Here is a 57,671-nt window from a genome sequence, read left to right as displayed (position 1 = left end):
GTCACCGGAATGGCAATCAACGGGCCGACCATCTTTTGCGGTCCGCTGGTGCTCTGGCGGATTGCATCTTCAACATCATTGCGATAGTCCGATCGCTCAACGATTATCTGCCTGACCATTGTCAGGGGAATTAACAACAGCAGCATAGCGCCGCCTAAGGTGACGATTTTCCAGAACAGGGGTGATTTCAACATAGCGTTCTCCTTTGCAATACCAGCAAGGTAGAACAACTATGTGCGGGGAATTTGAAGTTATGTGAAGTGACGGTGAAGCGTAAACGAAGCCTGTGCGCCGCCTTCCGGTCGATTGCGTAAGGTCACCGAGCCTGCATGCAGTCGCGCAACCTCACTGACAAACGCCAGTCCCAATCCGCTGCTCTTAAGCCCATTTTCACGGGGCAGCGAGTAGAAGCGTTCAAAAATACGCGGCAACGCAAAATCAGGGATCCCGCTGCCGCTGTCGGTAACCTGCAATATGATCTGCTCTTCGTGCTGATGCGCACTCAGCACAATCGTCCCGTCCCGTGGCGTAAAGTCGATAGCGTTGTCGAGCAAATTCCCCAATGCCTGCTCCAGCAGCGCGGGATCGGCATCAACGCTAAGCGATGAAGGCATAATGGTCAGCGTGATGTTTTTTGCCGCCAGCTGCACGCTCCGGGCTTCTTTAAGCTGGGCAAACAGCGCATCTACCGCCACCGGCGTCAACGTAATGTCCTGTCGATTCTCCAGTCGCGCCTGGCGTAACAAGGTTTCAACCAGCGCCTGCATGCGCGCATTTTGCGTCAGAATATTATCAGTAAAACGCGCAACCACGTTCGGCGGCGGGCCTTCGCGCAAAATTTCCGCCGCGCCGCGAATGGCCGCCAGCGGGCTTTTGAGTTCGTGCGTTAATGCATAAACGTATTGCTCAATATAATTCTTGCCCTCCAGCTTCAGACGCATACTTTCCAGCGCCTGCGCCAGTTTACGTAACTCGCTGCTGCCTAAATCAGGCAGTGCGACGGGGCGGTTCTCGGTCACTGAGTCGGCATAGCGCGCCAGCCGGGCAATGGAACGGTTGATCCACCATACCATTCCGGCGCCAATCACTAAGGCGATCCCCAGCAACACCGCGCTGGCCCACAGCATCCGCCGTTCACTGCGTTTAATCACCGGCGCCATCGCCGCATTGGGTTTGCCGACGCTAAGCACCCCAATAATACGCCCGCCGTCAACGATCGGCGCGGCAACGTACATCACCGAACTTTCCGGATCGTTCGGATTCTGCAACGTACTGCGGGCACCATACTGCCCACGCAACGTTAACCACACATCATTCCAACGGGAGTAGTCCTGGCCGACCGCCTGGTTAGCGGAATCAAACAGCACCTTGCCCTGCGCGTCCGTCATGTAGACATGGTATTCATTACGCACTTTGTTAATGCCGCTGATATTGGCATGGAATGGGCGGTTATGCAGTTGGGAAAATGCCTGCGCCAGCTTACCGTTGGCGGGAGCGTCAGAGAGTAAATCATCACGCGCCAGCGCAGCCAGCAGCGTGGCGGTATCAATCAATGTGCCTTCAGTCGCCCGGCGGACGCCAGGCTTAATTTCCTGCACAAAGATCGACAACACGAACCAGGCGGCAACGGCGACAATCAGGAAATAGCCGAGCAGCAAACGCATACCAATGCGCATCAGACGCTCCTCAGGCTGTATCCCATACCGCGATGCGTATTAATAGGGGAAAACTCGGGGTTGATGGCGCGCAGCTTGGCGCGCAGCGTTTTGATGTGGGTATCGACCGTTCTGTCGAAGGTGTCCTGCGCATCGGCCCAGACTAAATCCATCAATTGCTGGCGAGAGTAAATGCGCCCCGGCGACATCAGCAGCGTTTTCAGCAACAGGAATTCATAGCGCGTCAGAGTTAACGGTATACCGAACCAGGTAATCTGCGCGGCCAGCTCATTAAGCTCAAAATCCCCGCAGCGCGTCGTTGAGGAAGGAGCGGAGAATTTCTGCACCCGCCGCAGCAGCGTGCGGACGCGGGCGCACACCTCGCGCGGAGAGAAGGGTTTGGCAACATAATCATCCGCGCCGATTTCCAGCCCCAGCAGACGATCCACTTCATCGCTGCGCGCGGTGAGAAAGAGGATCGGCAATGCCGGATGGCGTTCAAGTAAACGTCGACACAGTTCAAAACCGCTGATATCCGGCAGGCCGACGTCCAGAATTATCGCATCGGGACATCTCTGGCGCGCATTTTCCAGCACCGGTAGCCCGCGCTCGAACGCTTCTACGCTAAAACCTTCCTGCTGCAGCATATAGATAAGCGTATCGGCGATTCCCTGCTCATCCTCAACCAACCAGATCAACGGCTGTTGCATTTTGCTTCCTTGTTATTGCCGCCACGGCATAATGGGCACAGCGCTGATGGCATTTTTGGGCGATCCATCAACCACTTTATCTGAATAGGCCAGATAGGCCAGCGCATTACGTTTTGCGTCATAAAAACGTACGACCTGTAAGGATTTAAACACCAGCGAGGTCCGTTTTTTAAACACCACTTCGCCTTGCGCTTTACCGTTCTTGATTCTGTCGCTCAGTTCCACCGGTCCCACCTGCTGGCAGGAGATGGCGGCATCAGAGGTATCCTCAGCCAGCCCCAGCCCACCTTTGATGCCGCCGGTCTTGGCACGACTCACGTAGCAGGTCACATTGGTTACATCCGGATCGTCAAACGCCTCGACCACAATTTTATGGTCCGGCCCAAACATTTTGAACACCGTATCGACAGATCCAATCTGCTCCGCATGGGCGACCTGCGCCAACATCAGTAAAATTGAGGAAATGGCTAAGCTCTTATATTTCATATTGTTACCATTCTTAAAAGTTACTCTGGGTAATTATTCGACATTCTAAGATAAAACGTATACAGATCACAGGATTACAATAATCACGCTTTCGAATGTCCAAAAAAGCATTTATGAGCAAAAAAAACACTGAATGCTAAAACAACAAAAAATGCTATTATCCTCATACCTGACGTCAGGTACTCGTTGTTGAAAGGATGAGGATATTTTATGGATCAGGCTGGCATTATTCGCGACCTATTAATCTGGCTGGAAGGTCATCTGGATCAGCCTTTGTCGCTTAACAATGTGGCGGCAAAAGCAGGCTATTCCAAGTGGCACCTGCAGAGAATGTTTAAGGACGTGACGGGCCATGCTATTGGCGCCTATATCCGCGCCCGTCGTTTATCGAAATCCGCAGTGGCGCTTCGCCTGACTGCGCGCCCTATTTTGGATATTGCCCTGCAATACCGCTTCGACTCTCAACAAACCTTTACCCGCGCGTTCAAGAAACAGTTTTCTCAGACGCCAGCGCTGTATCGCCGCTCGCCGGAATGGAGCGCTTTTGGTATTCGCCCGCCAATGCGACTCGGTGAATTTGCCATGCCTGCGCACGAGTTTGTGACGCTGGAAGATACGCAACTGCTTGGCACCACGCAAAGTTATTCCTGCTCACTGGAACAGATTTCAGATTTCCGGCATGAAATGCGTATTCAGTTCTGGCGCGACTTCCTTGGCCATGCGCCTTCAATCCCGCCGGTGCTGTACGGGCTGAACGAAACGCGTCCGAGCATTGAAAAGGATGACGAACAGGAAGTGTTTTACACCACGGCACTGACGCCGGAACAAGCCAATGGCTATGTACCGGCGGCGCAGCCTATCCTGCTGCAGGGGGGCGAGTACGTGATGTTTACCTATGAAGGGCTGGGAACCGGCGTACAGGAGTTTATCCTGACGGTGTATGGCACCTGCATGCCGATGCTAAACCTGACCCGCCGTAAAGGACAGGATATCGAGCGATACTACCCGGCAGAAGATGCCAAAGCGGGAGATCGCCCGATCAACCTGCGCTGCGAATTCCTGATACCGATTCGCCGCTAACGCTGCAGCTCATCCAACGCAGGGGCGTCCAGATGTGAGATGTCCCCTGCCGTTTCAACCACCCATCCCGGCGCAAGCCATAAACTTTCCTGGTAATCAACGCGGGAAATTGAGCAATTGCGCAGACGCAAGCGACGTTCAGCCCATGCCGGCAATCCCAGAATCGTACTCACCAGGCAGCCCAGCGCGATACCGTGGCTCACCAACAGTGGGCGGCTCCCCTGCGGAAGGTCCAGGCAGGCTGCCAGCGCCGCGTTGACGCGATCGCTCAGCTCCTGCATCGATTCCCCTTCCGGAATACGCCCATCAACCGTACCGTTCACCAACTGACGACGCCAGCCCTCTTCTTCAGCCGTCAGCGTGTCGATATGACGTTTTTCCAGCACGCCCATATTCAGTTCACGCAGCCGGGAGTCATAAGTGATATCACAACCACAAGCCTGAGCGATGATTTCTGCGGTGCGTCGTGTACGACCTAAATCACTACTGATGACATGCGTAATACCCAACGAGCGGGCGCGTTCACCAACCTGCATGGCCTGCTGCTCACCTTTAGCGGTCAGTGGGCTGTCTGACTGGCCTTGAATACGTCGCTCGGCGTTCCACTGCGTTTCACCATGGCGAACAAGGTATACCTGTAACATGCTTTTTTTCCGTTATACTGCGATGCGATGAATTTTCAAACTGAGCTTTATTATGCACAAGGTTATCTCTGCTACCACCAATCCTGCCAAAATTCAGGCAATTCTCCGGGCATTTGAAGAGATTTTCGGGGAAGGATCCTGCCATATTGAACCCGTCGCCGTCGAGAGCGGCGTACCGGAACAGCCTTTTGGAAGCCAGGAAACGCGCACTGGCGCACGAAATCGCGTGGATAATGCGCGACGCCTGCATCCACAAGCTGATTTCTGGGTAGCCATTGAAGCCGGAATTGACGATGACGCCACCTTCAGTTGGGTGGTGATTGATAACGGCGTTCAGCGCGGTGAAGCGCGATCGGCCACGCTGCCGCTGCCCGCCGTCATTCTCGACAGAGTCCGCCAGGGGGAAGCGCTTGGCCCGGTGATGTCGCAGTACACAGGTATTGATGAGATTGGTCGTAAAGAGGGCGCGATTGGCGTGTTTACCGCGGGTAAGCTGACACGCTCGAGCGTCTACCACCAGGCGGTAATTCTGGCGCTCAGTCCGTTTCATAACGCGGTGTATCGATAATTATTTGCGCTATGTTGTAGGCCTGATAAGCACAGCGCCATCAGGCATTTCGCGGCGATGTTGCCGGATGGCCGCTTCGCCTTATCCGGCCTACGAGCAAATCAGGCGCTTTTCAGCAGTACCTGCTCCAGCCACTGGCGCAGATCCACCGGCGCGGATTTCAGGCTGTTTGAACCGCGCGTAATGGTGGCGATGCCCGCCCCAAGCTCATTTTTCAGCTCGCGCTGGCTCATCTCGCCGCGCAACAGCTCTTCAATGATACGCACGCGCGTGCCCAACGCTTCGCGCTCATCTGGCGTCAGCATCAAATTGAGCAGCGGCAGATGTAAATCTTGTTCATAGGCGTGTTTAAGTAAGTCGACAAAACGTAACCACTCCTGGTGACGCTGTTCTGCCATCTCTGCTGAATAGGGTGATTGCTGAGTCATAAGATATCGCCATCGTTGTGGGGGAAGCGTGCTTGCCTCCCCCTTTTGTACTCTTTAACGAGTACGATAGCATAACACAACCGATACGATCAGTAACGACGTTGCCATTCTGCGTCGCTCATCAGCTCCGGTTTATCGCCCAGGAAATAACGATAGTACGCATCGTAAGCCAGCACGTTCTTCACATAACCTCGCGTCTCTGAGAACGGAATGCTTTCGACAAACGCCACGGCATCAATACGACCTGCGCTATTACCCAGCCAGGTGCGCACGCGCCCCGGTCCGGCATTATAGGCCGCCGATGCTAAGATGCGGTTATTGCCAAATTGCTGATAAACATACTGCAAATAGCTGGTGCCAATGTTGATGTTGGTATCAGGATCCAGCAGTTGACTCGGACTGCTGTAACCCGGAATCGAGAACATTTTCACCGTGTGCGTTGCGGTGCCCGGCATAATCTGCATCAGCCCACTGGCGCCAACCGGGGATTTCACTTTCGGGTTCCAGGCGCTTTCCTGACGCGCGATCGCCATCGCATAACTTGGCGGAATATCTTTTCCACTGGTATAGCGGGTAAACAGATCTTTATAGGCCAGCGGGAAGCGCTCTTCCAGATGATCCCACAGCTTACCGGCGATCGTCGCCTGTACGCTCAGATCCCACCAATGATTGTTAAACGCGTAGCGCGCTAGCTGCGCCTGCTCGGACTTGGTGCGGCTGGTGACCAGATTTGCCCATTCACTGCGCGCGGTATTATCCAGATTCCAGTACATCAGCTCGCGTACGCGCGCCATTTCCGGTCCCTGAGTCAGCGCAGAGTCAACGTTCGCTGGGGCTTTATCCACCTTCAGCTCGTACTCTTCACCGAGGCGTTGTGCCGCCACCATCGGGTAGAAACCGCGCTGCTGCATGAGTTGATGCAGGATCTCTTTCGCTTCCGCCTCGCGCCCGCGCTCCAGCAGCAGATCCGCTTGCCAGTAGCGCCACTCGTCTTTTTCTTTTGCATCCATCGGCAGACGCGCCAGCCAGGTATTCAGGCCGCGACGATCGCCAGTTCCCAGCGCCATCCGCACGCGACGCTCCACAAGCGAGGTAGAATTTGAGCGCATAATCGCATCATCACGCCATTTCGCCTGCTCGTCGGTGACGTCATTGCCCATCAGACGCCAGGCGACGATGTCGCGCAGCTCCTGAGTCTGCTCGTCATTTAGCTGCTGCGCCTGCACCAAAGAGGGGATCATCAGGCGGGCGTTTTCGACATCCTGACGCGCCACGCTGGCAAAAGCCACCGCCGCCATCTGCCGGGTGAAATCCGTTGCGCCGGTGGTGCGCGCAAAGGTCATTACGGTGTTTGGATCGTTAGCCAGCGCGATGATTGCCGACGCAATCGTCTGATACTCCCCAGGCATTTGCCCGGCCAGCGCGGTGACCAGCCCGGTATTGCCCGCTTTCATCGCCAGACGAATACGCTCCAGATAAGCCAGCGGATCCTGAGTGCCTGAGGCGCGCCACACGCCGAATAATTTGTCACAGGCGTTCGGCTGACTTTTCCCGGTCAGCCACAGATCTTTCGCGCCCTGCCAGGCCTCTTCGGTTTGTCCGGTACTCCATTTCGCGAAGTAATAGTTACATTGCGCTTCCGTGGTACCCGGTTTTTCCGGGCTAAACGCCAGCAGTCCACGCCAGTCTTCCCGTCGCGCCAGTTCATTCACAAAACGCGATTGCAGAGTACGCGCCGGGGGTAGCGTCGGGTTGGCGCGCACAAAATTGGTGACGGTAATGGTCGGCTGATTCATCAGATCGTCAGTAATCTGACGATATTCCAGATAGGGATACAGAGGATAGTTCTTCAGGCCGGGCATCATCTGCTCTACGACATCCATCTGTCGGTTGTCCCAGGCCTGCTTAATTTGCGCATAGCGATTGCGCTGCTCATCCAGGGAATCGGCTCGCGCCACTTGACTGACCGTCAGCAGACATACGCTGGCCGCCAGCAGGCGCCAGGTAAATTGTTTGGCTTTGTCCACAAGCTCTTCCTCTTGTCATGTTACGTCTGTGCAGCATCATGCCGCTTAATTCATTCATGCTAACCAGACATTGCAGAATGTGCCACGTCACGGACACTTTTTTACTTTTGTTGCGAGTGAGATCTGCTGGCTGGGATTGGGCAATGAAAAAGGCTACACTTCGCTTTTGATAACTCTATTCATCACTATAAAAGAGGCGAAGTCCACGTGGCTCAATTCGTTTATACCATGCATCGTGTCGGCAAAGTCGTTCCGCCGAAACGTCATATTCTTAAAAACATCTCACTGAGCTTCTTCCCTGGCGCCAAAATCGGTGTACTCGGTCTGAACGGCGCGGGTAAATCTACCCTGCTGCGCATCATGGCCGGTATTGATACCGAAATCGAAGGCGAAGCTCGCCCACAGCCTGGCATTAAAATCGGTTACCTGCCGCAGGAACCAAAACTGAACCCGGAACACACCGTCCGTGAGTCTGTTGAAGAAGCGGTGGCCGAAGTGGTTAACGCCCTGAAAGGCCTGGATGAAGTGTATGCCAAGTACGCAGAACCGGACGCCGACTTCGATAAACTGGCCGCGCAGCAGGGCAAGTTTGAAGAGATTATTCAGGCGCATGACGGCCATAACCTGAACGTGCAGCTCGAGCGTGCCGCTGACGCCCTGCGTCTGCCGGACTGGGATGCAAAAATCGAGAACCTGTCCGGTGGTGAACGCCGCCGCGTCGCGCTGTGCCGCCTGCTGCTGGAAAAACCAGACATGCTGCTGCTCGACGAACCAACCAACCACCTGGACGCCGAATCCGTCGCCTGGCTGGAACGCTTCCTGCACGACTTCGAAGGTACCGTCGTGGCGATTACCCACGACCGTTACTTCCTCGACAATGTTGCGGGTTGGATTCTGGAGTTGGACCGCGGCGAAGGTATTCCATGGGAAGGCAACTACTCCTCCTGGCTGGAGCAGAAAGATCAGCGTCTGGCGCAGGAAGCTTCTCAGGAAGCCGCTCGTCGTAAATCTATCGAGAAAGAGCTGGAGTGGGTGCGTCAGGGCGCGAAAGGCCGTCAGTCTAAGGGTAAAGCCCGTCTGGCACGCTTTGAAGAGCTGAATAACACCGAATACCAGAAGCGTAACGAAACCAACGAACTGTTTATTCCACCTGGACCTCGTCTGGGCGATAAAGTCGTTGAGGTCAGCAATCTGCGTAAATCCTACGGCGATCGCGTGCTGATCGACGATCTGAGCTTCTCTGTACCGAAAGGCGCTATCGTCGGCATCATCGGTCCGAACGGCGCGGGTAAATCAACCCTGTTCCGTATGATGTCCGGTCAGGAACAGCCCGACAGCGGCACCATCTCGCTGGGCGAAACCGTGAAGCTGGCCTCTGTTGACCAGTTCCGTGACGCAATGGATAACAGCAAAACCGTGTGGGAAGAAGTTTCCGGCGGGCTGGATATCATGAAGATCGGCAACACCGAAATGCCAAGCCGCGCCTATGTAGGCCGCTTCAACTTCAAAGGCGTCGATCAGGGCAAACGCGTTGGCGAATTGTCCGGCGGTGAGCGTGGTCGTTTGCATCTGGCGAAGCTGCTGCAGGTGGGCGGCAACATGCTGCTGCTCGATGAACCGACCAACGACCTGGATATCGAAACCCTGCGCGCGCTGGAAAACGCCCTGCTGGAATTCCCGGGCTGCGCGATGGTTATCTCGCATGACCGTTGGTTCCTCGACCGCATCGCGACCCATATTCTGGACTACCAGGATGAAGGTAAAGTGGAGTTCTTCGAAGGTAACTTTACCGAATACGAAGAGTACAAGAAACGCACGCTGGGCGCCGATGCGCTGGAGCCGAAGCGTATCAAGTACAAGCGTATTTCGAAGTAATTACCGTTAAGCGCCGTATCCGGTCTACGAGGTTAGTACGACTTCCAGGCCGGATAAGCGCGGCGCCATCCGGCATTAAAACCTAACCCTGCTCACCCATCAATTCTTTCACCAACTCCACGCAGCGCAGGAATCGGCCATCGTAGTCAGGCTCCTGAACGTGCACGAAATTGATATTGTTTTCCTGCAGCATCTCAACCAGCAGCGACTGAAACGCTTTTCGGTCAACCGAGCTGCCAAGGCTACGCAAACCATCCGCCACCCATGGGGTGTTGTTTTCCAGCAGGATCACCAGGTCAAAACGGTACTCATCAATCAGCGCCTGCACAAACGGGTGTTCACGCCCTTCGTACTTTTTACAGAATGCCTGAGTGGTCACGAAATCGGTATCGATAAACGCCACTTTATTGGCATACTTGACAGCAAAATCAATGTATTGCGCTTGTCCGAGGGCAATCTTATCGTAGTCGGAATATTGCAACGCCATCTCGTCGCCGCCCAAATGGGAGAAGACGTAATCACGCCCGTATTCCCACGCACTGGTGGTGTTAAAGATATTGGCGAGCTTGTTCACCAGCGTGGATTTTCCGCTCGACTCCCCGCCAAGGATCGCCACGGTGCGCACGAAAAACGGCTTCACTTCGGTGGGAATATACTCCCAATAGCGAAACGGGTTTTCGCGAATTTGCCCGCCACTGATGTTCATAAACGTTCGTTTCGGATCCACCAGCACCGTTTCGATCCCCAGATGTTTCAGATACTGCGGCGCATCTGACTCTTCAGAGGTGTAGATCCAGTTTGGCTGGATCCCCTTCTCCTGCATAAACGTTTTGATGCCGTTGCTCCACACGTCCCAACCGTGCGGATACGGCTCCATACCCTCTTCGTTGAAGGCATGAATTCGGATATTTTTCTGATATTTAAATGTTTGTAGCAGCCAACGTAAACGATCGGGCACCGTCGGCTGTTGCGACATGGCGCTGTCTTCAAACAGGCTGCGATCGCGCGTATCGTCATACCCCATGATGATATGCAGCTCATCGACCTGACTACAGGCGCGCTGGATCAAATAGATGTGGCCGGTGTGCAGCGGATAAAACTTACCGAATACCACACCGATATTTTTCTGCTGGCGCGGAAACTCCAGCCCGAGAAAACGGTGCAATGCCTCCAGCTTTTGCGCGCTGGGGCTTTTGATTTTGGCATTCAGCAGTTGGCTTAAATATCCCTTGGTCATGCCACTGGCATCCGCCACCTGTTGCAGGGTACAGCCCTTTTGCTTTATGGCGGTTTTGAGATAGTCGAATGATGACACAAGAGCCTCCTGCTGGAAAAATCGCGTAACACTGCCTGATGGCGCTTCGCTTATCAGGCCTACAACATCAATCCGTAGGCCGGATAAGACGCATTGCGTCGCCATCCGGCAAATTATACAACATCACTGCATACAGAGGATTATAAGTCGTCAAACACGCTTAACGCATCTGCAAGCTTTTTAACGCCAAAAACCTGCATCCCTTCCGGCACTTTTTTCGGGACGTTGGCGGCAGGCACAATCGCCCGACGGAAGCCATGCTTCGCCGCTTCAGAAATACGCTCCTGGCCGCTCGGCACCGGGCGAATCTCGCCCGCCAGTCCCACTTCGCCAAAGACCACTAAATCCTGCGGTAGCGGTCTGTCACGTAAGCTGGAGACCATTGCCAGCAGCAGCGCCAGATCGGCGCTGGTTTCGGTGACTTTGACACCACCAACCACGTTGACGAACACATCCTGATCCGCCATCTGCAAGCCGCCGTGACGATGCAGCACCGCCAGCAGAATCGCCAGACGGTTCTGTTCCAGACCGACCGCCACGCGACGCGGGTTCGCCATCATTGAGTGATCGACCAGTGCCTGAATCTCTACCAGCAGCGGACGCGTACCTTCCCAGACCACCATCACCGAACTACCAGAAGTGACCTCATCGCCACGGCTTAAGAAGATAGCGGAAGGGTTGCTGACTTCACGCAGGCCCTGCTCGGTCATGGCAAAGACGCCAAGCTCATTCACCGCGCCAAAGCGGTTTTTATGGCTACGCAGGGTACGAAAGCGGGAATCAGCGTCACCGTCGAGCAGCACCGAGCAGTCGATACAGTGCTCCAGCACTTTTGGCCCCGCCAGCGATCCGTCTTTCGTCACATGACCTACCATCACAATTGCCACGCCACGCGTTTTGGCAAAGCGCGTCAGGTAAGCGGCAGTTTCGCGCACCTGCGCCACGCTGCCCGGCGAAGACTGAATATCCGCCATGTGCATCACCTGAATGGAGTCGATCACCATCAGTTTCGGCTGTTCTTCTTCGGCAATCAGGCAAATTTGTTCGATGCTGGTTTCCGACAGCATGTTCAGATTCGCCGTCGGCAAGCCAAGCCGATGCGCGCGCATCGCCACCTGCTGTAGCGACTCTTCGCCAGTGACGTACAGCGTTTTCATCTGCTCCGCCAGCCTGCACAGAGTTTGCAGCAACAGGGTCGATTTGCCCGCGCCGGGGTTACCGCCAATCAGAATAGCGCTGCCGGGCACCACACCGCCGCCCAGCACACGGTCAAACTCTTTAAATCCGGTGGAAAAACGCGGCAATTCTTCAAGGCTGATGTCAGACAGCTTCTGCACTTTTGCGACACCCGCATTCCCGGCATAGCCGCTGAGCCGCTCGTTACGCGCCACCGTCGGCGACGCGGCAAGGCGCACCTCAGTAATGGTGTTCCAGGCCTGGCAGGCGCTACATTGCCCCTGCCAGCGCGGGTAATCGGCCCCGCATTCATTACAAACAAAGGCGCGTTTTGGAGCTTTTGCCACGTTTTACCTCTTTCGTTAACGCTGTTGCCGGATGACGCTTATCCGGCATCAAAACTATTTCTGGTTCATGCTGCCGGAGAGAATGCAGAACACCCCCATCAGATCGGCGTGACGGATAGTAATCTCTGTCTTTTCATTCACTCTGGGTTTGGCATGATACGCAATGCCCAACCCTGCGGTTTTGATCATCGGCAGATCGTTCGCGCCGTCGCCGATCGCCACCGTCTGCGCCATCGGGATCTCATACTCTTGCGCCAGACGGGTCAGCGTATTGGCTTTGTACTGCGCATCGACGATATCGCCGATCACATTGCCGGTAAATTTCCCGTCCATGATCTCCAGCTCGTTTGCTACAGCCGCCGTCAGACGTAACTTATTACGCAGATAATCCGCAAAGAAGGTAAACCCGCCGGAGGCGATGGCCACTTTCCAGCCCAGCGTTTCCAGCTTCAACACCAGTTGAGTCAGGCCTGGCATCAGCGGTAAATTTTCGCGTACCTGATGCAGAATATTGGCATCCGCACCTTTCAGAGTTGCCACACGGCTGCGCAGGCTGGCGGTAAAGTCCAGCTCACCGCGCATCGCACGTTCGGTAACTTCTGCAACCATCTCACCGGTGCCGGCCAGCTTCGCGATTTCATCAATGCACTCGATCTGGATCGCCGTTGAATCCATATCCATCACCAGCAAACCCGGCGTACGCAGATGTGGAATCTTGCCGAGTGGCGCAACATCCAGTTTGGCATCATGCGCCAGTTTTGCCGCACGCGGCGTTAACGAACCTGCCAGGCGAATCACCTGATAATCCTCAACGCACCAGGCGGCCACGATCACCATCGCCGCGCCCAGTTTGCTCTGGTATTGCGTGAGACGTTGTTTATCCAGCCCGCGACCATACAGCAGCCAGCCACTACGGCCCGCGTGGTAATCCAGCGGCATGACTTCATCGCCACTTAAAGAGAGGGGCAGACCTGGCCACAGAGAGACATCTTCAGGTAGATCGCACCAGGTAATGTTAGGCATTAAAGCTCCTGTAAAATCGTTCGGGTCGGAATCATCCAGGGGAAAATAACGCATGAGGCTACCCTGTAACCAGCGCTTCTGGCAACATTAAGTCTCAAATTTTCAGCAGGTGGAATATGGCTCGCACAAAACTGAAATTCCGACTACATCGTGCAGTGATTGTATTGTCCTGCCTGGCGCTACTCGTCGCCCTGATGCAGGGCGCATCCTGGTTTAGTCAAAGCCACCAGCAACAACGTAATCCGCAACTGGAAGAGCTGGCCCGTACGTTGGCACGTCAGGTCGCATTAAACGTCGCACCGCTGATGCATACCGAAACACCGGATGAAAAACGCATTAAAGCAGTGCTCACGCAGTTGACGGAAAGTAGCCGTATTCTGGATGCGGGCGTGTACGATGAACAGGGTGACCTGATTACCCGTACCGGTGAGAGCGTTAACGTTCGTGACCGACTGGCGCTGGACGGTAAAAAAGCCGGGGGATATTTCAACCAGCAGATTGTCGAACCCATTCAAGGCAAAAATGGTCCACTGGGCTATCTGCGCCTGACGCTGGATACCCACACGCTCGCCACCGAGGCCAAACAGGTGGATAACACCACCAACATTCTACGCCTTATGCTGCTCCTGTCACTGGCGATTGGCGTGGTGCTGACCCGGACCTTACTGCAAGGTAAACGCACCCGCTGGCAACAATCGCCGTTCCTGCTTACCGCCAACAAACCGGTGCAGGAAGAAGATAAAGATGATTAAGAAAAGGAAATCGCTATGACTACCCTGCGTCTGCTTATCTCAGACTCTTACGATCCGTGGTTTAACCTGGCGGTTGAAGAGTGCATATTTCGCCAGATGCCCGCCACGCAGCGCGTTCTGTTCTTATGGCGTAACGCCGATACGGTGGTGATTGGCCGGGCGCAAAACCCATGGAAAGAGTGCAATACCCGCCGTATGGAAGAGGATCACGTGCGGCTCGCTCGTCGCAGCAGCGGCGGCGGCGCGGTGTTTCATGATTTAGGCAATACCTGCTTTACCTTTATGGCCGGCAAACCGGAATACGACAAAACTATCTCTACCGCTATCGTACTCAACGCATTGAATTCATTGGGCGTTATGGCCGATGCTTCGGGACGCAACGATCTGGTGGTGAAAACGCCGGACGGCGATCGCAAAGTCTCTGGTTCAGCCTATCGCGAAACCAAAGATCGCGGCTTCCATCACGGTACGCTGCTGCTGAATGCTGACCTCAGCCGCCTGGCGAACTATCTGAATCCGGATAAAAAGAAACTCGCGGCGAAAGGGATTACCTCCGTTCGCTCCCGCGTGGCCAACCTTACCGAGCTATTACCGGGCATTACCCATGAACAGGTCTGCCAGGCGGTCACGGACGCCTTTTTCGCCCATTACGGCGAACGCGTCGAAGCGGAGGTGATATCCCCGGATAAAACGCCGGATCTGCCGAATTTTGCCGAAACCTTTGCGCGCCAGAGCAGTTGGGAGTGGAATTTCGGCCAGGCACCGGCGTTCAGCCATCTGCTGGACGAACGTTTCACCTGGGGCGGCGTCGAGCTACATTTCGACGTCGAAAAAGGTCATATCACCCGTGCACAGGTCTTTACCGACAGCCTCAATCCCGCGCCACTGGAAGCGCTGGCGGGGCGACTGCAAGGGTGTTTGTACCGCGCGGATATGCTACAACAGGAGTGCGAGGCGCTGATAGCGACGTTTCCGGAACAGGAGAGTGAGTTGCGGGAACTGGCGAATTGGGTCGCACGGGCCGTGCATTAAAGAATTGCCAGATGGCAGCTACGCCTTATCCGGCCTACAAATGAGTGCTTTCTGTAGGCCGGATAAGCAACGCGCCATCCGGCATTACCGCCACTCACCAGCGTCAAGATCCCTCACCTCCCCCGCCCAATCAACCGGGTAAACGCCATTGCGAACATCACGATGAAAGGTCGAAAACGGCCAGTCCTGCACCCGCCTTACCCAACCGTGCTTCACGGGGTTGAAGTAGAGGTAATCGGCATGTCGGCGAAAATCCTTTTCGTCGCGAATCGCGTGCTCCCAGAATCGTGGCTGCCACACGTCATGGCGCATTATCGATTTGGTAAATAACTTTTTAAGCTCCCGCCAGCGAGATGAAAAGTCACAATCGTTCTCAGGAAGCGTCCAGATGCAATGCAGATGCTCAGGCAACACGACAAAAGCATCAATTTGAAAAGGCTTCGTATTTTTCACTCGGCGAATAGCAGAGCGTAATTCCGCAATCTGGCGGACAAGTAAATCACTTTTCCGGTTTTTCAGATTAACCGTGAAAAACCAGGTGCCACCGTTAATGTAATAACGACGATAGTTCGACATTTTGTTCATTCCTTAAACAAAATCCAAACGTAACGGGTTAATAGCAAAAGGCAATGCGGAGAGGGTAATTCGGGAATGAGGCTCGCAGTATAAACAGCAGATTGCCGGATGGCGGCTACGCCTTATCCAGCCTACAAGTCGATCCGGTAACAACCGCAGGCCGTTGTAGGCCCGGTAAGCGCAGCGCCACCGGGCATCACACAGTCTTACTCTTTATCGCCCAGCAGAACGGATTCCAGCGCGATTTTGATCATGTCGTTGAATGTCGTCTGACGCTCAGCGGCAGTGGTCTGCTCGTGGGTACGGATATGGTCGGACACGGTGCAGATAGTCAGCGCTTTCGCACCAAATTCAGCAGCAACGCCATAGATGCCCGCCGCTTCCATTTCCACGCCCAGTACGCCGTATTTTTCCATCACGTCGAACATTTCGCCGTCCGGAGAGTAGAACAGGTCAGCGGAGAACAGGTTGCCTACGCGCGCGTCAACGCCCAGCGCTTTTGCCGCATCAACTGCGTTACGTACCATGTCAAAGTCAGCGATAGCCGCAAAGTCATGATCTTTAAAGCGGATACGGTTCACTTTAGAGTCGGTGCAGGCCCCCATACCGATCACCACGTCGCGCAGTTTGACGTCCATGCGCACAGCGCCGCAGGAGCCGACGCGAATGATTTTCTTCACGCCGAAATCGGTGATCAGCTCTTTGGTGTAGATGGAGCAGGACGGGATACCCATACCGTGGCCCATCACGGAGATCTTACGGCCTTTGTAAGTCCCGGTGAAACCTAACATGCCGCGAACGTTGTTCACTTCGCGGACATCTTCGAGGAAAGTCTCAGCAATGTGCTTCGCGCGCAGCGGGTCGCCCGGCATCAATACGACGTCAGCGAAATCACCCATTTCTGCATTAATATGTGGAGTTGCCATCTTCAGTTCCCTTTAAATTTGTTGTTATTGCCTGATGGCGGCTACGCCTTATCAGGCCTACAAAACGGTTCCTCGTAGGCCGGATAAGCGTAGCGCCATCCGGCAACGGGTATTACAGCATGTTTTTACCGTAGTCCATCGGCGATGTGCCAAAGTAGCTCGCCAGCGTCTGGCCGATATCCGCGAAGGTTTCACGGTGACCTAAAGAGCCCGGTTTGACTTTCGGGCCGTAGATCAGCACCGGAATGTGCTCACGGGTATGGTCGGTACCGGTCCAGCTCGGGTCGCAGCCGTGGTCGGCGGTGAGGATCAGAATATCATCTTCACCCACCAGCTCCATCAGCTCCGGCAGACGGCGGTCAAACAGTTCCAGACCTGCGGCATAGCCCGCGATGTCGCGGCGGTGGCCCCAGGAAGAGTCGAAATCCACAAAGTTAGTGAAGACAATGGTCTCGTCACCCGCTTCTTTCATCTCTTTGATGGTGGCGTCGAACAGCGCATCCAGACCGGTCGCTTTCACTTTTTTAGTGATACCGCAGTTGGCGTAAATGTCCGCGATCTTACCGACAGAGACAACATGACCTTTTTTCTCGTCAACCAGTTTCTGCAGCACGGTCGGCGCTGGCGGCTCAACGGCCAGGTCGTGACGGTTACCGGTACGCTGGAAGTTACCGGCTTTATCACCGATAAACGGACGCGCGATAACACGACCGATGTTGTAACCACCTTCGGTCAGCTCTTCACGGGCGATTTCGCACAGCTCGTAGAGTTTATCCAGGCCAAAGGTCTCTTCATGACAGGCAATCTGGAACACGGAGTCAGCGGAGGTATAGAAAATCGGCTTCCCGGTTTTCATATGTTCTTCGCCCAGTTGATCCAGAATCACAGTACCGGAAGAGTGGCAGTTACCGAGGTAACCCGGCAGGTTGGCACGCTTAACCAGTTTATCCAGTAGCTCCTGCGGGAAGCTGTTTTCGTGGTCGCTGAAGTAGCCCCAGTCAAACAGAACCGGAACACCGGCGATTTCCCAGTGGCCAGACGGCGTGTCTTTCCCGGAAGAGAGTTCATGCGCCCAGGCGTAGGCGCCAATGACTTCCGCGTTACCGTCCTGACCTGCAGCAATTTTACCGGTAGAACCTTCGTGAGCTTTCACCAGGCCCAGACGGGTCAGGTTAGGCAGATTCAGTGGGCCTTTGCGACCATTATCAGCTTCGCCTTTCGCACAGGCTTCTGCAATGTGTCCCATAGTGTCTGAGCCTACGTCGCCAAAGCGATCCGCATCTTCAGTCGCACCAATACCAAAGGAGTCCAGCACCATAATAAATGCACGTTTCATCTTGTTCTCCATACATCTGCGCCGCAAAAAAGCGATCAGATCAGTATACAGTTATTCGGTTATACGACGATAGACTGTCGGTGTAATTTCTGGCGCTTTATCGTCAAGGCTGATTGCCGCTTTGACCGCTTTCGCCGCTTCCTGCCAGCTGGCTTCATCTTGCGCGTGGATCACTGCCAGCGGACGCTGTCCGTCTACGCTGTCGCCCAAACGGGCCATGTCACTAAAGCCGACGCTGTAATCAATGGTATCCGATGCCTGACGGCGTCCGCCGCCCATAGAAACGACTGCCATACCCAGCGCACGGGTATCCATCGCGCTGACGAAACCTTCGGTATCAGCATAGACGGCTTTACTGAGCATCGCCGTCGGCAGATACTTCGCATAGTTTTCGACGAAGTCGGTCGGGCCTTTTTGCGCCGCAACCATACGGCCAAAAATTTCCGCCGCTTTACCGTTGTCCAGCACCGCCTGCAATTTCGCGCGGGCTTCGGCGTCATCTTTCGCCAGATTGCCGGAGATCAGCATTTCCACACACAGCGCCATGGTGACGTCTAACAGACGTGGATTACGGTATTCACCGGTCAGGAACTGGACGGCCTCGCGGACTTCTACCGCGTTACCTGCGCTGGAAGCCAGCACCTGGTTCATATCGGTTAACAGTGCTGTCGTTCGTACACCCGCTCCGTTCGCCACGCCGACAATCGCTTCGGCAAGGGCTTCAGAAAGTTCATAGGTCGGCATAAACGCGCCGCTGCCTACTTTCACATCCATCACCAGCGCATCCAGCCCTTCCGCCAGCTTTTTCGCCAGGATAGAGCCGGTAATCAGCGGGATGGAATCCACCGTCGCGGTAATATCGCGGGTGGCATAAAAACGTTTATCCGCCGGTGCGAGCGAGCTGGTTTGCCCAATAATCGCCACACCCACGTCTTTAATAATTTCACGGAAACGTGCGTCGTCCGGGAAGATGTCAAACCCAGGAATCGCTTCCAGTTTATCGAGCGTACCGCCGGTATGACCCAGGCCGCGCCCTGAAATCATCGGAATATAGCCGCCGCAGGCAGCCACCATCGGACCTAACATCAGGGACGTTACGTCACCCACGCCGCCGGTAGAGTGTTTATCCACAATCGGGCCGTTCAGTTGCAGGCTTTTCCAGTCCAGCACGGTTCCTGAATCACGCATTGCCATGGTTAGCGACACACGCTCGGGCATTGTCATATCGTGGAAGAAAATGGTCATCGCCAGGGCGGCGATTTGCCCTTCAGAGATGGTGTTGTCACGAATCCCATTGATAAAGAAACGAATTTCTTCATCGCTCAGCGCATGACCATCACGTTTTTTACGAATAATTTCTTGTGCGAGAAACACGTTAACCTCCCGATTATGGGCCGGGTAAGCAGTGCGCTCCCCGGCAAGTCGTATTGATGCCAGATGGCGGCTAGCGCCTTATCCGGCCTACGATGGGCAATTTAAACTTAGTAGCTGCTGGCGCTCTTACCGTCGCCGTGACCCAGCGCTTTTAGCAGGCTCGCCAACAGGCTGGATGCGCCAAAGCGGTAATGGCGAGAATCCGCCCAGTCGGCGCCAAACAGTTCGTCAGCAATCGCCAGGAACTGCTGCGCATCTTCTGCAGTACGCACGCCGCCAGCGGGTTTGAAACCAACGGTTTTAGAAACGCCCATATCACGGATCACTTCCATCATGATGCGAGCGCTTTCAGGGGTCGCATTGACCGGGACTTTACCGGTAGACGTTTTGATGAAATCAGCACCCGCTTTGATAGAAATTTCAGACGCTTTGCGAATCAGGGCTTCTTCTTTCAGCTCACCAGTTTCGATGATCACTTTCAGCAGCACGTTTGCCGCAGCACAGGCGTCTTTACAGGCTTTCACCAAGTCAAAACCAACCTGCTCGTTACCCGCGATCAGCGCACGATACGGGAACACCACGTCAACTTCGTCAGCACCGTAGGCAATCGCCGCGCGGGTTTCAGCCAGCGCGATCTCGATGTCGTCATTGCCGTGCGGGAAGTTGGTGACGGTGGCAATACGGATATCCGGCGTGCCCTGCTCTTTCAGAGTCTTACGCGCAACAGGAATGAAACGTGGATAGATGCAAATTGCTGCCGTGTTGCCAACCGGGGTCTTCGCCTGATGACACAGCGCGATCACTTTTTCATTGGTGTCGTCGTCATTCAGGGTGGTCAGGTCCATCAGTTTCAGGGCACGCAGGCTGCTTGCTGTTAAATCGGTCATAACATTCTCCAACGGCTTCGCCGTATAAAATTTCACCTTGCGAGTTTGTTAGTATTCTAACATCCGCTCGCCATTACACTTCGATATACATCACAGTTAATGAAAACCACATACAGATTTGCATTACTCTAATGAGATCTACTTCAAATAATTCACCTTTCCAGACACGATGGGGTGGCATCAGGCGCATCCGGATCAAAGGTTGGGGCGCTGTTGCTTTCTACAATGGCGCGATACCTTCGGCACATAAAGGAACCAACGATGCCCACTTCAAGCGAATTCGCGCTGCAACAGCGGTGCCAACAAATCGTGACCAGCCCGACGCTCAGTCCTGAGCAGAAACGCCACTTTCTGGCGCTGGAGGCTGAAAACGCGCTGCCTTATCCGCAACTGCCCGCTGAAGCCCGCCAGGCGCTGGATGACGGGGTGATCTGCGATATGTACGAGGGTCATGCCCCGTTCAAACCGCGCTATGTCTTACCCGACTATGCGCGTTTTCTGGCCAACGGTTCCTCATGGCTGGAGCTTGAAGGAGCCAGCGACCTTGATGATGCGTTGTCCTTGCTCACCATCCTGTACCACCACGTTCCATCAGTGACCTCAATGCCGGTCTACCTCGGTCAGCTCGACGCCCTGTTGCAACCGTATGTTAGAATTCTAACACAATATGAGATCGATATTCGAATAAAACGTTTCTGGCGTTATCTCGACAGGACCCTGCCAGACGCGTTTATGCATGCCAATATCGGCCCCGCCGATACGCCAGTTACCCGCGCAATTTTACGCGCAGATGCAGAGCTAAAGCAGGTTTCACCGAATCTGACATTTATTTATGATCCGCAAATCACCCCTGACGATCTGCTGCTCAACGTGGCGCAAAATATCTGCGAGTGCAGTAAGCCACATATATCCAACGGCCCCGAAAATGATAAAATTTTCACAAAAGGTCAGTATGGCGTCGTGAGTTGTTACAACTCTTTACCGCTCTCCGGAGGCGGTAGCACGCTGGTCAGGCTTAATCTGAAAGCCATCGCAGAGCGCAGCACCTCTATCGATGACTTCTTTACGCGCACCCTGCCGCACTACTGCCAGCAGCAAATCGCTATCATTAATTCACGATGTGAATTCCTCTACGAGAAATCACATTTCTTTGAGAATAGCTTCCTCGTGCAGGAAGGGTTGATTGATCCCGAACGTTTTGTGCCGATGTTCGGGATGTATGGTCTGGCGGAAGCGGTAAACCTGCTATGTGAAAAGGCAGGACAAAGCGCCCGCTATGGGAAAGATGCGTTCGCCAATCAGCTCGGATACCGCATTAGCGCCCAACTGGCGGAGTTTGTCGAACGCACACCGGTGAAGTATGGCTGGAAGCAGCGCGCGATGCTGCATGCGCAGTCGGGGATCAGTTCTGACATCGGCACCACGCCCGGCGCGCGTCTGCCTTATGGTGATGAACCTGACCCGATCACCCATCTGCAAACCGTCGCGCCGCATCACGCATATTATCACGCCGGGATCAGCGATATCCTGACGCTGGATGAAACCATCAAGCGTAATCCACAGGCGATGGTGCAACTGTGCCTCGGCGCGTTTAAAGCCGGAATGCGTGAATTCACCGCCAACGTGAGCGGCAACGATCTGGTCCGCGTCACGGGCTATATGGTACGCCAGTCGGATCTGGAAAAATATCGTGCCGAAGGATCTCGCACTAATACCACCTGGCTTGGTGAAGAGGCCGCACGCAATACGCGTATTCTGGAACGACAACCTCGTGTGATAAGCCATGAACAGCAGATGCGCTTCAGTAAGTAAACTGATCCCTTTCTCCTGCGTCGACGGACCGGGCAGCCGCCTGGCTCTGTTCCTGCAAGGGTGTAATCTGCGCTGTAAAAACTGCCACAATCCATGGACGATGGGGCGATGCAACGACTGCGGAGAATGTGTGTTGCATTGCCCGCATGAGGCGCTAAGCCTGAGTGCAGGGAAAGTATGGTGGCAGTCCGATGTGTGTCAGCAGTGCGACACCTGCCTGCACCTGTGCCCGCAGCAGGCGACGCCGATGGCGCAAACCATGAGCGTTGATCAGGTGCTGCAGCATATTCGCAAGGCAGCCCTGTTTATTGAGGGAATTACGGTCAGCGGTGGCGAAGCAACTACCCAGTTACCGTTTATTGTGGCGCTGTTTACCGCGCTCAAAAGCGATCCTCTGCTGCAACATCTGACCTGCATGGTCGACAGTAACGGCATGCTGAGCGAAACCGGCTGGCAAAAACTATTGCCGGTGTGCGACGGCGTAATGCTCGATTTAAAAGCGTGGGATAGCACGTACCATCGCCAGCTTACCGGGAGAGATAATACGCTGATTAAACAAAGCATTACCTTTCTTTCAAGGCAGGGAAAGCTTGCTGAGCTACGCCTGTTAGTGATCCCCGACCATGTGGATTATTTGCAACATATTGATGCGCTGGCAGCGTTCATTAAGCAGTCAGGCGACGTACCGGTGCGGCTGAATGCCTTTCATGCGCATGGGGTGTATGGCGAAGCAAAAGACTGGCCGAGCGCAACGCCAGAGGATGTGGAGCAGTTGGCGATAGGATTGCGCGAGCGTGGAGTAGATAACCTGATTTTCCCGGCGCTGTATCTGTGATTGCCGGATGCAGCTACATCATTTGCAGGCCGGAGAAAACACAGCTGCCATCCGACGAAGTTATGCCTGATGCGCTTCGCTTATCAGGCCTACGGAGCGCATACTTTTGTAGGCCGGATAAGGCGCAGCCGCCATCCGGCAAAAATATGCCTGATGCGCTTTGCTTATCAGGCCTACGAAGCGGACACTTTTGTCGGCTGGGTACGCAATCCAATCACATATTAAACAACGCCGTGGTATTACGATACAGCACGTCAGCGATCACGTCGGCAGGTTCCGGGCGCAGTTCGCATAAGACGTCAAAGACTCTGACTACCTGCTCCGGGCGGTTAGGCTGCCCCTGAAAACCATTGAGCGGCATGTCCGGCGCATCGGTTTCCAGCAGGAGTGATTCCAGCGGCAGTTGCGCCATCACCTCACGGGTTTTACTGGCGCGTGGATAGGTAATAGTGCCGCCAACGCCAATTTTGTACCCCAGTTGCACAAAGCGTTGCGCCTGCTGCAAACTCCCGGAAAAACCATGCACCACGCCGGTTCGTGGCAGAGCATGACGTTTCAGAAGCATCGCCAATTTGTCATGAGTCCGTCGCGAATGCAGGATCACCGGCAGTTCGTAACGCTTCGCCAGTTTAAGCTGCGCTTCCAGCACCCGTTCTTGTTTATCAAATTGCGGATCGTCCCGGTAAAGATCCAGTCCAATCTCGCCTACGGCTACCAGCTTTTGCGGGCGCGTATCCAGCGCCTGCTGCAGTTGGTCCAGACTGTCATCGCCATGTTGTTCAATAACAATGGGATGCAGACCCAAAGCAGCAAACAACGGCGGATACTTTTCCGCTAACGCCAGTACGCGGGAAAAGTTTGCCGCCTGCGTCGCCGGAACAATGATGCAATTCACACCGACCGCCGCAGCACGTTGAATGCTGGCGGGCTCATCGTCAGTAAACGGCGGGAAATCAAAGTGACAATGTGTATCAATGAAGCGAAAACTCACGCCAGATCCTCGTTATCAAACGTTGTATCGTTAGCCTGAGGCGCATTGGTCACCACCGGCGCGTGGGCATCGTTGGCCACCGGTGCGGGAGGAACCACCACCGGTCCCGGCACGACAATCTTCGGCGTCTGACGAGGCAATGGCGCGTTTTTCGCCAACAACTTGCCGACGGTGGCCAGGAAGTAACGACCACACAAACGCCCGGTCTTATAGTCTTCTCGCAGCGCCGGAATACGGCTGCCCAGCGCCATGCTATGGAGCGGTTTTGGCGGATAGATCTCAAAGATTCGCAGCTTACCCGGCGGCTTTTCAATAAAGCTCTGGATCGCGCGATAGCTGGTTTCATGGTGCTGGACCAAATTCAGCAACGGTTGCAGACTGCTTTCGCCCAGCCAGCGCTCCATACGTTTAAACCACTGCGGGGTGTAGTACATTTGCGAAGGCACAGTGCGGATCACCACCAGCGTTTTTGCGCCGTGCTTCGCCGCCTCCTGCACGGGTATGGCATCGCTTACTCCCCCGTCCAGATAGTTCACACCGTCCAGCGCAACACCTGTGCGGTAGAATCCCGGAATAGCGCTGGAGGCGCGAATGAGATCGAGCCAGTTTTGTCGGTTCGGCGAAAAATAACCTGGTGTATAATCATCACCCCGACAGGCGCACATATAAAACGCTTTCCCTGCGGCAAACAAACGCTCGGCGTTATCCATCGCCAGCGGCATCTGGGATGCGGTCGAATCCACCAGCCAGTCGAGATCGATTAAGTTTCCCCCGCGCACAAAGCGTACCGGGTCAAAAAACTCACGACGGGTGGTGTAACGCATAATGACTTTACGGCCATAACCAGGCTGGTTACACAGATAGGCTGAAAGGTTTTGCGCACCGGCGGACGTCCCGTAGTAAAGGTCAAAGGGATTAAACTGCGCACGCATGAATTCATCCAGTACGCCAGCGGTGAAAATGCCTCTTTGTCCCCCGCCCTCACACACCAGCGCCATACTGCCTGGTTGGAACGGACGTAACGATAATGGCGCAATATTACCGAGCGTGACGGGTATTCTCTGCCCCACCTCTGCCTTCCTGTTGTTTTTGTAATAGAACAACAAAGTAACGCAAATTGCCTGACGCTAAAACCGTAAAAGCCAGTCCACTGGACTGGCTTGGTAGCAAGTTATCTTTACGGTTTACTTACTAGGGTCGTTTACGCCCTGTAAACAGGCTGACCAGAAACAGAATGATCCCCACCACGAAAACAATTTTCGCTGCGCCTGCAGCGGTACCAGCCAGTCCACCAAAACCCAGTGCGGCGGCAATTAACGCGATAACCAGAAATATGATGCCCCATCGAAACATGCGCTTCTCCTTTACCATAGTTAATGTCACCGCTTGTTATGAGCGCTCAGGCTGCTCATCGGCGATATTTTTAGTGTGGTGCACAACACGCCTCCCGACAAACGTCAGGAGGACGAATTAAGTCGAATTACTGAGTTTTAAGGTCGTTTTTGACGCTTTTCACGCCATCAACCGCTTTGGCGATGCTCTCAGCACGATCGCTTTGTGCTTTTGAGTCAACGGTGCCGGAAAGTTGAACCACTCCATCAGTCGTCTCTACTTTCACTTTACGGGAAGGGACAATGTCATCAGCCAGCAGTTTTGCTTTCACTTCGCTGGTGGTTGCCGTGTCGCCCGCATAGCCTTTTACTGAGGTGCTTTTGCTATCGCGTACGTGCAGTTTGTCGCTCACTGAGGTTACGCCCTCAACGCCTTTGGCCACTTTCACGGCTTCTTCAGCCTGTGTCTGGCTTTCAACAAACCCGCTTAACGTCACCACTTTCTGGTCTGTTTTCACGGAAATATCGGTGCTCTTGATGCTTTCGTGATCCACCAGCGCAGCTTTTACTTTTGCTGTGATAGTGCTGTCATCCATGAAATTACCGACTTTGTTCATAGAGCTATCGACTTTCTGCCCCGCACTTTCGACACCAGATTGCGCTTTATCCGTCGTGGCGTTTTCTGCAAAAGCAGAACCCGTTGCAACAGCGGAGGTCAGCATCACGGCCAGCAGCGTTTTAGAAATCTTAAGTCCTGTCATTGTCATCGATGTATTCCTGTATGTTTTGCTAAAAGCGATGGTCTGCCGTAAACGGCGTTAACCAGCAACTAATCTTGTAAGTGGAATAAATATCAGCAATAGAAGCTGCAACAGGCAGCCTAAAAAGCATTTAACGCCGATATTTATGTCATCACATTGTTAAATATAGTTCAGGATTTCGTGATCGCAGTCCGGATTGACTAAAAAACAGGCAAACAACAGAAAAACGAGAGGTTTTAAGAACATTCCGCAAGGGTTTTAAAAGACAGGGAAAGTTACCGGGCACGGCGGATACCGTGCCCTGGAAGGCGATTAGTGTTCGCGCGTTTTGCGGAACTGAACGTCAGGGTAACGTTCCTGGGTGAGATTCAGGTTAACCATGGTCGGTGCGATATAGGTGAGGTTATCGCCACCATCCAGCGCCAGCTGAATTTCGTTTTTACGCTTAAATTCTTCGAATTTTTTCACGTCAGAACATTCTACCCAGCGCGCGGTCGCCACGTTGACCGATTCATAAATCGCTTCAACGTTGTACTCGCTCTTCAGACGCGAAACTACCACGTCGAACTGCAGCACACCAACAGCGCCCACGATCAGATCGTTATTCGCAATTGGACGGAAGACCTGCACCGCGCCCTCTTCCGACAGCTGAACCAGCCCTTTCAACAGCTGTTTCTGCTTCAACGGATCTTTCAGGCGAATACGACGGAACAGCTCCGGCGCGAAGTTCGGAATACCAGTGAACTTCATCATTTCACCCTGGGTGAAGGTATCGCCGATCTGAATAGTGCCATGGTTGTGCAGACCGAGAATATCGCCCGGATACGCTTCTTCCACATGAGAACGGTCACCGGCCATAAAGGTCAGCGCATCAGAGATCACCACGTCTTTACCAATGCGCACCTGGCGCATTTTCATGCCTTTCTCGTACTTGCCGGAAACCACGCGCATGAACGCCACGCGGTCACGGTGTTTCGGATCCATGTTGGCCTGGATTTTAAACACGAAGCCGGTGAACTTCTCTTCTGAGGCTTCCACGGTGCGGGTATCAGTTTTACGCGGCATCGGCGCAGGCGCCCACTCCACTAAGCCGTCCAGCATATGGTCAACGCCGAAGTTACCCAGCGCGGTACCGAAGAAGACCGGGGTGATTTCGCCCGCGAGGAACAGATCATGGTCGAACTCGTTAGACGCGCCCTGCACCAACTCAAGCTCGTCGCGCAACTGCTGCGCCAGATCTTCACCCACGGCGGCGTCGAGATCCGGGTTATTCAGCCCTTTAACAATGCGCACTTCCTGGATGGTGTGGCCTTTACCCGTCTGGTACAGGTAAGTTTCGTCTTTATAAAGGTGATAAACGCCCTTGAACAGCTTCCCGCAGCCAATCGGCCAGGTGATCGGCGCACAGCCGATTTTCAGCTCGTTCTCGACTTCATCCAGCAGCTCCATCGGGTCACGGATGTCACGGTCGAGTTTGTTCATAAAAGTCAGGATCGGCGTATCGCGCAGACGGGTAACTTCCATCAGCTTGCGGGTACGATCCTCAACGCCTTTCGCGGCGTCGATAACCATCAGACAGCAGTCTACCGCCGTCAGAGTACGGTAAGTATCTTCGGAGAAGTCTTCGTGCCCCGGGGTGTCCAGCAGGTTCACCAGGCAGTCGTGATACGGAAACTGCATCACAGAAGTGGTAATGGAGATACCACGCTGCTTTTCCATCTCCATCCAGTCAGATTTTGCATGCTGGCTGGAGCCACGGCCTTTTACCGTACCGGCGGTCTGAATCGCCTGTCCGAATAACAGGACCTTTTCAGTAATGGTCGTTTTACCGGCATCCGGGTGAGAAATAATGGCAAAAGTGCGGCGTTTGGCCACCTCTTGCAAATAAGGAGACAACGTCATAATTCAATCTTCTTAGTAAACGCGGCAATGCGCCGCGCATGTTGAATACGAAAAAATTGCGGCTATTTTACCCATCAACGGGGGGGAGGCAATCAGTGTTTACACAGGAGCTGCTCCAGTTCGCTTAATGACGCCACCGTCCAGGTCGGCTGAATGCCCGCTGGCAGCTCGCGATGGTGCGTATTTAGCCAGCAGGTGGATAGCCCGGCGTTAATGCCGCCCAGAATATCGGACTCTGCGGTATCGCCCACCATCAGCACGCGGGAACGATCAGGATTGCCCGCCTGCTCCAGCGCGTGGTCAAAAATACGGGGATCGGGTTTTGCCACTCCAACCTGCTCAGAAATCACCAGCAGATCGAAATAGTCGCGCAGCCCCGTCCGCTCAAGGCGGATTTGCTGCAACGCCGTAAAGCCGTTAGTAATGATACCGATTTTCGTTTTATCACGAATCGCATTGAGCAGAGAAACCGCCCCAGGCAACGGCGAGCAGATCTCCGCCATCGCATTGATAAATGCGTCATTAAGCTGGCCTGGTTCGACCTTCAGGCGTTCAGCCCAGCTCTGGAAACGGGCATGCTGCAGTTGTAATGACGTAATCGCGCCGTTTTGATAATCCACCCACAGCGGTTTATTCACGGCCTGGTAGTCCTGAAAATCTTCAGCGGTAAAGGTAATGCTATAGTCGAGAAACATCCGCTGTAAGCCGGTAAACGAGTCAAACGTAAACAGCGTTTCGTCGGCATCAAAGAAAATCCAGTCCCACTTCTTCATCATTACACCTTGTCTTACATGCTGATTGGCAATGCCATGATAATGGCGTCTTCATGACCATCGGCCGTCGGATAATAATTGCGCCGGATCGTCGCCTCGTTAAAGCCCAGGCTTTCATACAGCGCGATAGCGGCAGCATTTGAGGCGCGCACTTCCAGCCACAGCGTCAAAATGCCACGCTTTTCCAGCTCATCGATCAGGTGCTCCAGCAGCTCGCGCCCCATGCCCTGGCGCTGAAAGTCAGGATCGACAGCGATATTGAACAGCGTAGCTTCATCCAGCACCACCTGCGTAATCGCAAAGGCGGCCATCACGTCGTCAACCCTCAACTGAAAATTGAGGTAGCGATCGCCCTGGTTGCTGGCAAATGTTTTTTCACTCCACGGAAAAGCGTGGGCGCGTTTTTCAATCTGAAATGCTGCAGGTAAATCAGTCGGTTCGAGGGAAGAAATCGTGTTCATATGCGCAGATTTGTTGCCATAACGCGGCGCGGGCCGCTGGGTTTTCCCGTAATTCATTAAACGCAGGACTCTCGACCTGAGCGCCTTCCAGCAGCAGCGGCTCTTCGGTTCCCAGCCGCCAACTATTACAGCGACTGCCCTGCGGCAGCATGGCGACACGGTCAGGCGTCAATTGTAAAACCTGATCCGGGCTGACGGTTATTGCGCGTAAAATATCGCTCATTAACGGTTCGGTTAGCGCGGGTAGCTGTGCAGCAACCATCACTAAACGGATATGCGCAGGAATGGAGATCGCGATTTCGCCCTGCAGTGCGCCAGGACGACGCAGCGACCACTGCGTAATGCCCAGTTGCTGTAACTGCCAGTCTCGTCGGGATGTCATAGCGAAACACTCCTGTCTATCAGGGGCGCAAATATAGCAAATTTGTCGAATCCATGCCATCAAACAACTATAATCCCCGGCTGTACAATTTAAGGAGCACTCCATGTCTGCTTTTACCCCGGCAAGTGAAGTCTTGCTGCGCCACAGTGATGATTTCGAACAAAGCCGTATTCTGTTTGCCGGTGATTTGCAGGATGACCTACCTGCCCACTTCGAAAGCGCCGCCAGCCGTGCGCACACTCAACAACTTCATCACTGGCAGGTGCTGAACCGCCAGATGGGTGACAACGTCCGTTTCAGCCTCGTCGCTAAGGCCGATGACGTTGCCGATAGCGATACGCTAATCTACTACTGGCCGAAGAATAAGCCGGAAGCGCAGTTCCAACTGATGAACATTTTGTCGCTGTTACCGGTGGGCAGCGATGTTTTTGTTGTCGGTGAGAACCGCAGTGGCGTACGTAGCGCAGAGCAGATGCTGGCCGAATACGCACCGCTGAACAAAGTCGACAGCGCCCGTCGCTGTGGCCTGTACCACGGCCGTCTGGAAAAACAGCCGGTCTTTGAGGCAGAAAAATACTGGGATGAATATCAGGTTGATAATCTGACCATCAAAACGCTGCCGGGCGTATTCAGCCGTGACGGCCTGGATGTTGGCAGCCAATTGCTACTCTCCACACTGACGCCGCATACCAAAGGTAAAATTCTGGATGTCGGTTGTGGCGCAGGCGTACTCTCCGTCGCTTTAGCCAGCCATTCACCCAAAGTCCGCTTAACCCTGTGTGATGTAAGTGCGGCCGCTGTTGAAGCCAGCCGCGCCACGCTTGCCGCCAACGGTATTGAAGGTGATGTGATCGCCAGTAACGTTTTTTCTGACGTGACGGGCCGCTTCGATATGATCATCTCCAACCCACCGTTCCATGATGGGATGCAGACCAGCCTCGATGCCGCGCAAACGCTGATTCGCGGCGCGGTGCGTCATCTCAACAGCGGCGGTGAACTGCGTATCGTGGCGAACGCCTTCCTGCCCTATCCGAAAGTGCTGGATGAGGTATTCGGATTCCATGAAGTTATCGCACAGACCGGACGCTTCAAGGTCTATCGCACCATCATGACGCGTCAGGCGAAAAAAGCGTAATTGTCTCGCAGCGAACGGCCATTCACATGGCCGTTTTTGCATCAATCGGCCCAGCCTGTACAATTAACTATTGACGAAAAGTTGAAAACAACTAGAATGCGCCTCCGTGGTAACGATACTTTTTGAGTGTCGATGGTATGCGAAGGTGGCGGAATTGGTAGACGCGCTAGCTTCAGGTGTTAGTGTCCTTTCGGACGTGGGGGTTCAAGTCCCCCCCCTCGCACCATAATCCACGTTGATATTGCTCGCACTGGGCGAAGGTGGCGGAATTGGTAGACGCGCTAGCTTCAGGTGTTAGTGTCCTTTCGGACGTGGGGGTTCAAGTCCCCCCCCTCGCACCAACGAGGCGATATCAAAAAAATAAGATGACTGTGCGAAGGTGGCGGAATTGGTAGACGCGCTAGCTTCAGGTGTTAGTGTCCTTAGGATGTGGGGGTTCGAGTCCCCCCCCTCGCACCAATTATCTTATTTCCCTCTCGCTTTCTTCCCTGTTTCGCCTATCCCTGATTCCAGTTCATCATTACCAGCACAATGCCGCCGATCAACGCCGCGCATGAAGGTAACAGAACAAAATGCCGTAAGCGCTTGTGATATAGCATGAGCGAAGTCAGTAGTAATCCTAATACAATCATTACCTTCCATACATAGACTGACAGATCGGTAAATGCCATCCCGGCAATGAGCATCCCCGGCAACAGAACTCCCCATCCACTGCCCAGCGTACGTTGCAACATGGTTCCACCTACGACATTGATAATGATAACCAATATCATATGATATATTTTCTCATTTGTCAGCTGGGAGGCACTATCAATTATATGAGTTTTACTTAACGATTGATGACATGAATAACCTAAGGTGATAAATTGCTCGCCGATTAACGCTTCAACTAAAAATAAAGACCTCAGCGAATGATGCCCCGTTCGTTATTTGTTTTATTTACCAACACATCTTCGTATATTACAGATAACTAACAATATTTACCTATGACAGTACAATCCTGGCGAACTCTGCGCACTAAAAAATATCAACTCTCGTTGCGTTTGTTTCTGCTTCTCAACGCAGTCTCCGCGCTGTTTACGCTTTTTTTCCCACTTTTTGCCGTCAAAGCCGTATCAGTACCGGCTCTGCTGATACTGATCACCAGCACGCTGCTGCTTATATGGCATGGGAAATATACGGATAAAAAAATTAATCTCCCTTTTATTTCAATAATTTTTGGCTTGTTATGGGCGTTCCATATTTTTCAGAAATATTCCACGCTCGGTCATAATGACTATTATTTTCTGTTAATCGCACTGCTCAGTGTACTGTTTATTGGATCTATTGCTTTTGCCAATAATATCATCGCGTTTACGCTTCACTCATTGCCTTCCGTCGCCGTCTGTTTATGGCTTAGCGGCAACGAGCACGGTTTACGAATTTTCTATTTTATGGCGTTACCGATGGCCGGGATCGCCATCCAGCATGTGATTCAAAAGCGCTACGATGGTTTCGCCCAGCAGTTGATGTACAAACTGCTGGAGGAACGAGAAACGCTCAGCGGACTCAGCATGCTTGATCCGCTTACTGGTTTATATAACCGCCGGGGGTTGCAACACAGACTCGATACACTGTTGGCGCTGAGCAACTCGAAGCACTACGTGTTGTTATTGGATATCGACCACTTCAAAGCCTATAACGATCATTACGGGCATATGATGGGTGACCAGGCGCTGATCCGCGTCTCAGCGGCCATTCGTGATTCCGTACGCTCCCGGGATGTGGTGGCGCGATTCGGCGGCGAAGAATTCATGGTTTTGCTGACCGCGATCGATCCGCAGCAGGCACAGGCTGCCGCCGAGCGTATTCGTCAGAAAGTGTACGACCTTAAAATACCCCACATGTTTAACGAAAGCGTGGCAACCAACGTGACCGTCAGTATTGGCATTGCGCCTCTGGTAGAACAGGATATTGAGGCCGCTATCGCCAGAGCGGATAAAGCCCTATACGAGGCGAAAAACCTTGGGCGTAACAACACGCTGGTCAGCGATGAGCTGTGGGTAAACCGCCCTTCACTCTGAGCTATCTGTGCGGTGGCACCCAGCATCGTGACAAAGATCTTGCCATCGTTCATTGTCAACTATAGGATTAGCAATCATTATCATTTAGATTAACATCCTTATATTGCCATGGCTTATCGTTCCGCACCGATAGTTGAAGATGTCATCTGGCGTAGCCACCTCCCAGCAAAGATGCCCTCGCTGGCTGCTGCTGTACGCGAAACGATAGCCAAGACCCGTGAGCACCTACTGGACTTCATTCGTCTTGACGAAACCCCCGTTCCAGGTGCGATGACACTACATGAATGGACGCAACCGGCGACGCTCAGTTCGCTGTTGGCCGTTTATTCAGACCATATCTATCGCAACCAACCTACGCTGACACGCGAAAATAAACCGCTGATTTCTCTCTGGGCCCAGTGGTATATCGGCCTGATGATGCCTCCGCTCATGGTAGCTCTGCTGACGCAAAAAGAGGCTATCGATGTCTCTCCTGAACACATGCACGTAGAATTCCACGAAACGGGCCGTGCAGCCTGCTTCTGGATCGATGTGCATCAGGATCACCAGACCACGGCCCTGTCTCCTCAACAACGTATGGAAACGCTGATTCTCACGGCGCTGACGCCGGTTGTGCAGGCGCTGGAAGCGACAGGCGAGATCAACGCAAAGCTTATCTGGAGTAATACGGGATACTTAATTCACTGGTACTTAACGGAAATGAAGCCGTTGTTAGGTGAAGAACTGTTGAACACGCTGCGCCAGACCTGCTTTTTTGAGAAACAACTCTCCTGCGGCCAGGATAACCCCCTGTGGCGTACCGTTGTTCCACGCGAGGGACTGTTAGTTCGCAGAACCTGCTGCCAGCGCTATCGCCTGCCTGACGTTCAGCAATGCGGTGACTGTACGCTGAAATAAGCGAGGAACCGTAGCCCCTCGCCAACAAATTATGCAACCTGCTGATTTTCCTCTTCTATACGCTGTGCTTCTTCTTTTTCCTGTGCCAGAAGCTGCTTTTCATAAACCTTAAAGAATGGGAAATAGATGATCGCCGACACCAATGCCAGCAGGACAACCAGGATGGCTGCACGATAATCCCAGCCTAACGCCCATGCCGCGCCAACCGGAGCCGGGGCCGTCCAGGGAACGACGGAAATCACCCGACCAATTAAATCCAGCTTCATCGCCGCCCATGCCAGCACCGCATTCACCATCGGGGCCAACAGGAACGGGATAAAGAACACCGGGTTCATAACAATCGGCGTACCGAAAATCACCGGTTCGTTAATATTGAAAATGCTGGGGACCACGCTCAAACGCCCAATCGAGCGTAAATGAGCCGAACGGCTGCGCAGATAGCAAATCACCAGCCCCATCGTCGCGCCGGACCCACCAACCACGATGAAAAACGTCCAGAATGCTTCCATAAAGATATGGGGCAAAGGCGCGCCCTGTGCCAGCGCCGACTGGTTCATTCCGAGATTGGTTAGCCAGAACATTTGCAGCATCCCCGATACAATCGCCGCACCATGGATCCCAGCAAACCACAGTAGATGACCAATCAGCACGGCCAGTAGTATCGCCGGGAGAGAATCAGCGGCGGATACCAGTGGTTTAAAGATGGCCATAATGGCCTGCGGGATTAGCATGTCAAACTGCGACTGTATAACCAGACTCAAAGGGTACAGAGTTAGCACCACCACCAGCACCGGGATCAGCAGATCGAAGGAGTTTTTGATCATTGGCGGCACCTGATCGGGTAAACGGATACCGATGTTGTGCGCCTTCAGGAAACGCATCATTTCAACACAGTAAATCGCCACCAGGATAGCGGTGAAAATCCCCGTCCCACCCAGGCTATCAACGGGCATCGCGCCTTTGGTTTTCGGCGCAGCAATCAGCAAAAAAGCCATAATGGACAACATCGCGCACATAAACGGATCTAATTGATGCGACTTCACATAGTGCTTCCCCAGGTTATAAGCGATAGCCGCACATATGTAGACCGACATGATCCCCATCGTCATATCAAACGGAGTGAGGATTTGGCCTTCAAACTGTTTTGCCATGTCCAGCCATGCGCGGGCAAATCCCCATGTTGTATCAGGAGAAAATGGCGGGTAGGCAAAAACCAACAGAAATGATCCTACGATCATAAATGGCATAGCCGAAATAAAACCATCACGAATTGCCATCACGTGACGTTGCGAAGAGATACGCCCGGCGACAGGACTGACGTAGTTTTCAACAAAGCGGAAAATCACATTAAACACAGCATGGTTAGTAGACATAGCCGCTCTCCCGTTGCGCAAAACCCTACAGCCATGCAGTCATCAACACCACCACGTAAAGCCCATTACACTTTTTCGCAACCGTGCCGGGAAGAGCACCAGCGCAACTGCATTTTGAGTTAAGTTTCATAGATGGCTCTTATTATGTGATACAGAGGAAGTGACAACTTCAGTATTAATCGTCATTTCAACAATCTGCAACCGGTTACTGTAACCGGTTTCTTTGATTGTGAAGACGATCGAAAAACTGCCAATGTTGCCATGTTGTTACAATAAAATATTTACAGTGAGGTGAGCCCTATGACAAATTACGCCATGCGGTTTTCTGCTGTGCGGAGCTGCCTGTAGGCACCATGGAGAGAAGAATGAGTTTGCAATCAGTACGCCAATTTTTGGCGCAGCATGCCCCAGATATTGAGATCATCGAATTAGACCAGAGCACGGCAACTGTTGAACTGGCAGCTAAAGCCCATAATGTCGAACCCGGTCAGATCGCGAAAACACTTTCGCTAAAGGTGAAGAACGACATCATCCTGGTTGTCGCCAAAGGCGATGCCCGGCTGGATAATAAAAAGCTAAAGAGCACGTTCGGTGCCAAAGCCCGTATGCTGAGTAGTGATGAGGTAGTGAACGCGACGGGTCATCCCGTTGGCGGCGTTTGTCCTTTCGGGCTGGAAACACCGATCTCGGTTTATTGCGATGTCTCTCTGAAGCACTATGCTGAAGTGCTGCCTGCGGCAGGAGCCATTCACAGCGCGGTTCGTATCACACCGGAACGAATGGCTGAGCTAACTTCAGCCACCTGGGTTGATGTGTGCCAATGATGTTTCACGCCCCAGCCCGGTGACTGAAACCGACACAAAATAGGTCTACGTTGACCGTTACGACGCCGCTTGTAGAAAAGGTGTCGGTTCACCTGCGCGCAGATACAGCAGGATATCGGCGGCATCCAGTAACCCAACATCTGAGCTCACGCCCAGCTTGGACATTACGTTAAATTTATGCGCCCGAATGGTTTTAATATTCCGCTCAAGCTGAACGGCAATCTGCGGCATCGAATAGCCATTCGACATAAAACGCAGAATTTCTCGTTCTGTAGGGCTAAGCACACGGCTTTGATTGATAAACCAATGGTTTTTCGCGCTTTCGGTTACCTGGGTAGGGCAATTCAATGCCGTAAATAACGCGTCCTGCAACACAGTTAACGAAGAAGCTTTGCTAACAACCCCATCCAATGGCAATGGTGACAGAGAGCCAATTAAACGCGCCTCAGCATCGTCATCGGCAATAACTATACGCCTGATGCGAGGGAAATTTATCGCCAGTTCCGTCAGATAGGCGAGCCCTGCTCTGCGATCGGTCCTGATAGCAGAAAGAGAAAAAATAACTGCCGAAAATGACATCTTTAACATCGCCTGACTAAAAGCAAGCTGATTCGAAAAGAGATGAAGTGCGTATTGGTCACCCGGCATGGTATTAAATAAACTCTCAATGCCCACGCTACTCATCGCACATTTTTCTATAAGTGCGACGTTTCTTTTAATGCTTCTGCTTTCCATTCCGTGGTCTCTCCATATACTGAAGGTAAATTCAGTTCTCGCGATCCTTGAGAACTGTTTATCCATGCGTACATTTCTGCATTGCTGTGTATTGATAAGCGACGCATGGCGCTGTTCTTTTGGGCGCTGATTGTTTTATTACTTTTCTTAAGCAACGACGCAATCTGGTTAATTCCCCAACCTTTTCCCAGGAGTCTCAGCACTTTCCTCTCCGAGAGGGTAAGTGCAATTGAGCGGACGCTATGGTCAGCCAACTCTGGCATTACGGGCGGAGAGAGCAGCGACTTGCTAATTCTCTCTGCTCGGGTATTTCCCGCGTGAATGACATTCACTAAACTTTCAATCGGTTCTGCATCGGATAACAGCGAACTGATCGGGCACATCAGCAGTTCGATGGCGAGAGGGTAAAAAACACGAGATACAAGAAATACCCAATGAATATCACGATATTGAGATAATAAAGAATAATATTGTTCGCAGACTGGGCGAGGATGATTGCAGTCTGCGGATAAATCAGCAATCACCAAATCAGCACACCGCAACTGCAATAATGTCAGTTCTTCAACGGAACGACAGTAAGTCAATTCGCAATCAGCGAACTGTCCTTGCATTACACCTTTAAGCCCAGTTTGTACGATCGGTAATTTACTAATAATAATTGCGTTTTTGCAGCGTCCTGGCAACATATCCCCTCCACATTCACCAGTCCGTATTCGCACTTATTAAAAGCTTCCTGATAAATTAAATATATTAATTAACAGAAAACCTTAAACAATAGACGAGGTGAATTGTTTATCCTTGGATTTTATTAAAATATTAAAGTGATGGCGCTATAATTCCAATAGCGTCAAACTATTGAACCGTTATTACAAAATTACGCACAAATACATTCTATGTACAATTAAAAGAACTACAATAGAACATTAGCATTGCTTACGTATTTGCCATCCTTATAAATAACACGACCTTTTCATGTAGCGCTATCTTTATTGATAAGCAGGTAAGGCATGTAAGCGGCTGCGACCTGCGTCTTTTTTCAACGCAAAGATTGATCTTGCCAGAGCCAACGGGCTCGTGCTTCATGATAAAAAGAAAGCATTCACCCTTCAATGAGATCCTTTTCAGTCAGAGCGAGCCATGCAAACAGAGCAGTCGTCACAGCGAACGGTTACACGGTTATGTATACAATGTGGGCTTTTTTTACTCCAGCATGGTGCAGAAAGCGCGCTGGTTGACGAGCTATCCACTCGCCTCGGCCTGGCGCTTGGCATGGATAGCGTAGAAAGCGCCATCTCCTCCAACGCGATTGTCCTGACCACCATTAAAGATGGGCAATGCCTGACGTCGACCCGAAAAAATCATGATCGCGGCATTAACATGCACGTCGTGACGGAAGTGCAGCACATCGTTATTTTAGCGGAACACAAGCTGCTGGATATAAAAGGCGTTGAGAAGCGCTTTAGCCAGATTAAGCCGCTACGCTATCCAAGATGGCTGGTCGCATTGATGGTTGGTTTGTCCTGCGCCTGCTTTTGTAAACTTAATAACGGCGGATGGGATGGCGCAGTGATCACCTTTTTCGCCAGCATGGTAGCAATGTATATCCGCCAGGTCCTGGCGTCCCGGCATTTGCACCCGCAAATCAACTTTTGTATCACCGCCTTTGTGGCAACCACGATATCCGGCCTGTTGCTGACGCTGCCGACCTTTAATCACACCCCAACCATCGCCATGGCGGCCAGCGTGCTGCTGCTGGTTCCGGGTTTTCCGTTGATCAACTCTGTCGCGGATATGTTTAAGGGGCATATTAATACCGGGCTGGCTCGCTGGGCCATTGCCAGCCTGCTAACGTTGGCGACCTGCATTGGGGTGGTTATGTCGATGACCTTATGGGGGCTACGCGGATGGGCGTGATCGATTTCATTCTGGCGCTAATACAGGACATGATCCTGTCGGCGATTCCGGCTCTGGGCTTTGCCATGGTGTTTAACGTCCCGCATCGCGCGCTTCCCTGGTGTGCGTTACTCGGTGCGCTGGGCCACGGTTCACGAATGGTGATGATGAGCGCAGGATTTAATATTGAATGGTCAACCTTTATGGCGTCGCTGCTGATTGGCTGCATTGGGATCCAGTGGTCGCGCTGGTATCTGGCGCATCCTAAGGTCTTCACCGTCGCGGCTGTGATCCCCATGTTTCCTGGGATCTCAGCCTACACCGCCATGATCTCCGCGGTAAAAATCGGCCATTTCGGCTATAGCGAAGCGCTGATGATCACCCTGTTAACCAATTTCCTGAAAGCCTCATCAATTGTCGGTGCGCTCTCTATCGGCTTATCCGTACCAGGCTTATGGCTGTATCGCAAACGCCCGCGCGTCTAGCGCGGTAATTTCTAAGCACATCGCAGAGGGGGAATCTCCCCCTCATCTGCTGCTCTCCTGGTTCTCTGTGTTACTATAAAAGCAGTCCCTTCTCAGTTGTTGTTCAGTTTTGAGAAACATTATGCCCTGCAAAATTTTGACGCCGGACGTCATCAGCATTGACGCCTTACTACACGATCATCACGCAGTACTGGCAAAGTCTGCGGGTGGCGCCGTAGCGGTATTCGCCAACAATGCGCCAGCCTTTTACGCGCTGACGCCTGCGCGACTGGCTCAGTTGTTGGAGCTTGAAGAGAAGCTGTCACGTCCAGGAAGTGATGTGACATTGGATGCGCAATTTTATGAAGAGCCGCAAGCTGCGCCCGTTGCCGTGCCAATGGGGAAATTTGCGATGTACGCTGACTGGCAGCCCGATGCCGACTTTCAGCGCCAGGCCGCTCTGTGGGGCGTGGCGTTAAGAGAACCGGTCACCGCCGAGGAACTGGCCTCATTCGTCGCCTACTGGCAGGCCGAAGGCAAAGTCTTTCACCATATTCAGTGGCAGCAAAAACTGGCGCGTAGCATCCAGATTGGCCGGGCCAGCAATGGCGGAATGCCAAAGCGCGATGTGAACAGTGTCAGCGAACCTGACAGCCATATTCCACCAGGTTTTAGAGGATAACGATGAAAAACGTTGGCGATCTGATGAAACGTCTGCAAAAAATGATGCCGCCCAATGTCGAGCCTGCCTTTAAAACGGGCGAAGAGCTACTGGCATGGCAAAAAGAGCAAGGTGAAATTCGTGCCGCAGCGCTGGCCCGCGAAAACCGGGCCATGAAAATGCAGCGCACATTTAACCGCTCCGGTATCCGTCCGCTGCACCAAAACTGTTCATTCGATAACTATCGGGTGGAATGCGAAGGTCAGATGAACGCCCTGAGCAAAGCCCGCCAGTACGTTGATGAGTTTGACGGCAACATCGCCAGCTTTATTTTCTCGGGCAAACCCGGCACCGGCAAAAATCATCTGGCGGCAGCCATCTGCAACGAACTGCTGCTCCGCGGTAAGTCGGTACTGATCATCACCGTGGCTGATATCATGTCGGCGATGAAAGAAACCTTTAGTAACCGTGAAACCAGCGAAGAACAGTTGCTCAACGATCTTAGCAATGTGGATCTGCTGGTGATCGATGAGATCGGCATGCAGACCGAATCGCGCTATGAAAAAGTGATCATCAATCAGATCGTCGATCGCCGATCGTCCTCAAAACGCCCAACCGGCATGTTAACCAACAGCAATATGGATGAAATGAACAAACTGCTGGGAGAGCGCGTGATGGACCGTATGCGCCTTGGCAACAGCCTGTGGGTGATTTTTAACTGGGACAGCTACCGTAGCCGGGTAACAGGCAAAGAGTATTAAACGTATTAGGACCACTCCTAAAGCAGCCAGCGCTATACTGCGCTGAAAAGGCATAACACGAGTTGCATATAATGATGAAAACAACCAAACGTCTGCTGTGCTGTGCGCTTGCCGCCAGCACGCTCATCTCCACCAGCGTTTTTGCTGCCTCCTGGCAGGATTCGCTCTCCAGCGCGGCCAGCGAACTGAGCAAACAAAGCACCGGCTCGCAGGGCAGCTCGTCGCTCTCTTCCCTGACCAGCCTGCTGAATGGCAGCAATCAGTCACTGACCTCAAGCAGCATGAATAACGCCGCCGGGATCCTGGAATATTGCGCCAAACAGAAACTGGCCTCGGTTACCGACACGCAAAACGTCAAAAACCAGGTGCTGGATAAACTCGGCCTCAGTGCTCCAGAGCAGAAACAAGATACCAACTACATGGACGGCATTCAGGGCCTGCTCAATGCCAAAGATGGCCAACAGCTGGACCTGAACACGATTGGTAATAGCTCGCTGGCGAAGCAGGTAAAAACCAAGGCCTGCGATCTGGTGTTAAAACAGGGCATGAACTTCATTTCCTGAGGCATTAAATGCCGCGCGTCCCCTGCGCGGCATCCCCCATTCCTGCCGATACATACCGCCATCACGAAAGCCGTAATTACCCGCAAAAAAACGCGCATATCTAAACCAATTCTGAATAACAACGTAATTTAATGTCACTACAATTGCAGCAATATAACAACGCTATTACATTGTTCTCTCACCGAATGATTAGCCTGCCAGGCATGTGCCCGGTTTACTGAGGATCGATCGTGTCAGAATTAATCTCCATCACTCTGTTTCTCGCTTCAGTGCTGATTTACGCCTGGAAAGCGGGTCGCAATACCTGGTGGTTTGCCGCCACGTTAACGGTGCTGGGGATTTTTATCGTCTTGAATATCACACTGTATGCCAGTGACTATTTCACCGGCGACGGAATCAACGACGCAGTGCTTTACACTCTGACCAACAGCCTGACCGGCGCGGGTATCGGGAAATATATTCTGCCTGGCGTCGGAATTGCGCTGGCGCTGACGACCGTCTTCGTCGCCCTCGGCTGGATCCTTCGCCGCCGTCGCCATCACCCGCATCACGTGGGTTACAGCCTGCTGGCCCTGCTGCTGGCGCTGGCCTCCGTTGACGCCAGCCCGGCGTTTCACCAGATAACTGAACTGGTGAAATCTCAGTCGCGCGATGGCGATCCGGATTTCCTGACCTATTATAAAGAGCCGTCGAGAACCATCTCTCATCCGAAGCTGAACCTGGTTTATATCTACGGCGAAAGCCTCGAACGCACCTACTTTAACAACGATGCGTTCCCGGATCTGACCCCGGAACTCGGCGCGTTGAAAAACGAAGGCATGGATTTCAGCAACACCATGCAGCTACCGGGGACGGATTACACCATCGCTGGTATGGTCGCTTCACAATGTGGCATCCCGCTGTTTGCGCCATTTGAAGGCAATGCCTCGGCATCGGTTTCCAGCTTTTTCCCCAACAATATCTGTCTCGGCGACATCCTGAAAAACTCCGGCTACCAAAACTACTTTGTGCAGGGAGCCAACCTGCGCTTTGCCGGGAAGGATGTGTTCCTGAAATCTCACGGGTTTGATCATCTGTACGGCGCAGAAGAGTTAAAAAGCGTGGTGGCGGATCCCGCATATCGTAACGACTGGGGTTTTTACGATGACACCGTGCTGGACGAAGCCTGGAAAAAATTTGAAGAGCTATCGCGTTCAGGACAACGTTTTTCGCTGTTTACCCTAACCGTGGATACCCATCATCCGGATGGATTTATCTCACGTAGCTGTAACCGCAAACGTTATGACATCGACGGTAAGGCCAATCAGTCCTTCAGCGCGGTGAGTTGCAGCCAGGAAAACATCGCTGAATTTATCAATAAAATCAAAGCATCCCCGTGGTTTAAAGATACCGTGATCGTGGTTTCTTCCGATCATCTGGCGATGAACAACACCGCATGGAAGTATCTGAACAAGCAGGATCGCAACAACCTGTTCTTCGTGCTGCGCGGCGACCAGCCACAACAGGAAACACTGGCGGTGAAACGTAACACGATGGATAACGGCGCAACGGTGCTGGATATCCTGGGCGGCGATAACTTTATCGGCCTTGGCCGCAGCAGTTTGTCGGGCGAATCCGTGTCGGAAGTGTTCCTCAACATCAAAGAAAAAATGCTGGCGTGGAAACCCGACATCATCCGCCTGTGGAATTTCCCCAAAGAGATGAAAGAGTTCACCGTCGACCAGGACAAAAATATGATCGCGTTCTCCGGCAGTCATTTCCGCCTGCCACTGCTGCTGCGCGTATCGGATAAACGCGTCGAACCACTACCAGAAAGCGAATACTCGGCCCCGCTGCGCTTCCAGTTGGCAGATTTCGCGCCGCGCGATAACTTTGTCTGGATCGATCGCTGCTACAAAATGGCGCAGCTGTGGGCACCGGAGTTGGCGCTTTCCACCGACTGGTGCGTCTCGCAGGGGCAACTGGGCGGGCAACAAATCGTGCAGCACGTTGACAAAGCCAAATGGAAAAGCAAAACCGTCTTTAAAGACACGGTGATCGACATGGAGCGCTACAAAGGCAACGTCGATACGCTGAAAATTGTCGATAACGATATTCGCTACAAGGCAGACAGCTTCGTCTTTAACGTGGCGGGCGCGCCGGAAGGGGTGAAACAATTTAGCGGTATTTCACGCCCTGAATCGTGGGGACGCTGGTCCAATGCGCAGCTCAGTGAAGAGGTAAAAATCGAATACAAAGCGCCATTGCCGAAAAAATTCGATCTGGTCATCACTGCCAAAGCCTATGGCAATAACGCCAATCGCCCAATCCCCGTACGCGTTGGCAATGAGGAACAGACGCTGGTGCTAAGCCATGATATCAGCACCACTACCTTACATTTTGATAATCCGGCGGATGCCGATACGCTGGTGATTATCCCACCCGATCCGGTCGCTACCAACGAGGGTAATATTCTCGGCCACTCGCCGCGTAAGCTGGGGATCGGGATGGTTGAAATCAAAGTGGTGGCAGCTCAGGGGTAAAAAAAACAGCGCCCAACACAACTCCGGGCGCTGCATGGCAACCTTATTCCAGACTGTTCACCGCCTGACGCATTCCCTGCACCAGAATCATTTCCAGGTTGGCTGTCACCTGCTCTGCAAGGCCTGGCAGCAACGTCAGATCTTCCCCCCAGTGCGCGGCATCGCCGAGCACGGTATCCACCAATTCACGCAGCGTCAGGTCATTGCCGACTCGCGGCCACAGGCTGGCATACAGATTTATCCACTGCTCGTCGTCCTGCAATGGATAGCTTTCCCCGGTCCGTTCGCCGCGATAAAACGCCAACAGCGCGGCCAGAGCAAAGGTTAAGCGTACAGGCCAACATCCATTTTGCTGGCCCGCCAGCAGCTGCGGCAATATACGGGTGCGGAATTTGGTCATGCCGTTAAGCGCGATGGAAAGTAACTGATGGCGAATGTAGGGGTTCTGAAAACGCCCGCTCACCGCACCGGCAAATTCGCGCAGTTCATCGGCATCGAGATCCAATACTGGAATGATTTCTTCACCAATCGCTCGCTCAACATAATGGCGGACATCAGCATCCTGCATCGCTTCGCCAACGGTCTCCAGCCCGCACAGCCAGGCAACCGGCACCAGCGCCGTATGCGCGCCGTTTAGAATCGCGACCTTACGTTCCTTGTACGGCTTGATATCGCTCACCACCCGGATATTCAGCGGGCATTGCGCCAGTTTTAACTCTTCGGCCAACCATGCCGGTCCCTGGATCACGAACAGATAAAAGTGTTCCGCGGTATCGAGAAACGCATCGTGATAGCCAAGCGTAGCTTCCAGCGCGGCGGCTTCTTCACGCGGGTAGCCAGTAACAATGCGGTCGACCAGCGTGGAACAGAAGGTGTTCGCCGTTTCCACCCAGTCGGCAAACGCCGGAGGAAGGTGCCACTCCTGCGCATACCGCAGCACCAGCGTTTTGAGCGACTCACCGTTATAGTCGATTAGCTCGCACGGGATAATCACCCAGCCCTTATCCACCGCCCCCGCAAAATGGTTAAAGCGCTCCAGCAGCAGTCGCGTCAGTTTGGCCGGAAAACTCACCGGCGGGGCATCATCCACACTGTCCCCCGCGTGATAGCTAATCCCGGCTTCAGTGGTGTTCGAAAACACAAAGCGGATATCCGCATTGTGCGCTAACGCCAGATATTCGGCGAAATCCTTATACGGGTTGATTTCGTTATTCACCGAACGAATCAGCCGCGCCTCGCTTACCGCCTCGCCCTGCTCGTTCAACCCACGAATAAGCGTGGTATATAACCCATCCTGAGCGTTGAGCGACGGCGGAAAATCGGTATTAATCGGGCGAACAATGGTCACGCCAGCATTGAGATCCGTTTTCTCATTAAGGATATCCAGTTGCCAGTCAACAAACGCCCGCAGAAAATTACCTTCACCAAACTGGATCACGCGCGTAGGGTAGCTGGCCCCCGGAAAATCACGTCGATTCAATGTTTTCATCACTCTTATCCTCTCAGAACGTGATCACGCCTTTAATCAGTTCCCGGTTGTTAATCACGTCCCGCTCGTAGATCTCTGCAAGCTGGGCAAACGCGTAACGGTGCGTGAGCATCATGTCGGCGGTCAGTTTGCCTGCCGACATCAGGCGCCCCACCTTGGCGAAATCTTCCGGGGTCGCGTTGCGACTGCCCATCATGGTGGTTTCTTTTTTATGGAACTCAGGATCGGAGAACTGTAAATCGCCTTTGAACAGCCCAACGAAAACGATGCTGCCGCCATGGCGAATCAAATTCACTGTGTTGTTCATCGCATGCTGATTCCCCGTAGCATCAATGACCTTTTGCGCCAACGAGCCGCCAAACTGAGCGCGCAATTGCGCATCAAAATCCTCAGCGGATGGATCGATAACCGGAAGACCCAGTCGGGAAGCCACATGCTCCCGACGCGCGGGGCTGGTATCCGCCACCACCACCTGTGCGCCATCGGCTTTGGCAATCGCCGCCGCGCCCAGACCAATCGGACCGGCACCGACCACCAGCACCTGCTCACCCGGCGCTACCGCCGCCCGACGTACCGCATGTGCGCTGATGGCATAAGGCTCAATCAACGCCGCCGCCTGCGGGTCAATGCCCTGCGCATCCAGCAGGTTGGTCACCGGCACGGACAAGTATTCGCTAAAGCCGCCATCCTGGTGCACGCCAATCACTGAAATATTCTCACAACAGTTGGTGCGCCCGCTCAGGCACGCCGGACACTGCTGACAGGCCACGTAAGGAATAACCGCCACCTGCTGGCCATTTTTCAGATTTTGTATATTTTTGCCCAACCCGACAATTTCCCCACATATTTCATGGCCTAATACACGTGGATAGCTGAAAAAAGGCTGATTGCCCCCCCAGGCATGAATATCGGTGCCACAAATACCCACCGACTTAATTTTTATTAATGCTTCGCCCTCACCTGGAATAGGTATTTCACGCTCTTTCCAGACTAATTTTTTAGGTTCCTGGCAAATCAACGTATTCATCGTAGACATGATTCTGCTCTCCTGTTTTTTGTTACCTCAGATATCAACGAAAATAAAAAAAACCGAAGAAAGCGGAAACGTAATCTGTGAATTTCAGCGCATAAAAATGTTTTAAATCGGGTTTTAATAGCCAAAAAGGAGACGCCATGAGCCGTTCACAGAACTTACGCCACAATGTGATTAACCAAATAATCGATGATATGGCGCGGGGTCATATCCCTTCCCCACTTCCGTCGCAAAGCGCGCTGGCGGAGATGTACAACATCAGCCGCACCACCGTGCGCCATATGCTGAGCCACTTAGGCGAATGCGGCGTACTAACGCAGGTCGGCAGCCACTATGTCATCGTGCGTAAACCTGACCATGACGACGGTTTTGCCTGCACCACCGCCTCCATGACCGAGCAAAACCGGATCTTCGAGCAGGCTTTTTTCACCATGATCAACCAGCGCCAACTGCGCGCAGGCGAGAGTTTCTCCGAACTGCAGCTTGCCAGAGCCGCAGGCGTCAGTCCGGTAGTTGTGCGCGAATATCTTTTAAAATTCGAACGTTACAACCTGATTAAAAACGAAAAACGCGGTCAGTGGAGCATGAAGCAGTTCGATCAGGCCTATGCGGAACAGCTGTTTGAACTCAGAGAAATGCTGGAAACCCATTCTTTGCAGCATTTCCTCAATCTGCCCGATGATGACCCGCGCTGGCTGCAGGCAAAAATGCTGTTGGAGCGCCATCGCATCCTGCGCGACAGCATCGGCAGCAGCTTTCGTATGTTCTCGCAGTTAGACCGTGAGTTTCATGCTTTACTGCTCTCCGCTGCTGATAATATATTTTTTAATCAATCACTTGAAATCATCTCTGTGATTTTCCACTTCCACTATCAGTGGGATGAAAGCGATCTTAAACAGCGCAATATCATTGCCATCGATGAGCATATGACCATCCTCAGCGCGCTAATTTGCCGCAGCGATCTGGATGCGATCCTCGCACTTCGGAACCATCTTGAAACGGCAAAACAGTCAATGCTGCGCTCTATCCAGCAAAACAATCGAAAAAATTAAAAGCAGATTAAAAACACAAAATTGCAAAATACCCCACAATATTATTATCAACTCATATTGAGTAATTTACTCCCTCTTACACTCGGGGTGTCTGCTAAACAAATCTTTCTATTTTATTAGCAAAAGAACATCACAATAGGAGTCAACATGGCTATTACAATCAAGGATATAATCGTTAAAGATATCCGTTTCCCTACTTCCAGGAACCTAGATGGTTCTGATGCAATGAATGCAATATCCGACTATTCCGCGACTTATGTCACATTAATTACCGACCACACAGAAAATTTAAAAGGGTATGGTCTGACTTTTACTATTGGTCGCGGCAACGATTTGTGTGTAAGCGCAGTAAAATCTTTAGCTGAACTATTTGTTATTGGCCGTTCTCTGGAAGACATTACGGATAACTTCGGCCAATTCTGGCATGAACTTGTTTCTGGTGATTGCCAGTTACGCTGGGTTGGCCCAGAAAAAGGTGTTATCCATCTGGCCACCGCGGCAATTATTAACGCATTGTGGGATCTCTGGGCGCGTTCGCAAAATAAAACCGTATGGAAAATGCTGGTTGACATGTCACCGGAAGAGCTGGTTCGCTGCATTGACTTTACCTACATCAAGGATGTTCTGACGCCAGAAGAAGCCATCACATTATTGCGTAGAGTTGAAACAGGTAAAGCACAGCGTGAAAGAGAAATGTTGGAAACGGGATTCCCTGGTTACACAACGGCCGCAGGCTGGCTTGGGTATTCAGAAGAAAAAATGCGTCAGCTTGCCCGCCAGGCCGTGGCTGACGGCTGGACTCATCTGAAGCAAAAAGTCGGTGCAGATCTCGAGCAGGACATTCGCCGGGCGACTATCCTGCGTGAAGAGCTGGGTTGGGAACGCAAACTGATGATGGATGCCAACCAAATATGGGGCGTTGATGAAGCCATTACGGCGATGCGCAAACTCGCTAAATTTGATCCGCTATGGATCGAAGAGCCTACCAGCCCTGACGACATTCTCGGTCACGCGGCAATAAAAGCACGAATTGGCGACATTGGCATTGCCACCGGTGAACATGCCCATAACCGGGTAATGTTTAAACAATTCTTCCAGTCAGGCGCAATGGATTTTTGCCAGTTAGACCCTGCCCGTTTGGGCGGTTTAAACGAAGTACTCGCAGTCGTATTAATGGCGGCGAAGTTTGGCATACCGGTATGCCCCCATGGCGGAGGCGTCGGTCTGTGTCAGTATTCATTGAATATTGTTTTATTTGACTATATCGCCGTATCAGCATCACTGAAAAACAGAGTTTTAGAATATGTTGATCACTTACACGAGAATTTCGAAGAGCCGCTGGTGATAAAACGTGGACGATATTATCCACTGCTGCAACCTGGCTATGGTGTAAAGATGAAACCAGATACACTAACACGTTATTCATGGCCTGATGGCCAGGAATGGTTGAGTTAACATACATACTAAACAGGTATGTCATAAAATACCTGTTTAAAAGTTCTTGCATAATATTTCCTACTCTCTTTCATCGTTTTTATGATGAGAGATAACAGTAGCTTTCCACCATTTGATTGGAAGCATATTTATGAGTCATAGTGATAATGAAAAGATTGTCAATTCGGCAGTTAAAAAGTCAATTATACGGCTTTTACCCTTTTTGGCACTCATGTATGTCATGGCTTATCTGGATCGCGCCAACATTGGTTTTGCAAAAGAGGCATTCCAGATTGATACCGGGCTGAGTAATGCAGCATATGCTTTGGGCGCCGGGGTCTTTTTTATAGGTTATGCACTATTTGAAGTTCCCAGCAATATATTCTTATATAAAGTGGGTGCACGTTTATGGCTTTCCCGCATCATGGTAACATGGGGGCTTATTTCTGCTGCAATGATGTTTGCCCATGATGAGAAAACATTTATTATCTTGCGTTTTCTTCTCGGAGCCTCTGAAGCAGGATTTATGCCCGGTGTAATGTTATATCTGACGTTTTGGTTCCCGCTTAATATCAGGGCAAAAGTGGCAGGTTATTTCTGGTTTGGGCCGCCGATCGCATTTATTCTCGGAGGACCGGTATCCGGTGGATTATTAACTATCCATGATTTATGGGGATTACATAACTGGCAATTAATGTTTTTGGTTGAAGGATTACTCGCCGCACTTGTTGGGGTTGTCGCATTTTTCTATCTTGATGATAAGCCATCAGATAAACGCTGCACATTCCTGACCGTGCATGAGAAACAGGCGCTTAGCGTCATTATGGAAAAAGAAGAGCACACAAAAGCAAGCCATGGCCCGCAGGGGATCCTGAAAGCACTGTGCGATCCCAGAGTGCTGTATCTGTGTCTGATCTGCTTCACCATTCAGGTTGGTTCTTACGGTATTGCTTTCTTCCTACCGTCCCAAGTCGCTGCATTATCAGGGCAAGGCGTTGGCTTCGTCGTTGGAGTTTTATCCGGTATCCCGTGGTTATGTGCACTTTTTGCCGCGTGGTATATCCCACATCTTTCCACAAAGCTGAAAGAACGCCGCTGGATAAGTACGATTACACTGCTCTTCGGTGGTCTTGGCGTTGCATTATCTGGCATGCTTGCAGGTTCGCCGTTCTGGGCCTTCATCGCACTTTGCGTTGGCTGCGCAGGCTTGCTGGCCGTCCAGCCTATATACTGGACTTTCCCAACCAGCTATCTCAGTGGTGCTGCGGCAGCATCGGGTATAGCGCTCATTAACTCTCTAGGCAATCTTGGCGGATTCGTGGCCCCTAACATTCGAGTATGGGCTGAGAATGCGTTTGATTCGAATATTGCTGGGCTTTACCTGCTGGGCGGCATTGCGATTATCGGCGCCATTATGCTTGCCGGGATATTCCGCATTGGTATACGTCGTGATTTGGACAGCCCTGCGCCAGAAAAGAGCCACGCTAAGGGCTCCTCTGACTCTACAACGACGGCAACATCCGCTTCCATAGACTGATACACATACTGTTATTCATCTCATAAAAAGCGCCCTCAAATTGAGGGCGCAATCATTTAGAACGTTTCCCAGTTATCCCCGGCATCGGTTACCGCAGCTTTACGCGGCTGGACCGTTGAAACCGGTTTTGCGGCGGCAACGTCGCGCGCGCGCTGTTGGTCATGCTGAATACGGAACACGGCAACGGCCTGGGTCAGGCGGCTGGCCTGCTCTTCCAGCGCCGCAGCGGCGGCGGCGGATTCTTCCACCAGCGAAGCATTCTGCTGCGTCACGCGATCCATCTCTGCAACGGCCAGGCCCACCTGGTCGATGCCGCGGCTCTGCTCATCAGAGGCGGAGGCAATTTCACCCATGATATCGGTCACGCGGGTTACCGCATTGACGATCTCATCCATGGTTTCACCGGCGCTTTCCACCAGCGTTGAACCCACATCCACACGGCTGACCGAGTCTTCAATCAGGCTCTTGATCTCGCGCGCGGCCTGCGCACTTCGCTGGGCCAGGTTACGAACCTCACCCGCAACCACCGCAAAACCACGCCCCTGCTCGCCCGCACGCGCGGCTTCTACTGCGGCGTTGAGCGCCAGAATGTTGGTCTGGAAGGCAATCCCGTCGATAACGCTAATAATATCGGCGATTTTCTGCGAACTGGAAGCGATGTCGCGCATGGTTTGCACCACGTTATCAACCACTTTACCGCCTTTCTGCGCGGTTTCCGAAGCGCTCAGCGCCAGATGGCTGGCCTGACGCGCGTTTTCGGCGTTCTGCTTCACGGTCGCCGTCAGCTGTTCCATGCTGGCCGCCGTTTCTTCCAGAGAAGCCGCCTGCTGCTCGGTACGCGAGGAGAGATCGTTGTTGCCCATCGCAATCTCGCTGGCGCCGCTGTAAATCGCGTTGGCACCGTTACGCACGTCACCCACGGTGTTCATCAGTTCACCCTGCATGTGGCGCAGGCTTTCCGCCAGCTGTCCAATCTCGTTGGATCCTTCCACCTCAATACGCTTCACCAAATCACCACTGGCGATATGACGAATGCTTTCAATCAGGCGGTTCATCGGAGAGATCAGCGTCAGTTTGATACCAAACCAAACCGCAACGATAGCGGCCAGCACGGTAATCAGTACACATGCCAGCACCCACATTGTCTGGCTATAGGAAGCGTTATTGTCCTCAACCGCGATGTCATACAGGCGATCGTTCTGCTGCATGTAACTCATGTACTGCTTCTCAAAACCGTCCTGATAGCTCTGCGTCGGTTGATCGAAAAACGCGTTGATCTTGCCTTCACCCAGTAACTGGATCAGCTCCGCCAGCGCACCGTGATAGATGTCATAGGTGCGGTTGATCTCCTGGAACGCGGCTTCGCTTTGACGCGGATCGCGCGGGAGCGACTCGTAAATCGCCCAGTTTTTTTCGGTCAGCTTCAGGGCATTACTCGCCACCTGCATCAGTTCTGCAACGGTCGCGCCGCTGCCGATGTTGCTCTGATCCATCATGTAGCGAATACCCGCCCGGTTCAGGGTATTACGCGTTTGCAGCAGTTCAACCCAGGTAGCGTTCAGCGCAGACTGCTGCTGGCGAATGGTTTGCAGAACGGTAAAGTTCTCTTTGTCATTCTTCAGTGAGTTAAAAAACAAGCCGCCTGAGGCGAGCTGTAAAAGGCCAAATAGCGCCAATACCAGCAGTAAGCTGGTAACAATCTTCATTCGTTTTAACATGTTTTCTCTTTCCGCTAGACAGATGTCAGAATTTTCGGCCTGGAAAGGGAAAACTTTATGGAATTCGTGCTAACTGAATCGATCTCATCATCGAAGATTCGTCGATCCACGCAGCCCGTTAAGGATCTCAATGGGATTATTAGTGATCTCAATCACATAATTACCTTCACTCATCGGTACTGTGAACCGCTCACTGACACTTGGGACCGCTTAAGCTGACATACAACCGCTCACTTATTTACCTTACTTTACGCGCGTAATTCTCTGGCAAGATCCCCCCAACATAGCAGTCAAATAACCTCCTCAAACACAAGATCAAACCCACGCGGCTTCGGCCAATTATTAATTAGATACCAGGTTTTACTATGGATACGAAAAAGATATTCAAGCACATACCCTGGGTGATTCTCGGAATCATCGGTGCATTCTGCCTCTCGGTAGTGGCATTACGTCGGGGTGAACACATTAGTGCCCTGTGGATCGTGGTCGCCTCAGTTTCTGTTTATCTGGTGGCCTATCGTTACTACAGCCTGTACATCGCCCAAAAGGTGATGAAACTTGACCCAACGCGTGCTACGCCAGCGGTCATCAACAATGACGGTCTGAACTACGTTCCAACCAACCGTAACGTATTGTTTGGCCACCACTTTGCCGCTATCGCAGGTGCAGGTCCGCTGGTTGGACCGGTATTGGCCGCGCAGATGGGCTACCTGCCCGGAACGTTATGGCTGCTGGCAGGCGTGGTACTGGCCGGTGCGGTACAGGACTTCATGGTGCTGTTTATCTCTTCCCGCCGTAACGGCGCATCTCTCGGCGAGATGATCAAAGAAGAGATGGGCCCAATCCCGGGAACCATTGCTCTGTTCGGCTGCTTCTTAATCATGATCATCATCCTGGCGGTACTGGCGCTGATCGTGGTGAAAGCGCTGGCGGAAAGCCCATGGGGTGTGTTCACCGTCTGCTCAACCGTACCGATTGCGCTATTCATGGGGATCTACATGCGATTCCTGCGCCCAGGACGTGTGGGTGAAGTGTCGGTAATTGGTATTGTGCTGCTGGTGGCTTCCATCTACTTCGGCGGCGTGATTGCGCACGACCCGTACTGGGGTCCGGCGCTGACCTTTAAAGACACCACCATTACCTTTACCCTGATTGGTTACGCGTTTATCTCTGCGCTGCTGCCGGTATGGCTGATCCTCGCCCCGCGCGACTATCTGGCGACCTTCCTGAAAATCGGCGTTATCGTCGGTCTGGCGGTGGGGATTGTTATCCTCAATCCGGAACTGAAAATGCCGGCGATGACGCAGTACGTTGATGGTACTGGCCCGCTGTGGAAAGGCGCTCTGTTCCCGTTCCTGTTTATTACCATCGCCTGTGGTGCGGTATCTGGCTTCCACGCGTTGATTGCTTCCGGTACCACGCCGAAGCTGCTGGCTTGTGAAACCGATGCGCGCTTTATCGGTTACGGCGCGATGCTGATGGAATCCTTCGTGGCGATTATGGCGCTGGTTGCTGCGTCTATCATCGAACCGGGTCTGTACTTCGCGATGAACACCCCGCCTGCGGGCCTTGGCATCACCATGCCGAACCTGCATGAAATGAGCGGCGAAAACGCACCGCTGATTATGGCGCAGCTGAAAGATGTTACCGCACATGCGGCAGCGACCGTCAGCTCCTGGGGCTTCGTGATTTCGCCTGAGCAGATCCTGCAGACCGCGAAAGACATCGGTGAACCGTCCGTTCTGAACCGCGCAGGTGGCGCACCGACGCTGGCCGTGGGTATCGCTCACGTGTTCCACAAAGTGCTGCCGATGGCGGATATGGGCTTCTGGTATCACTTCGGTATTCTGTTTGAAGCGCTGTTCATCCTGACCGCACTGGATGCAGGTACCCGTTCTGGCCGCTTTATGCTGCAGGATTTACTGGGTAACTTCGTCCCGTTCCTGAAGAAAACCGACTCACTGGTGGCGGGCATCATCGGTACTGCGGGCTGCGTAGGCCTGTGGGGTTACCTGCTGTATCAAGGCGTTGTTGACCCGCTGGGCGGCGTGAAGAGCCTGTGGCCGCTGTTTGGTATCTCTAACCAGATGCTGGCTGCCGTGGCGCTGGTTCTCGGCACTGTGGTGCTGGTTAAAATGCAGCGCACCAAATACATCTGGGTTACCGTGGTTCCGGCAGTATGGCTGCTTATCTGCACCACCTGGGCGCTGGGTCTGAAACTGTTCAGCACCAACCCGCAGATGGAAGGCTTCTTCTTTATGGCGAATCAGTACAAAGAGAAGATTGCTAACGGCGGCGAACTGACCGCTCAGCAGATTGCCAACATGAACCATATCGTCATCAACAACTACACCAACGCAGGTCTGAGTATTCTGTTCCTGGTGGTGGTGTACAGCATCATTTTCTACGGGTTCCGTACCTGGCAGAAAGCCCGCGCCATCAACGGTCGCTCTGATAAAGAGACGCCGTATGTACCGGTGCCGGAAGGCGGCGTGAAGACCTCTTCACACCACTAAGATGTATTCAGCCCCGCTCCGGCGGGGCTTTTCGCTTATCAGGATTGTTTATGTTTGGTACTTTAGGGCAAGCTAAAAAATATCTCGGTCAGGCAGCGAAGATGCTGATTGGCATTCCGGACTACGACAACTACGTCGAGCACATGAAGACCAACCATCCCGATAAGCCGTACATGACCTACGAAGAATTCTTCCGCGAGCGCCAGGAAGCCCGCTACGGTAGCGGCGGAAGCAGTTGCTGTTAGAAGGAGAAGTGAATGACCCCGATTGCAGTTACCCTACTCACCGGTTTTCTTGGCGCAGGTAAAACCACCCTGCTACGCCATATTCTCAACGAGCAGCACGGTTACAAGATTGCCGTTATCGAAAACGAATTCGGTGAAGTCTCGGTGGACGATCAGCTTATTGGCGACCGCGCCACGCAGATCAAAACCCTGACCAACGGCTGCATTTGCTGTACCCGCTCCAGTGAGCTGGAAGATGCGCTGTTAGATCTGCTCGACAACCTCGACAAAGGCACCATCAGTTTTGACCGTCTGGTGATCGAGTGCACCGGCATGGCCGACCCCGGCCCGATTATCCAGACCTTTTTCTCCCATGAAGTGATTTGCGAACGCTATCTGCTGGACGGCGTAATTGCGCTGGTTGACGCGGTGCATGCCGACGAGCAGATGAACCAGTTCACCATCGCCCAGTCGCAGGTAGGCTATGCTGACCGCATCCTGCTGACCAAAACCGACGTTGCAGGTGAAAGCGAGAAACTACGTGAACGCCTGGCGCGCATTAACGCCCGTGCGCCGATTTACACCGTCACGCATGGCGACATCGACCTTTCGCTGCTGTTCGATACCAACGGTTTTATGCTGGAAGAGAACGTGGTCAGCGCCAAACCGCGCTTCCACTTTATCGCCGACAAGCAAAACGATATTTCCTCGATCGTCGTTGAACTGGATTACCCGGTGAACATCAGCGACGTGTCGCGGGTAATGGAAAATCTGCTGCTGGAATCCGCCGAGAAACTGCTGCGCTACAAAGGCATGCTGTGGATTGACGGCGAGCCAAACCGCCTGCTGTTCCAGGGCGTCCAGCGCCTGTACAGCGCCGACTGGGACCGCCCGTGGGGTGACGAAACGCCGCACAGCCTGCTGGTGTTTATCGGTATTAACCTGCCGGAAGATGAGATCAGAGCTGCGTTTGCGGGATTGAAGAAGTAATCCTCTGCTTATTTGCCCGGCGGCGCGATGTGGCCGGGCCTGGAAATCCCGCGCCTTGTAGGCTGGATAAGGCGTAGCCGCCATCCGGCATCTTTCCTCAATCATTTATCGCATTCTTACAGACTGGGAATGCTGTTTTTTCTCCCCTCTCAAAACATTCATTAAAATGATCTTTAATAACAAATGATCACCCTTGATTATAAAAAACCTTTATAAATGATCAACTTACAAATTTCTGGTAAAAAGGAGACTATCTACCCGAAGAAAAAATAAGCCTCCTAACAGAGGCCAGGACAGTTTTTATGACATCAGGAAATTTCTCCCAGACGGCCGCTTTTCTTTGGTCGGTCGCCGACCTGCTGCGCGGCGATTTTAAACAATCGCAGTATGGCCGCATTATTCTCCCCTTCACCCTGCTGCGCCGACTGGAGTGCGTACTCGAAGACAGCAAAAAGGCCGTACTTGCCCAGGCTGAAAAAGTTAAAGCACTTAATTTGCCGGAAGAAGCGCAAGAGAAGATGCTCCTGCGTGCCGCTGATGGTCTGACGTTCTTTAACACCTCGCCGATGGACCTCAGCAAGATGGGGCAAAACGGTATCAAGGCCAATCTGGAGAAGTACGTTCAATCCTTCTCCACCAATGCCCGGGAGATTTTCGAACACTTCAAGTTCAACGAGTTTGTGGGTCAACTGGAAGAGGCCAACTTGCTCTATAAGGTGGTGCAAAAGTTTGCAACGGTGGATTTAAGCCCGAAGGACATTTCAAACCATGATATGGGGCTGGTGTTTGAGGAGTTAATCCGCCGCTTTGCGGAAGGGTCTAACGAAACCGCCGGCGAGCACTTCACCCCGCGCGATATCGTGCGCCTGACCACCTCACTGGTGTTTATCGGCGACGACGACGCGCTCACCAAAGACGGTATTATTCGCACCATCTACGACCCAACGGCGGGCACTGGCGGCTTTCTCTCCTCCGGGATGGAATTTCTGCACGAGCTGAACCCTAATGCGGTGATGCGCGCTTTTGGTCAGGAGCTAAATCCGGAGTCCTACGCCATCTGTAAAGCGGATATGCTTATCAAAGGCCAGGATGTCAGCCGCATCAAGCTCGGCAACACGCTTTCAAACGATCAGCTCCCCGCCGAGAAATTCGATTACATGCTCTCCAACCCGCCGTTTGGTGTGGACTGGAAAAAGATCGAAGGCGAGATCAACAGCGAACACGCGCAGAAAGGTTTTGACGGACGCTTTGGTCCCGGCCTGCCGCGCGTCTCCGATGGATCGTTGCTGTTCCTGCTGCATTTGATCAGTAAAATGCGCGATAGTCACAGCGGCGGCGGGCGCATCGGCATCATCCTTAACGGCTCTCCGCTATTTACCGGCGGCGCAGGCAGCGGCGAAAGCGAAATCCGCCGTTACATCCTCGAAGCCGATCTGCTGGAAGGCATCATCGCCCTGCCAACCGATATGTTCTACAACACCGGTATCGCCACCTACGTGTGGATCCTCTCCAACAAGAAAGCGCCGGAGCGCAAAGGCAAAGTCCAACTCATTGATGGTAGCAATCTGTGCGGCAAAATGCGCAAGTCGCTGGGTTCAAAGCGTAATCTGATGGGGGAAGACGATATCCGGCTCATCACCCAAACCTTCGGCGATTTTGCGGCGATAGAGACCACCACGCTGGAAGCGCTGGGCCTGGAGAAAGCGCCGGAGCAAAAATCCAGTCGTGGTCGTCAGTCTGCAACCGCGAAAAGCGAAACGCCGAAAACCTTCGCCAGCAAACTCTTCAGCAGCACCGATTTTGGCTACCGCCGCCTGACGATTGAGCGCCCGTTGCGCCTGTCGGCACAGATTACCGATGAGGCCATCGCCACCCTGCTATTTGCACCGAAACCCTTCAACGCCCCGATGGAATGCCTGTTTGACGCGTTTGCCGTCCACTGGCATGCGGATAACTACGGCGATTTTTCTGCGCTGGAAGCCGAAGCTCGCGCCATTATCAAAGCCGAATTCCCCGAGCTAAAAGAGAAGCAAATCAAAGATCTGCTCGACAGCAAGCTATGGCTGGCCCAGCGTGAGTTGATGGAAAAAGCCCGGCATATTCAGGCAGCGTTTGGCGACAAGCCCGGCGGTATTTCCCATATCAGCGATGACTTCAATCAGTTCCAGACGGACTTAAAAAGCGCGCTTAAAACCGCTGGCGTGAAGCTAAATAGCTGCGCCTAATACCGCTACACTTTTGCCTGGCCATGTTTTCCTCCGGGGAATGGGCTGGCGGTTTCCATAAAATGGCGGACCTTTTTCAGTAACTGCCACATTGAGC

At 52.9% G+C, this 57,671-nt stretch carries 54 protein-coding genes, 3 tRNA genes and 1 pseudogene (1 of these 58 running past the window's edge); 27 read left to right on the top strand and 31 right to left on the bottom strand.

The window, feature by feature from the left end:
- The 4 genes in view from creD to creA are tightly spaced (at most 57 nt apart) and all read right to left on the bottom strand, a layout consistent with a single transcriptional unit that may run on beyond the window.
- On the bottom strand, window positions 1-194 hold the 5' end (the start) of the coding sequence (gene creD, locus FHD02_RS06800) for a cell envelope integrity protein CreD (protein WP_220393735.1). It extends 1,168 nt beyond the left edge of the window; only the first 194 of its 1,362 coding nucleotides appear in the window; the start codon lies at window positions 192-194; the stop codon falls past the left edge of the window.
- 57 nt (window positions 195-251) lie between these two features.
- Entirely contained in the window at window positions 252-1,676 is a 1,425-nt protein-coding gene (gene creC, locus FHD02_RS06795) for a two-component system sensor histidine kinase CreC (protein ID WP_220393734.1), read from the bottom strand.
- Window positions 1,676-2,365 carry a two-component system response regulator CreB gene (gene creB, locus FHD02_RS06790; protein ID WP_220393733.1) on the bottom strand — a complete coding sequence of 230 codons (690 nt, stop codon included), beginning with the start codon at window positions 2,363-2,365 and terminating at the stop codon, window positions 1,676-1,678. Before creB ends, creC begins: the two co-directional genes overlap by 1 nt.
- A gap of 12 nt (window positions 2,366-2,377) precedes the next feature.
- A complete protein-coding gene (gene creA / locus FHD02_RS06785; RefSeq protein ID WP_038637033.1) occupies window positions 2,378-2,851 on the bottom strand; it encodes a protein CreA in 474 nt (157 codons plus the stop codon).
- A 210-nt stretch (window positions 2,852-3,061) separates the two neighbouring features.
- On the opposite strand from creA, the gene robA reads away from it, so the two are divergent.
- Window positions 3,062-3,931: an MDR efflux pump AcrAB transcriptional activator RobA gene (gene robA, locus FHD02_RS06780; RefSeq protein ID WP_220393732.1), complete on the top strand. Its 870-nt coding sequence runs from the start codon at window positions 3,062-3,064 to the stop codon at window positions 3,929-3,931.
- Here robA and gpmB read toward each other — a convergent pair.
- A complete protein-coding gene (gene gpmB / locus FHD02_RS06775) occupies window positions 3,928-4,575 on the bottom strand; it encodes a 2,3-diphosphoglycerate-dependent phosphoglycerate mutase GpmB (RefSeq protein WP_069324097.1) in 648 nt (215 codons plus the stop codon). The genes robA and gpmB overlap by 4 nt on opposite strands.
- Before the next feature lie 52 nt (window positions 4,576-4,627).
- Here gpmB and yjjX point away from each other — a divergent pair, with 52 nt between their 5' ends.
- Complete coding sequence (yjjX, locus tag FHD02_RS06770) at window positions 4,628-5,143, top strand: inosine/xanthosine triphosphatase (protein ID WP_042312503.1); 516 nt, start codon at window positions 4,628-4,630, stop codon at window positions 5,141-5,143.
- Between the two features lie 101 nt (window positions 5,144-5,244).
- On the opposite strand, the gene trpR is transcribed toward yjjX, so the two are convergent.
- Both trpR and sltY read right to left on the bottom strand, forming a co-directional pair.
- The gene (gene trpR / locus FHD02_RS06765) at window positions 5,245-5,571 is read right to left on the bottom strand and encodes a trp operon repressor (RefSeq protein WP_220393731.1); all 327 of its coding nucleotides are present in this window, start codon (window positions 5,569-5,571) and stop codon (window positions 5,245-5,247) included.
- 89 nt (window positions 5,572-5,660) lie between these two features.
- Window positions 5,661-7,598 (bottom strand): murein transglycosylase, encoded by a 1,938-nt coding sequence (gene sltY, locus FHD02_RS06760; protein WP_220393730.1) that lies wholly within the window; start codon window positions 7,596-7,598, stop codon window positions 5,661-5,663.
- 207 nt (window positions 7,599-7,805) lie between these two features.
- Here sltY and ettA point away from each other — a divergent pair, with 207 nt between their 5' ends.
- Window positions 7,806-9,473 carry an energy-dependent translational throttle protein EttA gene (gene ettA, locus FHD02_RS06755; RefSeq protein ID WP_165406791.1) on the top strand — a complete coding sequence of 556 codons (1,668 nt, stop codon included), beginning with the start codon at window positions 7,806-7,808 and terminating at the stop codon, window positions 9,471-9,473.
- 82 nt (window positions 9,474-9,555) lie between these two features.
- Here ettA and nadR read toward each other — a convergent pair whose 3' ends face one another.
- From nadR to serB, 3 genes are all read right to left on the bottom strand, one after another.
- A complete protein-coding gene (gene nadR, locus FHD02_RS06750) occupies window positions 9,556-10,788 on the bottom strand; it encodes a multifunctional transcriptional regulator/nicotinamide-nucleotide adenylyltransferase/ribosylnicotinamide kinase NadR (protein ID WP_042312507.1) in 1,233 nt (410 codons plus the stop codon).
- A 140-nt stretch (window positions 10,789-10,928) separates the two neighbouring features.
- Complete coding sequence (gene radA / locus FHD02_RS06745) at window positions 10,929-12,311, bottom strand: DNA repair protein RadA (RefSeq protein WP_001728171.1); 1,383 nt, start codon at window positions 12,309-12,311, stop codon at window positions 10,929-10,931.
- A gap of 54 nt (window positions 12,312-12,365) precedes the next feature.
- Window positions 12,366-13,334, bottom strand: a complete 969-nt coding sequence (serB, locus tag FHD02_RS06740) for a phosphoserine phosphatase (RefSeq protein WP_001728170.1) — start codon at window positions 13,332-13,334, stop codon at window positions 12,366-12,368.
- Between the two features lie 116 nt (window positions 13,335-13,450).
- Here serB and FHD02_RS06735 point away from each other — a divergent pair, with 116 nt between their 5' ends.
- Together FHD02_RS06735 and lplA are read left to right on the top strand one after the other, a co-directional pair.
- A complete protein-coding gene (locus tag FHD02_RS06735) occupies window positions 13,451-14,086 on the top strand; it encodes a YtjB family periplasmic protein (RefSeq protein WP_038637011.1) in 636 nt (211 codons plus the stop codon).
- Between the two features lie 15 nt (window positions 14,087-14,101).
- Window positions 14,102-15,118 (top strand): lipoate--protein ligase LplA, encoded by a 1,017-nt coding sequence (gene lplA / locus FHD02_RS06730; protein WP_220393729.1) that lies wholly within the window; start codon window positions 14,102-14,104, stop codon window positions 15,116-15,118.
- 84 nt (window positions 15,119-15,202) lie between these two features.
- Here the strand turns inward: lplA and FHD02_RS06725 are convergent, their stop codons facing one another.
- From FHD02_RS06725 to deoC, 5 genes are all read right to left on the bottom strand, one after another.
- Window positions 15,203-15,694 carry a transposase gene (locus tag FHD02_RS06725; protein WP_000073956.1) on the bottom strand — a complete coding sequence of 164 codons (492 nt, stop codon included), beginning with the start codon at window positions 15,692-15,694 and terminating at the stop codon, window positions 15,203-15,205.
- A gap of 206 nt (window positions 15,695-15,900) precedes the next feature.
- Window positions 15,901-16,620, bottom strand: a complete 720-nt coding sequence (gene deoD, locus FHD02_RS06720; RefSeq protein WP_000224864.1) for a purine-nucleoside phosphorylase — start codon at window positions 16,618-16,620, stop codon at window positions 15,901-15,903.
- A 112-nt stretch (window positions 16,621-16,732) separates the two neighbouring features.
- Window positions 16,733-17,956, bottom strand: a complete 1,224-nt coding sequence (deoB, locus tag FHD02_RS06715; protein ID WP_137371163.1) for a phosphopentomutase — start codon at window positions 17,954-17,956, stop codon at window positions 16,733-16,735.
- 51 nt (window positions 17,957-18,007) lie between these two features.
- On the bottom strand, window positions 18,008-19,330 hold the full coding sequence (deoA, locus tag FHD02_RS06710) for a thymidine phosphorylase (protein ID WP_137371164.1): 1,323 nt from the start codon (window positions 19,328-19,330) through the stop codon (window positions 18,008-18,010).
- 107 nt (window positions 19,331-19,437) lie between these two features.
- Window positions 19,438-20,217, bottom strand: coding sequence for a deoxyribose-phosphate aldolase (deoC, locus tag FHD02_RS06705; protein ID WP_042312514.1), 780 nt, complete (start codon window positions 20,215-20,217; stop codon window positions 19,438-19,440).
- 261 nt (window positions 20,218-20,478) lie between these two features.
- Here deoC and FHD02_RS06700 point away from each other — a divergent pair, with 261 nt between their 5' ends.
- Together FHD02_RS06700 and FHD02_RS06695 are read left to right on the top strand one after the other, a co-directional pair.
- The gene (locus tag FHD02_RS06700; protein ID WP_220393728.1) at window positions 20,479-22,029 is read left to right on the top strand and encodes a YjjI family glycine radical enzyme; all 1,551 of its coding nucleotides are present in this window, start codon (window positions 20,479-20,481) and stop codon (window positions 22,027-22,029) included.
- On the top strand, window positions 22,001-22,864 hold the full coding sequence (locus FHD02_RS06695) for a YjjW family glycine radical enzyme activase (protein WP_137361770.1): 864 nt from the start codon (window positions 22,001-22,003) through the stop codon (window positions 22,862-22,864). Before FHD02_RS06700 ends, FHD02_RS06695 begins: the two co-directional genes overlap by 29 nt.
- A 214-nt stretch (window positions 22,865-23,078) precedes the next feature.
- On the opposite strand, the gene FHD02_RS06690 is transcribed toward FHD02_RS06695, so the two are convergent.
- The 8 genes from FHD02_RS06690 to holD form a co-directional block, all read right to left on the bottom strand.
- Window positions 23,079-23,855, bottom strand: a complete 777-nt coding sequence (locus FHD02_RS06690; protein ID WP_220393727.1) for a metal-dependent hydrolase — start codon at window positions 23,853-23,855, stop codon at window positions 23,079-23,081.
- Window positions 23,852-24,925: a patatin family protein gene (locus FHD02_RS06685; RefSeq protein WP_137361768.1), complete on the bottom strand. Its 1,074-nt coding sequence runs from the start codon at window positions 24,923-24,925 to the stop codon at window positions 23,852-23,854. The genes FHD02_RS06690 and FHD02_RS06685 overlap by 4 nt, the downstream gene beginning before the upstream one ends.
- 121 nt (window positions 24,926-25,046) lie before the next feature.
- On the bottom strand, window positions 25,047-25,208 hold the full coding sequence (locus tag FHD02_RS06680; RefSeq protein WP_003019081.1) for a DUF1328 domain-containing protein: 162 nt from the start codon (window positions 25,206-25,208) through the stop codon (window positions 25,047-25,049).
- Between the two features lie 127 nt (window positions 25,209-25,335).
- The gene (osmY, locus tag FHD02_RS06675) at window positions 25,336-25,953 is read right to left on the bottom strand and encodes a molecular chaperone OsmY (protein WP_137350431.1); all 618 of its coding nucleotides are present in this window, start codon (window positions 25,951-25,953) and stop codon (window positions 25,336-25,338) included.
- Window positions 25,954-26,259: 306 nt separating this feature from the next.
- Entirely contained in the window at window positions 26,260-27,849 is a 1,590-nt protein-coding gene (gene prfC / locus FHD02_RS06670; RefSeq protein ID WP_137361767.1) for a peptide chain release factor 3, read from the bottom strand.
- A gap of 92 nt (window positions 27,850-27,941) precedes the next feature.
- Entirely contained in the window at window positions 27,942-28,622 is a 681-nt protein-coding gene (gene yjjG, locus FHD02_RS06665; RefSeq protein ID WP_042312525.1) for a pyrimidine 5'-nucleotidase, read from the bottom strand.
- A gap of 14 nt (window positions 28,623-28,636) precedes the next feature.
- Window positions 28,637-29,083, bottom strand: coding sequence for a ribosomal protein S18-alanine N-acetyltransferase (rimI, locus tag FHD02_RS06660; protein ID WP_220393726.1), 447 nt, complete (start codon window positions 29,081-29,083; stop codon window positions 28,637-28,639).
- Window positions 29,052-29,465, bottom strand: coding sequence for a DNA polymerase III subunit psi (holD, locus tag FHD02_RS06655; RefSeq protein ID WP_038636992.1), 414 nt, complete (start codon window positions 29,463-29,465; stop codon window positions 29,052-29,054). The genes rimI and holD overlap by 32 nt, the downstream gene beginning before the upstream one ends.
- Before the next feature lie 103 nt (window positions 29,466-29,568).
- Here holD and rsmC point away from each other — a divergent pair, with 103 nt between their 5' ends.
- From rsmC to FHD02_RS06635, 4 genes are all read left to right on the top strand, one after another.
- On the top strand, window positions 29,569-30,600 hold the full coding sequence (gene rsmC, locus FHD02_RS06650) for a 16S rRNA (guanine(1207)-N(2))-methyltransferase RsmC (protein ID WP_220393725.1): 1,032 nt from the start codon (window positions 29,569-29,571) through the stop codon (window positions 30,598-30,600).
- Window positions 30,601-30,739: 139 nt separating this feature from the next.
- Window positions 30,740-30,826 (top strand) — tRNA-Leu (locus tag FHD02_RS06645).
- A gap of 28 nt (window positions 30,827-30,854) precedes the next feature.
- Window positions 30,855-30,941 (top strand) — tRNA-Leu (locus FHD02_RS06640).
- A gap of 32 nt (window positions 30,942-30,973) precedes the next feature.
- Window positions 30,974-31,059, top strand: a tRNA-Leu gene (locus FHD02_RS06635).
- A 38-nt stretch (window positions 31,060-31,097) separates the two neighbouring features.
- Here FHD02_RS06635 and FHD02_RS06630 read toward each other — a convergent pair.
- Complete coding sequence (locus tag FHD02_RS06630; protein WP_072277010.1) at window positions 31,098-31,334, bottom strand: DUF1435 domain-containing protein; 237 nt, start codon at window positions 31,332-31,334, stop codon at window positions 31,098-31,100.
- A 252-nt stretch (window positions 31,335-31,586) separates the two neighbouring features.
- Between FHD02_RS06630 and FHD02_RS06625 the strand changes: the two genes are divergently transcribed.
- Together FHD02_RS06625 and fhuF are read left to right on the top strand one after the other, a co-directional pair.
- On the top strand, window positions 31,587-32,663 hold the full coding sequence (locus FHD02_RS06625; RefSeq protein ID WP_137371414.1) for a GGDEF domain-containing protein: 1,077 nt from the start codon (window positions 31,587-31,589) through the stop codon (window positions 32,661-32,663).
- Window positions 32,664-32,771: 108 nt separating this feature from the next.
- Window positions 32,772-33,560: a siderophore-iron reductase FhuF gene (gene fhuF / locus FHD02_RS06620; protein ID WP_137371415.1), complete on the top strand. Its 789-nt coding sequence runs from the start codon at window positions 32,772-32,774 to the stop codon at window positions 33,558-33,560.
- A 29-nt stretch (window positions 33,561-33,589) separates the two neighbouring features.
- Here fhuF and FHD02_RS06615 read toward each other — a convergent pair whose 3' ends face one another.
- Window positions 33,590-34,933, bottom strand: a complete 1,344-nt coding sequence (locus tag FHD02_RS06615; RefSeq protein ID WP_032940335.1) for a PTS sugar transporter subunit IIC — start codon at window positions 34,931-34,933, stop codon at window positions 33,590-33,592.
- A 365-nt stretch (window positions 34,934-35,298) separates the two neighbouring features.
- On the opposite strand from FHD02_RS06615, the gene FHD02_RS06610 reads away from it, so the two are divergent.
- Complete coding sequence (locus FHD02_RS06610; RefSeq protein ID WP_038636987.1) at window positions 35,299-35,757, top strand: YbaK/EbsC family protein; 459 nt, start codon at window positions 35,299-35,301, stop codon at window positions 35,755-35,757.
- Window positions 35,758-35,814: 57 nt separating this feature from the next.
- On the opposite strand, the gene bglJ is transcribed toward FHD02_RS06610, so the two are convergent.
- A complete protein-coding gene (bglJ, locus tag FHD02_RS06605) occupies window positions 35,815-36,492 on the bottom strand; it encodes a DNA-binding transcriptional activator BglJ (protein WP_061382861.1) in 678 nt (225 codons plus the stop codon).
- Window positions 36,453-37,178, bottom strand: a complete 726-nt coding sequence (locus FHD02_RS06600) for a response regulator transcription factor (protein ID WP_137361762.1) — start codon at window positions 37,176-37,178, stop codon at window positions 36,453-36,455. Before FHD02_RS06600 ends, bglJ begins: the two co-directional genes overlap by 40 nt.
- Window positions 37,179-37,629: 451 nt before the next feature.
- Between FHD02_RS06600 and FHD02_RS06595 the strand changes: the two genes are divergently transcribed.
- The 6 genes from FHD02_RS06595 (at window position 37,630) to opgB (ending at window position 43,356) form a co-directional block, all read left to right on the top strand.
- Window positions 37,630-38,406, top strand: coding sequence for a threonine/serine exporter ThrE family protein (locus FHD02_RS06595; protein WP_042312543.1), 777 nt, complete (start codon window positions 37,630-37,632; stop codon window positions 38,404-38,406).
- Window positions 38,397-38,870 (top strand): threonine/serine exporter, encoded by a 474-nt coding sequence (locus tag FHD02_RS06590; RefSeq protein WP_038636981.1) that lies wholly within the window; start codon window positions 38,397-38,399, stop codon window positions 38,868-38,870. The genes FHD02_RS06595 and FHD02_RS06590 overlap by 10 nt, the downstream gene beginning before the upstream one ends.
- Before the next feature lie 121 nt (window positions 38,871-38,991).
- Window positions 38,992-39,531: a primosomal protein DnaT gene (dnaT, locus tag FHD02_RS06585; RefSeq protein WP_079225556.1), complete on the top strand. Its 540-nt coding sequence runs from the start codon at window positions 38,992-38,994 to the stop codon at window positions 39,529-39,531.
- Between the two features lie 2 nt (window positions 39,532-39,533).
- The gene (gene dnaC / locus FHD02_RS06580; RefSeq protein WP_038636979.1) at window positions 39,534-40,271 is read left to right on the top strand and encodes a DNA replication protein DnaC; all 738 of its coding nucleotides are present in this window, start codon (window positions 39,534-39,536) and stop codon (window positions 40,269-40,271) included.
- Between the two features lie 71 nt (window positions 40,272-40,342).
- Window positions 40,343-40,834, top strand: coding sequence for a DUF2501 domain-containing protein (locus FHD02_RS06575; RefSeq protein ID WP_137361760.1), 492 nt, complete (start codon window positions 40,343-40,345; stop codon window positions 40,832-40,834).
- 230 nt (window positions 40,835-41,064) lie between these two features.
- A complete protein-coding gene (gene opgB / locus FHD02_RS06570) occupies window positions 41,065-43,356 on the top strand; it encodes a phosphatidylglycerol--membrane-oligosaccharide glycerophosphotransferase (protein WP_137371416.1) in 2,292 nt (763 codons plus the stop codon).
- A gap of 43 nt (window positions 43,357-43,399) precedes the next feature.
- Here the strand turns inward: opgB and FHD02_RS06565 are convergent, their stop codons facing one another.
- Window positions 43,400-44,845 carry a tagaturonate reductase gene (locus FHD02_RS06565; protein WP_137361758.1) on the bottom strand — a complete coding sequence of 482 codons (1,446 nt, stop codon included), beginning with the start codon at window positions 44,843-44,845 and terminating at the stop codon, window positions 43,400-43,402.
- 13 nt (window positions 44,846-44,858) lie between these two features.
- The gene (locus FHD02_RS06560) at window positions 44,859-45,881 is read right to left on the bottom strand and encodes a zinc-binding alcohol dehydrogenase family protein (RefSeq protein ID WP_137361757.1); all 1,023 of its coding nucleotides are present in this window, start codon (window positions 45,879-45,881) and stop codon (window positions 44,859-44,861) included.
- Window positions 45,882-46,018: 137 nt separating this feature from the next.
- On the opposite strand from FHD02_RS06560, the gene FHD02_RS06555 reads away from it, so the two are divergent.
- The 3 genes from FHD02_RS06555 to FHD02_RS06545 all read left to right on the top strand — a co-directional run bounded on the left by FHD02_RS06555 (window position 46,019) and on the right by FHD02_RS06545 (window position 49,901).
- Window positions 46,019-46,930 carry a GntR family transcriptional regulator gene (locus FHD02_RS06555; protein ID WP_137371417.1) on the top strand — a complete coding sequence of 304 codons (912 nt, stop codon included), beginning with the start codon at window positions 46,019-46,021 and terminating at the stop codon, window positions 46,928-46,930.
- A 147-nt stretch (window positions 46,931-47,077) separates the two neighbouring features.
- Entirely contained in the window at window positions 47,078-48,385 is a 1,308-nt protein-coding gene (locus FHD02_RS06550; protein ID WP_137361755.1) for an enolase C-terminal domain-like protein, read from the top strand.
- 130 nt (window positions 48,386-48,515) lie between these two features.
- Window positions 48,516-49,901, top strand: coding sequence for an MFS transporter (locus tag FHD02_RS06545; protein WP_137361754.1), 1,386 nt, complete (start codon window positions 48,516-48,518; stop codon window positions 49,899-49,901).
- 56 nt (window positions 49,902-49,957) lie between these two features.
- On the opposite strand, the gene tsr is transcribed toward FHD02_RS06545, so the two are convergent.
- The gene (gene tsr / locus FHD02_RS06540) at window positions 49,958-51,619 is read right to left on the bottom strand and encodes a methyl-accepting chemotaxis protein (protein WP_220393724.1); all 1,662 of its coding nucleotides are present in this window, start codon (window positions 51,617-51,619) and stop codon (window positions 49,958-49,960) included.
- A 365-nt stretch (window positions 51,620-51,984) separates the two neighbouring features.
- Here tsr and btsT point away from each other — a divergent pair, with 365 nt between their 5' ends.
- The 4 genes and pseudogenes from btsT to FHD02_RS06520 all read left to right on the top strand — a co-directional run.
- A complete protein-coding gene (btsT, locus tag FHD02_RS06535) occupies window positions 51,985-54,135 on the top strand; it encodes a pyruvate/proton symporter BtsT (protein WP_137361753.1) in 2,151 nt (716 codons plus the stop codon).
- Between the two features lie 50 nt (window positions 54,136-54,185).
- Window positions 54,186-54,380 (top strand): YbdD/YjiX family protein, encoded by a 195-nt coding sequence (locus tag FHD02_RS06530; protein WP_003830038.1) that lies wholly within the window; start codon window positions 54,186-54,188, stop codon window positions 54,378-54,380.
- Window positions 54,381-54,392: 12 nt separating this feature from the next.
- Window positions 54,393-55,349 carry a GTPase gene (gene yjiA, locus FHD02_RS06525; protein WP_137371418.1) on the top strand — a complete coding sequence of 319 codons (957 nt, stop codon included), beginning with the start codon at window positions 54,393-54,395 and terminating at the stop codon, window positions 55,347-55,349.
- A 302-nt stretch (window positions 55,350-55,651) separates the two neighbouring features.
- A pseudogene (locus FHD02_RS06520) lies at window positions 55,652-57,565 on the top strand (N-6 DNA methylase); the annotation flags it as partial.
- Between the two features lie 14 nt (window positions 57,566-57,579).
- Here the strand turns inward: FHD02_RS06520 and FHD02_RS24355 are convergent.
- On the bottom strand, window positions 57,580-57,671 hold a 92-nt coding region (locus FHD02_RS24355), incomplete at its 5' end, for a hypothetical protein (protein ID WP_039391442.1).

It is taken from the genome of Citrobacter sp. EC_71 (genome assembly GCF_019584005.1).
In the GTDB taxonomy this organism is placed as follows: domain Bacteria; phylum Pseudomonadota; class Gammaproteobacteria; order Enterobacterales; family Enterobacteriaceae; genus Citrobacter; species Citrobacter werkmanii.
The sequence above is the reverse complement of the archived record's forward strand: the minus strand, read 5'-3'. Positions and strand labels throughout refer to the sequence as shown.

Excerpts from the sequence above, each read along its gene's own strand:
- dnaC (WP_038636979.1), top strand. The coding sequence starts at position 39,534 with ATGAAAAACGTTGGCGATCTGATGAAACGTCTGCAAAAAATGATGCCG.
- yjjG (WP_042312525.1), bottom strand. The coding sequence starts at position 28,622 with ATGAAGAAGTGGGACTGGATTTTCTTTGATGCCGACGAAACGCTGTTT.
- serB (WP_001728170.1), bottom strand. The coding sequence starts at position 13,334 with ATGCCTAACATTACCTGGTGCGATCTACCTGAAGATGTCTCTCTGTGG.
- FHD02_RS06630 (WP_072277010.1), bottom strand. The coding sequence starts at position 31,334 with ATGTTGCAACGTACGCTGGGCAGTGGATGGGGAGTTCTGTTGCCGGGG.
- deoD (WP_000224864.1), bottom strand. The coding sequence starts at position 16,620 with ATGGCAACTCCACATATTAATGCAGAAATGGGTGATTTCGCTGACGTC.
- FHD02_RS06595 (WP_042312543.1), top strand. The coding sequence starts at position 37,630 with ATGCAAACAGAGCAGTCGTCACAGCGAACGGTTACACGGTTATGTATA.
- creB (WP_220393733.1), bottom strand. The coding sequence starts at position 2,365 with ATGCAACAGCCGTTGATCTGGTTGGTTGAGGATGAGCAGGGAATCGCC.
- rsmC (WP_220393725.1), top strand. The coding sequence starts at position 29,569 with ATGTCTGCTTTTACCCCGGCAAGTGAAGTCTTGCTGCGCCACAGTGAT.
- lplA (WP_220393729.1), top strand. The coding sequence starts at position 14,102 with ATGACTACCCTGCGTCTGCTTATCTCAGACTCTTACGATCCGTGGTTT.
- FHD02_RS06590 (WP_038636981.1), top strand. The coding sequence starts at position 38,397 with ATGGGCGTGATCGATTTCATTCTGGCGCTAATACAGGACATGATCCTG.
- FHD02_RS06575 (WP_137361760.1), top strand. The coding sequence starts at position 40,343 with ATGATGAAAACAACCAAACGTCTGCTGTGCTGTGCGCTTGCCGCCAGC.
- FHD02_RS06545 (WP_137361754.1), top strand. The coding sequence starts at position 48,516 with ATGAGTCATAGTGATAATGAAAAGATTGTCAATTCGGCAGTTAAAAAG.
- FHD02_RS06615 (WP_032940335.1), bottom strand. The coding sequence starts at position 34,933 with ATGTCTACTAACCATGCTGTGTTTAATGTGATTTTCCGCTTTGTTGAA.
- tsr (WP_220393724.1), bottom strand. The coding sequence starts at position 51,619 with ATGTTAAAACGAATGAAGATTGTTACCAGCTTACTGCTGGTATTGGCG.
- trpR (WP_220393731.1), bottom strand. The coding sequence starts at position 5,571 with ATGACTCAGCAATCACCCTATTCAGCAGAGATGGCAGAACAGCGTCAC.
- FHD02_RS06550 (WP_137361755.1), top strand. The coding sequence starts at position 47,078 with ATGGCTATTACAATCAAGGATATAATCGTTAAAGATATCCGTTTCCCT.
- deoC (WP_042312514.1), bottom strand. The coding sequence starts at position 20,217 with ATGACCGATTTAACAGCAAGCAGCCTGCGTGCCCTGAAACTGATGGAC.
- FHD02_RS06530 (WP_003830038.1), top strand. The coding sequence starts at position 54,186 with ATGTTTGGTACTTTAGGGCAAGCTAAAAAATATCTCGGTCAGGCAGCG.
- robA (WP_220393732.1), top strand. The coding sequence starts at position 3,062 with ATGGATCAGGCTGGCATTATTCGCGACCTATTAATCTGGCTGGAAGGT.
- fhuF (WP_137371415.1), top strand. The coding sequence starts at position 32,772 with ATGGCTTATCGTTCCGCACCGATAGTTGAAGATGTCATCTGGCGTAGC.
- creC (WP_220393734.1), bottom strand. The coding sequence starts at position 1,676 with ATGCGCATTGGTATGCGTTTGCTGCTCGGCTATTTCCTGATTGTCGCC.
- FHD02_RS06565 (WP_137361758.1), bottom strand. The coding sequence starts at position 44,845 with ATGAAAACATTGAATCGACGTGATTTTCCGGGGGCCAGCTACCCTACG.
- yjiA (WP_137371418.1), top strand. The coding sequence starts at position 54,393 with ATGACCCCGATTGCAGTTACCCTACTCACCGGTTTTCTTGGCGCAGGT.
- btsT (WP_137361753.1), top strand. The coding sequence starts at position 51,985 with ATGGATACGAAAAAGATATTCAAGCACATACCCTGGGTGATTCTCGGA.
- FHD02_RS06680 (WP_003019081.1), bottom strand. The coding sequence starts at position 25,208 with ATGTTTCGATGGGGCATCATATTTCTGGTTATCGCGTTAATTGCCGCC.
- gpmB (WP_069324097.1), bottom strand. The coding sequence starts at position 4,575 with ATGTTACAGGTATACCTTGTTCGCCATGGTGAAACGCAGTGGAACGCC.
- osmY (WP_137350431.1), bottom strand. The coding sequence starts at position 25,953 with ATGACAATGACAGGACTTAAGATTTCTAAAACGCTGCTGGCCGTGATG.
- dnaT (WP_079225556.1), top strand. The coding sequence starts at position 38,992 with ATGCCCTGCAAAATTTTGACGCCGGACGTCATCAGCATTGACGCCTTA.
- FHD02_RS06560 (WP_137361757.1), bottom strand. The coding sequence starts at position 45,881 with ATGTCTACGATGAATACGTTGATTTGCCAGGAACCTAAAAAATTAGTC.
- deoB (WP_137371163.1), bottom strand. The coding sequence starts at position 17,956 with ATGAAACGTGCATTTATTATGGTGCTGGACTCCTTTGGTATTGGTGCG.
- FHD02_RS06735 (WP_038637011.1), top strand. The coding sequence starts at position 13,451 with ATGGCTCGCACAAAACTGAAATTCCGACTACATCGTGCAGTGATTGTA.
- FHD02_RS06625 (WP_137371414.1), top strand. The coding sequence starts at position 31,587 with ATGACAGTACAATCCTGGCGAACTCTGCGCACTAAAAAATATCAACTC.
- holD (WP_038636992.1), bottom strand. The coding sequence starts at position 29,465 with ATGACATCCCGACGAGACTGGCAGTTACAGCAACTGGGCATTACGCAG.
- prfC (WP_137361767.1), bottom strand. The coding sequence starts at position 27,849 with ATGACGTTGTCTCCTTATTTGCAAGAGGTGGCCAAACGCCGCACTTTT.
- FHD02_RS06555 (WP_137371417.1), top strand. The coding sequence starts at position 46,019 with ATGAGCCGTTCACAGAACTTACGCCACAATGTGATTAACCAAATAATC.
- FHD02_RS06610 (WP_038636987.1), top strand. The coding sequence starts at position 35,299 with ATGAGTTTGCAATCAGTACGCCAATTTTTGGCGCAGCATGCCCCAGAT.
- creA (WP_038637033.1), bottom strand. The coding sequence starts at position 2,851 with ATGAAATATAAGAGCTTAGCCATTTCCTCAATTTTACTGATGTTGGCG.
- bglJ (WP_061382861.1), bottom strand. The coding sequence starts at position 36,492 with ATGGAAAGCAGAAGCATTAAAAGAAACGTCGCACTTATAGAAAAATGT.
- FHD02_RS06725 (WP_000073956.1), bottom strand. The coding sequence starts at position 15,694 with ATGTCGAACTATCGTCGTTATTACATTAACGGTGGCACCTGGTTTTTC.
- FHD02_RS06700 (WP_220393728.1), top strand. The coding sequence starts at position 20,479 with ATGCCCACTTCAAGCGAATTCGCGCTGCAACAGCGGTGCCAACAAATC.
- rimI (WP_220393726.1), bottom strand. The coding sequence starts at position 29,083 with ATGAACACGATTTCTTCCCTCGAACCGACTGATTTACCTGCAGCATTT.
- yjjX (WP_042312503.1), top strand. The coding sequence starts at position 4,628 with ATGCACAAGGTTATCTCTGCTACCACCAATCCTGCCAAAATTCAGGCA.
- FHD02_RS06600 (WP_137361762.1), bottom strand. The coding sequence starts at position 37,178 with ATGTTGCCAGGACGCTGCAAAAACGCAATTATTATTAGTAAATTACCG.
- FHD02_RS06695 (WP_137361770.1), top strand. The coding sequence starts at position 22,001 with ATGAACAGCAGATGCGCTTCAGTAAGTAAACTGATCCCTTTCTCCTGC.